Origin of the sequence: Pseudomonas sp. USHLN015 (assembly GCF_037153275.1) — a bacterium.
Classification (GTDB): Bacteria; Pseudomonadota; Gammaproteobacteria; order Pseudomonadales; family Pseudomonadaceae; genus Metapseudomonas; species Metapseudomonas tohonis.
Genome location: NZ_JBBCKP010000016.1, coordinates 1 through 55,484 on the forward strand (window position 1 = coordinate 1; position 55,484 = coordinate 55,484).

Below are 55,484 nucleotides of genomic sequence, written 5' to 3' on the forward strand. Positions count from 1 at the left end.
CGCGGTGCAGCAGGTGCTGAGCGGGGCCCTGGACCAACAGGACCTGCAGGCGGCCGGCGACTGGACGCTGCAGGCCGGCGCGGCGCGGGTCGGCACGGCCAGCGTGGCGGGACAGGTCAGGCAGACCCTGGCCGGCACCCTGAACCTGGGACGCCTGGACGCCACCGGCGGCTGGACCCTGGATGCGGGCCGCAGCGAGATCGGTGCGGCCAAGGTCGGTGGTGCGGCGGACATGACGCTGCGCGACGGCCTGCGACTCGGAAGCCTGGAGGCAGGCCAGGGCTGGACCCTGCGCGGCACCGATGCCCAGGTGACCCGTGCGGCCGTACAGGGCGCGGTGCAGCAGGTGCTGAGCGGGGCCCTGGACCAACAGGACCTGCAGGCGGCCGGCGACTGGACGCTGCAGGCCGGCGCGGCGCGGGTCGGCACGGCCAGCGTGGCGGGGCAGGTCAGGCAGACCCTGGCCGGCACCCTGAACCTGGGACGCCTGGACGCCACCGGCGGCTGGACACTGGATGCGGGCCGCAGCGAGATCGGCGCGGCCAAGGTCGGCGGTGCGGCGGACATGTCGCTGCGCGACGTACTGCTGCTCGGTGACCTCGATGCAGGTGGCCGTCTGCACCTGCGAGGTACCTCGGCACGGATCGACAATGTCCGCACGGGCGAGGACACCGCCATCGAGCTGACTGGTGACCTGGCTCTGCAGCGTTTGCAGGCCAAGGGGGCGCGAGTGCAGGCCGGCAATGCGTCGCGGCTTGGGGAGATGGATATCGATGGCGACCTTCAGGTGCGCGTCGACCACGACCTGCTGTTGGAGCATGCCCGCGTCGCTGGCAATGCCGGACTGCTGCATGCGGGGGGCGCGGGCAGCCTGCGCTTCGGTTCGCTGGTCGTGGCGCGCGCGCTGCAGCTCGAGGGCCTGGGCGACTGGCAGGGCGCTGACGCCCAGGTGCAGGGCGACCTGACGGCCGACATTGGCAGTGGCGATTTCGGTCGGCTGGAAAGCGCCACCGGCGCGGTCCGCGTCGAGGCAGCGCGCCACTTCGCCGCGGATGAACTGCACAGCCGCCTGCAGAACCTGGAGCTGAGCGCTGCCAGCGCTGAACTCGGGCGCGCTAGCGCAGCCGGCCTGTTCAAGGTCTCCACCCGTGGTGACCTTGCGCTGCAACAGGGGCGCAGCGGCGGCGACATGAGCCTGGTGACCGCGGCCGGCGGCCTGGGCAACGTGCGGTTCGGCCAGGGCGTGGACCCGAGTGACCCGCAAAGCCTGGTCGCGACCCATCTCGCGAGCGGCGGGAACCTGCTGGTGCAGGCGGACGGCGATGTACTCGGCGGCAACGCCGAGGCGCAACTGGAGCTGCGGATGCTGGGCCGGAACCTGCGCTTCGGCCGGGTCGCGAGCCTCGGGGAGGATGTCTTCCTGCAGGCCAGCGGCGATGCCAGCCGGGGCCACGGCGATGTGTTCGCCCAGGTGGTGGAGGCCAAGCGTGACATCGGCGTGATCGCCAGCGGTGACCTGAGCCTGCCCAAGGTGCTGTTTGGCGGCACTTATTCGCTGAAGGCCGGGCGTGACCTCGTGGTCGGCGTGGGCGGTGACCTGGACATCACCGGGGTCGCCGAAGCCGGTCGCGACCTGCGCTTCGACATTGCCGGCAAGGTCGCGCTGCAGGGCGTCCGGGCGGGGCGCGACGTCAGCATCAATTCGGGCGGCTCGATCAATATCGAGCGGTTCGTCGAGGCCGGTGGCAACGTCCTGCTCAAGGCGGAAAAGGGGGACGTGCGCGTGAGTCGCATCACCTCCACCGGCCTGCACGATGGCCGTTCGATCGCAGGTGACATCATCCTGGCGGCGGCTGGCGACGTCGAGGTGGCCGAGGTGGAGAGCCGCAACGGGCGCATCCAGGCAGAAGGTGCGAGCCTGCTGCTGGGCGACCTGGCGGCCGCTCGTTCCGTGGACCTGCTGTCCCGCGGCCTGATTCGCGTGGCCACCAGCCGCAGTGGGGGCGCCCAGCGCTGGTCGGCCGAGGAGGGCATCTTCTTCGAGCGCCTGCTGGCGAAGGGGCAGGCCCTGCTGGACGGCATGCTGGACATCCGCGGAACCCAGCTGGTCGCCGAACAGGGGGCCGTGCTTCGCGCCGGCGTGAGAGAGGGCTCGGTGGTCGCCTCCAGCATCCGCCTGGAGCGGGCCGAGGCACCGACACTGAGCCTGTGGGCCGGCGATCTCGTCCGCGTGGCGGATGCCGGGATCGGCCAGCGACTGGATCTGCATGCACGGGACAGCCAGCTCTATGGACGGCATACCGGCAGCGGCCAACTCGACCTCTGGGCCGAAGGCAGCCGCGATGGGCGGGTGGCGGACAGGTTGGCATTGCGCCTGGAGGCTGCCGATATCGTGGCGCCGCGACTGCAGGTGGCCGACGCGCGGATCGACACCACGGCGGCCCGGGTCGATTTGCGCGACGCGCGTGGCGTCGAGCGCCTGGAGCTGCTCACGCCCCTGGCCCGGGTGCGCATGGACAACGCCAGCCCGAGCTACATGGCGGACGCCGATATCCAGCTGTACGAACTGGACAAGGCGTTCAGCCTGAAGCAGGACAGCCTGTTGTCGAGCACCAACGCCTATGTGCTGCACCGCAAGCTGACCCATCAGGTGGTCGTACCCAACTTCAGCGCGAGCCATGAGGGCGAAGGGGTGCCGTACGAGGGCATCACGGCGGCCCGCTATGCCGAGCAGCACCTGTCGTCCGGGCTCACCCTGGCACGCCTCGCGTCCCTGCTGGAAGCCGCCCGCCTGCGGGGCGCGGTGGTCACCGCCTGGGCGCCGAGCTGGAGTCAGGTCCCCCTGGATACCCGTATCAACATCGATGTAGCCGATGAACGGCTGGAAGGAAACGAGGTGGCACATTGGGCGTTGTAAGCATGACCCGTCGCTGTTCCTGGCTGTTGCTGACGGGCCTGGCCGCCGGGCCGTTGCCGGCCCTGGCCGAAACGATCGCGCCCCAGGTGCCGGGGTTGGTGAACCCCAACCTGCAGCGCGAGCAGATCGAGCAGATCCAGCAGCAACGGCGTATCGAGGAACGCGCGCGGCGTACCCAGGTGCCGGCGCTGCGGGGCGACGAACCGGAGGTCCAGCGGCTGCCGGAGGGTGGGGAACGCTTTGTCCTCTCCGGCATCGGCTTCAACGCCTCCGAGTACCTGCCGCGCGAGCAACTGGAGGCCATGGCGCGGCACTATGTTGGGCGCGAGATCGGCTTCGAGGACCTGAACCGCCTGCTGAGGGAGATCAACGAGCTGTACGAGGCGCGCGGGCAACTGACGGCCCGCGCCCTGATCCCTGCGCAGAGCCTGGAGGGCGGCCAGCTTCGCATCGTGCTGGTGGAGGCCAAGGTCGACCAGGTTTCCTGGAAGGGCGGCCCGCGCCGGGTGGACGATGCATTCTATGATCGGCGCCTGCATGTCGAACCGGGCACGACCCTGGACAGCCCGGCCCTGATGAATGCCATCCAGCGCTTCAACGCGACCACGCCCGGCCCCCAGGTGACGGCCAGCCTGGCGCCGGGCGCACGGTTCGGCACCACATCGGTCGAGCTGGAGGCCTTCGAGCCCGACAGCCTGCAATGGAGCCTGTTCGCCAACAACTACGGGAACGAGGGCACCGGCCGCGAGCAGTACGGCGGCAGCCTGACCTGGTTCTCGCCGACCGGTGCCGCCGACGCCCTCAACCTGTTGCTGGTGGCGACCTCCGGGTCGCAGTACGGCAGCCTGCGCTACAGCCGCCCGGTCAATCGCTGGAATGGCATCGCCTACGGTGAGGTGGGTGGCAACAGCATGACCGTCGAGGAGGGGCCGCTGGCCGCACTGAACATCGAGGGCGAGTCCAGGACCTGGACGCTGGGCTTCGACCAACCCTGGTGGCTGGACGAGCACTGGGTACTGCAGGGGGGCGTCGGCTACAACCAGCAGCGCTCGGAGAACACCATAGAAGGATTCACCCTGAGCGAGGTGGATACCCGGGAGGGCTTCCTGCGCGGCCAGGTGGAATACCGTTCCGCGCCCTGGTACCTGCGCTACGAACAGCGCGTCCGCCAGGCAAAGGTGGACAACGCCGTGAGCGGGGACGGGGGTAGCTACGGCCTGCTCAACGGCCAGGGCTACCTGTCCCGCGCTTTGGGCGAGCGGTATGAGCTGGTCGGGCGGTTCGGCTGGCAGTTCGCCAGCGATACCCAGGCTCTGCCGGCGTCGCTGTTCTACCAGTTCGGCGGCTTCAGCAGTGTCCGCGGCTACGACCCAGGGGTGATCTCCTCGCCCCAGGGGGCGACGCTGAACCTGGAGGCCTGGTGGCGACCGAGCGAGCGCTGGCAGCCCTTCGTCTTCTTCGACTACGGCCGGGCCATGGAGCTCGGCATCGCCGACATCGACCTGCAAAGCGTGGGTGTGGGCCTGAATTTCAACTGGGGCCGGCACCTGAGCCTGAGCCTGGTCGCGGCCAACACACTCAAGGATGTGGTGCCCGACCAGGACAGCGGACAGGTGCTGGCCCAGATTGTCCTGCGTTGACCCCTCAATCGATAGAACGGAGAACCAAGATGACCACGCTGTTGCTTTACAAGGATATCCAGGCCCTCAACCGCGAGCAGCACCAGGCGCTCAAGCTGCAGCAGTCGGAGAACTGCGACTTCGCCGCGTCCACCCACCTGGTGCCGGTCGCCGGCCTGGAGTTCTTCCAGGCGGCGCGCCACTACCCGCTGGTGTTCATCGGCGAGGGCAGCCAGGCCACGCCGATCGCGCTGCTGGGGCTGAAGGAGGGGCACAACGGCTACCTCGACGCCGAGCAGCGCTGGCAGGCCAACACCTACATCCCGGCGTTCATCCGCCGCTACCCCTTCGTCCTGGCGCAGGACGAAGCCAGCAACTTCACCGTGTGCTTCGACGCGGCCTTCACCGGCTGGAGCGAAGAGCAGGGCAAGGACCTGTTCGACGAGCAAGGGCGCAACAGCGACTACCTGGATGAAATGATCCAGTTCCTGCAGAACTTCACGGCAGAGATGGAGCGGACCCGTGCGTTCGTCGAGAAGCTGCACGCCCTCGAACTGCTCAGCCCGCGTGCCATCAAACTGTCCCATTCCAGTGGCGAGAGCTTCGTGCTCAGCGATTTCCTCGCCGTCGACGAAGAGAAGTTCCTGGCGCTGGCGGATGAGCAGGTCCTGGACCTGCACCGCAGTGGCTTCCTGGGCTGGATCTACGCGCACCTGATGTCGCTGGGCAACGCCAACCAGCTCTTCGACAGCTACCTGAAGCGCCGCGAGCCCGCCGAGGTCGTGACCCACTGATGGTGTTGGCCGGCCGTCCCGCCAGGCCGGAGCGGCCGTTGCACCTGCGTGGAGCAACGCCGCGCTACTCCCCATGGCCAGGCCCATGCCACGCCTTTCGCCATGTCGTACTAAGACTAAATGGCTAGGCGGCCAGGCTGTGCAGCCCGGCGGTGGAGGGATTTAATGCGGGCACCAATCAAAAGACACTGCCGGCCTCCATCCCTGCCGGGGAGGCGTCATCGGCCGGTGCTGCACGAGGTGCTCCGATGTCGTCGTCCCGCCTGCCAGTAGCGCTCGCCTGCGCTCAATCCCTGCTTGCCGCCATCCTGCTGCTCGCCATCCACCTAGCCTGGCTGCCCTGGGCCGTCGCGCTCGCCGGCCTGGTCGTCGTGCCCTGGTTGCCGCGGCTGGCCAGCCGCCGGGCGGCTGCCGAGGCACCGGCGCAGGCGGGCACGGACATCGCCCGCCTGACCCGCGAGTTGTCCTTCACCACCAGCCACAATGCGCTGTCCGCCGCAGGCGTGGCCTATTCGGTGAAGCAGTTGGGCGAGCGCCTGGAGTCGCAGCTGGACGCCGCCGCGCGCATCGTCGCCAGCGCCGAGGTGATGATCGATACCGAGGAGGCCACCACGCGACTCAGCCTGGAGGCCCAGGCCTCCGCCCGCGAGGCGCGGCAGAGCAGCGAGGCCGGGCGAGAGGTGCTGCGCAGTGCCATCGAACGCATGCACGCCCTCAATGCCCGCGCTCGCGACAGCCGTGAGCTGATCGCCACCCTCAGCCAGCGCAGCGAGGAGATCCAGCGGGTGACATCGGTGATCCAGTCGGTCGCCAGCCAGACCAACCTCCTGGCGCTCAACGCCGCCATCGAGGCGGCGCGGGCCGGGGAACACGGGCGCGGTTTCGCCGTGGTCGCCGACGAGGTGCGCGGCCTGGCCGGGCGCACGGCCAGCGCCACGGAGGAGGTGGGGCAGATGGTCGCCGACATCCAGCGGCAGACCGCCGAGGTGGTGGCGCAGATCGAGCGCCTGTCCTCCGAGCTGGACGAGGGTGTCGCCCAGGTCGAGCTCACCGGCCATCACCTGGAAAGCATCGCCGGCCTGGCGGTGGGCGTGGAGGAGCAGATCGGCGCCATCGCCAGCGGTGCCGAGACCAACCGCGAGCAGCTCACCAGCCTGTTCGCCGCCGTCGACCAGGTGCGCAGCGACCTGGGCATCAGCGACCAGCAGACCCAGCGCCTGGCCGAGGCGGCGGTGCAACTGGAGGGCCAGGCGGAGACCATCAGCGAGCGCCTCGCCGAAGTCGGCCTGGATGACTACCACCAGCGCGTCTACGACCTGGCGCGCGAAGGCGCCGAGCAGATCGCCCGGCGCTTCGAGGCGGACATCGAGCAGGGCAGGGTGGGGCTGGAGGATCTCTTCGACCGCCACTACCAGGCGGTGCCCAACACGGCGCCGCCCAAGTTCCGCACCCGCTTCGACGGTTACGCCGACCAGGTGCTGCCGGCGATCCAGGAGCCGTTGCTCAAGCGCCACGAGGGCCTGGTCTTCGCCATCGCCTGCACCCCCGAAGGCTACGTGCCCACCCACAACCAGGCCTTCGCCCACCCGCCCGTCGGCGATCCGCAGGTGGACATGCTGCGCAGCCGCAGCAAGCGCAAGTTCAGCGACCGCACCGGCATCCGCTGCGGCAGCCACCAGAAGCCGCTGCTGCTGCAGACCTACACCCGCGACACCGGCGAGCTGATGCACGACCTCTCGGTGCCGATCTACATCCGTGGCCGCCACTGGGGCGGCCTGCGCCTGGGCTACCGCCCCGAGCAGGGCTGAGCCCGCACGGTCCGTAGGTTGGCGCCGAGCGTAGCGAGGCCCAACGATGCAATGCCTGGGCCGCGTCATGTCGGGCTTCGTGCCTCAGCCCAACCCACGGGGCGATGTGATCAGGCCGTAACGCCGATGGCAGAGGCCTCGAACCGTCCGCTGCATCTACTACCAAATGAGTAAGGCATCGCTTCCATGGGGGCATTCCGGGGGCTCCGGGGCGCTGACTAAGATCGGCCCATCACCCGGCCACGTCTCGGCCGGGCACCGACAAGAGAGGCCATCGTCATGATCTATGCGCAACCGGGTACCCCTGGCGCCGTCGTCACCTTCAAGCCGCGCTACGGCAACTTCATCAACGGCGAGTTCGTCGCGCCGCTGGCCGGGCAGTACTTCACCAATACCTCGCCGGTCAATGGCGAGGTGATCGCCGAATTCCCCCGCTCCGACGCCGCCGACATCGACCGCGCGCTGGACGCCGCCCACGCCGCTGCCGATGCCTGGGGCAAGACCTCCGTGCAGGACCGCGCGCTGATCCTGCTGAAGATCGCCGACCGCATCGAAGCGAACCTGGAAGTGCTCGCCGTCACCGAGACCTGGGACAACGGCAAGGCCGTGCGCGAGACGCTGAACGCCGACGTGCCGCTGGCCGCCGACCATTTCCGCTACTTCGCCGGCTGCATCCGCGCCCAGGAAGGTTCCGCCGCCGAGATCAACGAACACACCGCCGCCTACCACTTCCACGAGCCGCTGGGCGTGGTCGGGCAGATCATCCCGTGGAACTTCCCGCTGCTGATGGCCGCCTGGAAGCTGGCCCCGGCCCTGGCCGCCGGCAACTGCGTGGTGCTGAAACCCGCCGAGCAGACCCCGCTGTCGATCATGGTGCTGGCCGAGATCATCGGCGACCTGCTGCCCCCGGGCGTGCTCAACATCGTTCAGGGCTTCGGCAAGGAAGCGGGCCAGGCCCTGGCCACCAGCAAGCGCATCGCCAAGATCGCCTTCACCGGCTCCACCCCGGTGGGCGCTCACATCATGCATTGCGCGGCGGAGAACATCATTCCGTCCACCGTCGAGCTGGGCGGCAAGAGCCCGAACATCTTCTTCGAAGACATCATGCAGGCAGAGCCTGCCTTCATCGAGAAGGCCGCCGAGGGCCTGGTGCTGGCCTTCTTCAACCAGGGCGAAGTGTGCACCTGCCCGTCGCGGGCGCTGGTGCAGGAGTCGATCTTCGAGCCGTTCATGGTCGAGGTGATGAAGAAGATCAAGGCGATCAAGCGCGGCAACCCGCTGGACACCGACACCATGGTCGGCGCCCAGGCCTCCGAGCAGCAGTACGACAAGATCCTCAGCTACCTCGACATCGCCCAGCAGGAGGGTGCCGAGCTGCTCGCCGGCGGTGCTTCCGAGCGCCTGGGTGGCGATCTCGCCAGCGGCTACTACATCCAGCCGACCCTGCTGAAGGGCCACAACAAGATGCGCGTGTTCCAGGAAGAGATCTTCGGCCCGGTGGTCGGCGTCACCACCTTCAAGGACGAGGCGGAAGCCCTGGCGATCGCCAACGACACCGAGTTCGGCCTGGGCGCCGGCCTGTGGACCCGCGACATCAACCGCGCCTACCGCATGGGCCGTGGCATCAAGGCCGGCCGCGTGTGGACCAACTGCTACCACCTGTACCCGGCCCACGCCGCCTTCGGTGGCTACAAGAAATCCGGCGTCGGCCGCGAGACCCACAAGATGATGCTCGACCACTACCAGCAGACCAAGAACCTGCTGGTGAGCTACGACATCAACCCCCTGGGCTTCTTCTGATCCCCGAGCCTGGAACGGCCCGCCGCCTGCGGGCCGAATCCCCTTGTCGACCACCAACCCCCGCGCAAGCTGCACACTCCGGCGGGCGGATGAGTGTCGAGCCACGGCCCTTCGGGGCCGTTTTTTTTGCTCATCGGTTATCCACTTTGTGGGAATTCATTCGCGATGGCGCATCCGGCCACTCGAAGCCAGGTGCTGGCGGCGGGTCTTTCGCGGCTGAAGCCGCTCCCACAGGCCACCTTTCGGGGCTTGAGGGGTGGCAGCCAATGCGTGGGCCCGGGCTCCGCAATGGTGGACCGATGAAGCGCGGTCCACCCTACATCCCGATCACCGCCGAGGTCGGTTCGGGCGCGGTGATTCGTAGGGTGGATGACGCTCTTTTCATCCACCAAGCGAGCTCGCCGGAGATCCATGGCGATCCCGTTTCGCGATGACCCCGCTGTGTCATCCGGACCCTGACACAGCTGTTCCACCTCCCGTTGCGCCTGTCCCGCACCTGCGACATCTGCCCGCCCAGGGAGATTGAGGGCGCCTCTCCGATCAAGCCGCCAAACCCCTCTGCCACGGGCCCTGCAGCCATCCAGCGCAACGCTGGCACAGCCATTGCGATAGGGCTGGGACCGTGGCGCGAGGCCGCGGCCCTAATAAGAATCGGAGACCCACTGATGAAGCACATCGGCCTGCAACGCAGCGGAGGCTGGGAGCCGCCGCCCGCCGCCTCGACCCTCAAGCACCTGATCGCCGCCATCGCCCTGGGCGTGGCCTGTTCCTCGGCCGCGTGGGCGGCGGACGTGGACGGCAAGCGCATCATCGCCGCCGACCAGGAGCCCGGTAACTGGATGAGCCACGGGCGCACCTACGACGAGCAGCGCTACAGCCCGTTGAAGGCCATCAACGACGGCAACGTCGGCAAGCTCGGCCTGGCCTGGAGCTACAAGCTGGACCTGGATCGCGGCGTCGAAGCCACGCCCATCGTGGTCGACGGGGTGATGTACACCACCGGGCCGTTCTCGGTGGTCTACGCCCTGGATGCGCGCAACGGCAAGTTGCTGTGGAAGTACGACCCGCAATCGGACCGCAATCGCGCCGGCGAGGCCTGCTGCGACGCGGTGAACCGGGGTGTGGCGGTGTGGAAGGACAAGGTCTACGTCGGCGTGCTCGACGGCCGCCTGGAGGCCATCGACGCCAAGACCGGCACGCGCGTGTGGTCGGTGGACACGCGCAACGACAAGACGCGCAGCTACACCATCACCGGCGCGCCACGCGTGGTGAACGGCAAGGTGATCATCGGCAACGGCGGCGCCGAGTTCGGCGTGCGCGGCTACGTCACCGCCTACGACGCCGAGACCGGCAAGCAGGCCTGGCGCTTCTTCACCGTGCCGGGCGACCCCAAGCTGCCGCCGGAAGACAAGGCCATGGAGATCGCCCGCAAGACCTGGCACGGCGACGCCTTCGTCGAGCAGGGTGGCGGCGGCACCGCCTGGGACTCGTTCGCCTTCGACCCGGAGCTCAACCTGCTCTACATCGGCGTCGGCAACGGCTCGCTGTGGGACCCGAAGTGGCGCAGCCAGGCCAAGGGCGACAACCTGTTCCTGTCCTCCATAGTCGCGGTCAACGCCGACACCGGCGAATACGCCTGGCACTACCAGACCACCCCCGGCGATGCCTGGGACTTCACCGCCACCCAGCACATGATCCTCGCCGAGCTGCCCATCGAGGGGAAGCCGCGCAAGGTGCTGATGCAGGCGCCGAAGAACGGCTTCTTCTACGTCATCGACCGCGCCACCGGCGAGTTGCTCTCGGCCAAGGGCATCGTGCCGCAGAACTGGACCAAGGGCATGGACATGAAGACCGGCCGGCCCATCGTCGACGAGGAGAACGCCGCCTACTGGAAGAACGGCAAGCGCAACCTGGTGACGCCGGCCTTCTGGGGCGCCCATGACTGGCACCCGATGTCCTACAACCCCGACACCGGGCTGGTGTACATCCCGGCGCACATCATGTCGGCCTACTACGAGCACATCCCGGACGCGCCCAGGCGCAACCCGTTCAAGAGCATGTACCAGCTTGGCCTGAAGACCGGGATGATGCCCGAGGGCCCGGACGGCCTGCTGGAGATGGCCAAGACCTGGTCCGGCAAGCTGATCGCCTGGGACCCGGTGAAGCAGGAACCGGCCTGGGAAGTGCCCTACGTCACCATCTTCAACGGCGGCACCCTGAGCACGGCGGGCAACCTGGTGTTCGAGGGCAGCGCCGATGGCCGGGTGATCGCCTACGCCGCCGACAGCGGCAAGAAGCTCTGGGAGCAACCCGCCGCCAGCGGCGTGATGGCCGCACCTGTGACCTACAGCGTCGACGGCGAGCAGTACGTGACCTTCATGGCCGGCTGGGGCGGCGCCTTCTCCACCTTCGCCGGGGCCCTGTCCCTGCGCGCTGGCGTGCAGCCCTTCTCCCAGGTGCTGACCTACAAGCTCGGCGGCACCGCCAAGCTGCAGGAACCGGCACCGCCGGCCGACGCCCCGGAGCCGCCGCCGCTGACCGCCAGCGCTGCTGATGTGGAGGCCGGCGCCAAGCTCTACGACGGCCATTGCTCGCAGTGCCACGGCATCCATGCGGTGAGCGGCGGCGTGCTGCCTGACCTGCGCAAGCTGACGACCGAGAAGCACCAGATGTTCCTCGGCATCCTCTACGGCGGTCGCGTGCCCGACGGCATGCCGTCCTTCGCCGAGGCCTTCAACGCCGCCGAGGTCGAGCAGATCCACCAGTACCTGATCAAGCGCGCCCATGACCTGAAGCAGGAAGGCGACGCCTGGACGCGCTTCAGCGCCAAGTGATCCGCCGGGCGGGCCGGATGCCCGCCCGTTCCCCTCCCTGAAAGCAAGCGAGAGCGACCATGACCGAGACCCCCCTCTACCAGAACTACATCGCCAACGCCTTCGTCGGCAGCGACCAGCACATCGAGGTGCACAACCCGGCCAACGCCGAGCTGCTGGCACGGGTGCCGGAATCCCCCGTCGAGCAGGTGGAGCGCGCCATCGCCGCCGCCCGTGGCGCGCAGAAGGCCTGGGCCGCGAAGCCCGCCATCGAACGCGCCGGCTACCTGCGCCAGATCGCCACCAAGGTGCGCGCCAACGCCGAGCGCCTGGCGCGGATCATCACCCGCGAGCAGGGCAAGGTCCCGGCGCTGGCGCGGGTGGAAGTCGACTTCACCGCCGACTACCTGGACTACATGGCCGAGTGGGCACGGCGCCTGGAAGGCGAGGTGCTGACCAGCGACCGGGTCAACGAGCACGTGTTCCTGCTGCGCAAGCCGCTGGGCGTGGTGGCCGGCATCCTGCCGTGGAACTTCCCGTTCTTCCTCATCGCGAGGAAGATGGCGCCGGCCCTGCTGACCGGCAACACCATCGTCATCAAGCCCAGCGAAGAGACGCCGATCAACTGCTACGAATTCGCCCGCCTGGTGGCCGAGACCGACCTGCCCAGCGGCGTGTTCAACGTCGTCGGCGGGCGCGGTGCCAGCGTCGGCCACAGCCTCACCAGCCATGCCGGGGTGGACCTGATCAGCTTCACCGGCAGCGTCGGCACCGGCGCGCGGATCATGGCCGCCGCCGCGCCGAACATCACCAAGCTCAACCTGGAGCTGGGCGGCAAGGCCCCGGCCATCGTCCTCGCCGATGCCGACCTGGACCTGGCGGTGACCGCCATCACCGCCTCGCGGGTGATCAACACCGGGCAGGTGTGCAACTGCGCCGAGCGCGTCTACGTGGAGCGCAAGGTGGCCGATGCCTTCATCGACAGGATCGCCTCGGCCATGGCCGCCACCCGCTATGGCGACCCCTCGGAAGACGCCGAGCTGGACATGGGCCCGCTGATCAACCAGGCCGGCCTGGACAAGGTTGCGCAGATGGTGCGCACCGCCCAGGGCCAGGGCGCCCAGGTGGTGACCGGCGGCGCCGTGGCCGACAAGGGCAAGGGCTTCCACTACCAGCCCACGGTGCTCGCTGGCTGCAAGGCGGACATGGAGATCATGCGCAAGGAGATCTTCGGCCCGGTGCTGCCGATCCAGATCGTCGACGACCTCGACGAAGCCATCGCCCTGGCCAACGACAGCGAGTACGGCCTGACCTCATCGATCTACACCCGCAGCCTCGGTGCGGCGCTCAAGGCCAGCCGCGAGATCGATTTCGGCGAAACCTACGTCAACCGCGAGAACTTCGAGGCCATGCAGGGCTACCACGCCGGCACGCGCAAATCCGGCATCGGCGGCGCGGACGGCAAGCATGGGCTGTACGAGTTCACCCACACCCATGTGGTGTACATCCAGGAGTGAGAGGCAGGCGTGGCGGCGGTGTTCGCCGTCACGCCCGATCGCGAATGAATTCGCCCCTACGGGTCAGAACATTTCATTGGGCTGGACGATGCCGTGCTTCTTCATCTTGCGGTACAGCGTGGATCGGGAGATGCCGCTGGCTTCGGCCGCGGCGCTGATGTTCCAGCGGTGCTGGCGCAGGGTGGCCAGCAGGTGGCGGGCTTCATCGTCGCCCAGCTGGTCGGCGAGGCTGGCGGGTTCGGCGCGGCTGACCGGCGGCACGGGGAGGGCGGCCTGATGCAGCTCGGCGGGCAGGCAATCGCAGTCGATCACGCCATCCTCGGCCAGGGCCACGGCGTAGCGCAGGGCGTTGAGCAACTGGCGGATATTGCCCGGCCAGGGATGGGCGAGCAGGCGCTGGCGGGCCGCGTCATCCAGGCGCAGCCCTTCGGCGCCGGGCTGGGTGGCGAGCAGGGCGTCGATCAGCTCGGCGCGGTCGCTGCGCTCGCGCAGGGCCGGCAGGGAAAGGGTCATGCCGCTGAGGCGGTAGAACAGGTCTTCGCGGAACGCCTTGGCCTGGATCATCCCGGCCAGGTCCTGGTGGGTGGCGGAGACCACCTGCACATCCAGCGGCACCGGCGTCTCGGCGCCCAGGGGGAAGATCTCGCGCTCGGCCAGCACGCGCAGCAGGCGCGTCTGCAGGTGGGCGGGCATGTCGCCGATCTCGTCGAGGAACAGGGTGCCGCCGTTGGCCAGTTCCAGCTTGCCCTTCATGCCCTTCTTGCTGGCGCCGGTGAAGCTGCCGCCGCGGTAGCCGAACAGCTCGCTCTCGATCAGCGTCTCGGGGATGGCCGCGCAATTGAGCGCCACGAAGGGCCCCGCGCGACGGGCGCTGGCCTGGTGTATGGCGCGGGCGAAGGCCTCCTTGCCGGTGCCGGTCTCGCCGGTGACGAGGATGGGGATGCCCTTGTCGATCACCTTGCGGATGCGCCGCACGCCTTGCTGCAACTGCGCGTCGCTGCCGCCGAGGCGTTCCAGGCCGGGGTGCTCGCTGGCCGGCGTGCGCACCTGTGGCGCGGGCGTGGCCGGGCGCAGGTGCCCGGCGGGGATGCGCAGGCCGACGTCCACCAGGGCCTCGCCCTGCAGGGCGCGCAGGCGCACGCCACGGGCGCCGCCGCTGGTGAGGCTGAGCAACTCGTCGACATTGGCTGGCAGCAGGCTGTCGATGCGCCGGCCGAGCAGGGGGCTGCCCGGGTCTTCCTCGTAGGCGACGAAGGCCGCGCGGTTGGCGCCGATCACCCGGCCCTGCTCGTCGAGGGCCAGCAGCTGTTCGTTGGCCAGGTCGGTGATGTCGTCGCGGGGCTTGATGGCCAGGGTCAGGCGGTCGCGGTAGCTCTGGCAGAAGTGGGCGTTCTCGATCAGCCGGGCATACATGATCACCAGTTGCAGGGTCAGGTACTGCGCCTCCTTGGGCCCGTCGCTGTTCAGGCAGGTGGCGTTGAGGCAGCCGCGCAAATGGCCCTGGGCGTCGAAGATCGGCGAGACCGAGCAGCTCAGCCGCGCGTTGGCCGCGAGGAAGTGTTCCTGGCGGTGGATGGTCAGTGCCTGGCCGGCCGCCAGGGCGGTGCCGATGCCGTTGGTGCCGACCACGGACTCGTCCCAGCGCGCGCCGACGATCAGGCCGGACTGGGTGTAGCGGTCGCGCTCGGCGGGCAGGCGGGCATCGAGGGTGATGCCGTCCTCGTCGCTGAGCAGCACCGCGAAGCCGGCCTGCACCACGCGGCGGGCGAGGCCGGTGACGCCCTGGCTGGCGATGGCCAGGTATTCCTGGTGCTGGGCCTGGTGCTGGCGGATCTCGGCGGCGGTGAGGATGTTCTTCTCGCCGCGCCCGCTCGGGTTGAGGCGGTGCTGGGTGACGCTGCGGTACCAGGACTGGGCGATCAGCCCGTCGGGGCGGATGCCGCGCCCGGAAAAATGATGGTCGACGAAGGCCGCGAGTTCGCTGGCGCTGGTCTCCGAGGCATGCAAGGTCATAGGCACTCCCGTTGGCCGCTGGCGGCCCCTGGGGGCGCGCCTCGGCGTCTTGTTGTTTTTGTCGAACCGGCGGCCCGGCCGGACGCTCCAACCATAGACCGCAGGGCAGCCGCCCGCCGTTATCCATCCGTCGGAGGTGGCATGGAGACAGCAAGGCACATGCCCGAAGCATTCGACGCCGCCGCAAGGCCCGGCCCAGGGCGCCTCGTCGCCGGGCCGCACCATGCGCGGCGCATGGGCAGCCGTCGCAGGAATGCGACAGCTGTAGCGGGCGGGCGCACAGCTGTCGCACGCACGCTACCAAATCAGGACCGGAACTCGTTCGAAAGTAGCATTCGGGGGTACCGGGCCTGGTGGTTAACTCAAACCTGCCGGAATTCTCCGGCGCAATAAGAAGAGGATCGACCCATGTGGACTAAACCCGCCTATACCGACCTGCGCATTGGCTTCGAAGTGACCATGTACTTCGCCAACCGCTGATCGTCCTTGCCCCGGTTCGCCGGGGCTTCCCGCCAGGGGTTCCCATGCATATCCAGATTCTCGGCTCCGCCGCCGGCGGGGGCTTTCCGCAGTGGAACTGCAACTGCCGCAATTGCGCCGGCCTGCGTGCCGGCACCCTGAACGCCGAAGCGCGTACCCAGTCCTCCATCGCCCTGAGCGATGATGGGGTGAACTGGGTGCTGTGCAATGCCTCCCCCGACATCCGCGCGCAGATCGAGGCCTTCCCGGCGTTGCAGCCGGCCCGGCGCCTGCGCGACACGGCCATCGCCGCCGTGCTGCTGATGGACAGCCAGATCGACCATGTCACCGGCCTCCTGACCCTGCGCGAGGGCTGCCCGCATTCGGTGTGGTGCACGGAGATGGTCCACCAGGACCTGACCAGCGGCTTCCCGCTGTTCACCATGCTGCAGCACTGGAACGGCGGCCTGGCCTGGAACCCCATCGCCCTGGACGGCGAGCCCTTCACCATTCCCGCCTGCCCGGGGCTGCGCTTCACCGCCATCGCCCTGCGCAGCAGCGCGCCGCCTTACTCGCCGCACCGGGGCAACCCGCACCCGGGCGACAACATCGGCCTGTTCGTCGAGGACCTGCGCACCGGCGGCTCGCTGTTCTACGCGCCGGGCCTGGGGCAGGTGGACGAGGCGCTGCTGGGCTGGATGCGCCGCGCCGATTGCCTGCTGGTGGACGGCACCCTGTGGCGCGACGACGAGATGCGCGTGTGCGAGGTGGGCGACAAGCTCGGCAGCGAGATGGGCCACCTGCCGCAGAGCGGCCCCGGCGGCATGCTGGAGGTGCTCGACGGCCTGCAGGACAAGCGCCGGGTGCTCATTCACATCAACAACACCAACCCCATCCTCGATGCCGATTCCGCCGAGCGCGCCGAACTGGACGCGCGCGGCATCGAAGTGGCCTGCGATGGCATGGCCATCCGCCTCTGAGCGCCGGCCCGAACAACGAGGAGCTGTCCATGCAACAGACCGCCATGAGTCCCGAGCAATTCGAACAGGCGCTGCGCGCCAAGGGCGCCTATTACCACATCCACCATCCCTTCCATGTGGCGATGTACCAGGGCCGCGCCAGCCGCGAGCAGATCCAGGGCTGGGTGGCCAACCGCTTCTACTACCAGGTGTGCATCCCGCTGAAGGATGCGGCGATCCTCGCCAACTGCCCGGACCGCGATACCCGCCGCGAGTGGATCCAGCGCATCCAGGACCACGACGGCGCGCCGGGCGAGGCGGGCGGTATCGAGGCCTGGCTGCGACTCGCCGAGGCGGTGGGGCTGGACCGTGAGCAGGTGCTGTCCCAGGAACTGGTGCTGCCGGGCGTGCGCTTCGCCGTGGACGCCTACGTCAACTTCGCCCGCCGCGCCAGCTGGCAGGAGGCGGCGAGCAGCTCGCTGACCGAGCTCTTCGCGCCGCAGATCCACCAGTCGCGCCTCGACGCCTGGCCCACCCACTACCCCTGGATCGACCCGGCCGGCTACGACTACTTCCGCTCGCGCCTGTCCCAGGCTCGGCGCGACGTGGAGCATGGCCTGCGCATCACCCTCGCGCACTACCGCACGGTCGAGGCCCAACAGCGCATGCTGGAGATCCTGCAGTTCAAGCTCGACGTGCTGTGGAGCATGCTCGATGCCATGAGCATGGCCTACGAGCTGGAGCGCCCGCCGTACCACACGGTGACCCGCGAGCGGGTCTGGCACAGGGGGCTGGGGCAATGAGCGAGGTGCTGCAATCGAAGACCCCGCAACTGCGCCGGGGCTTCCGTTTCCAGTTCGAGCCGGCCCAGGGCTGCCACGTGCTGCTCTACCCGGAAGGCATGATCAAGCTCAACGAGAGCGCCAGCGAAATCCTCAAGCTGATCGACGGCCAGCGCAGCGTCGCGGCCATCATCGACGACCTCACCGGGCGCTTCCCCGATGTGCCGGGGGTGGACGAGGACATCCTCGCGTTCATGGAGGTGGCCAGTGCACAGTTCTGGATCGAGCTGCGTTGAACCGCTCCGCACGGCCAGCCAGCCCGGCCCGCCGCTTTGGCTGCTGGCAGAGCTGACCTACCGCTGCCCGTTGCAGTGCCCGTACTGCTCCAACCCCCTGGACTTCGACCGCCAGGGCGCGGAGCTGTCCACCGCCGAGTGGATCGAGGTGTTCCGCCAGGCCCGTGAGCTGGGGGCGGCGCAGCTGGGCTTCTCCGGTGGCGAGCCGCTGGTGCGCCAGGACCTGGCCGAGCTGATCCGCGCGGCGCGCGGCATGGGCTACTACACCAACCTGATCACCTCCGGCATCGGCCTCACCGAGGCGCGCATCGCCGAGTTCGCCGAGGCGGGGCTGGACCATATCCAGATCAGCTTCCAGGCCGCCGACGAGGCGGTGAACAACCTGCTGGCCGGCTCGCGCAAGGCCTTCGCCCAGAAGCTGGCCATGGCCCGGGCGGTGAAGGCGGCGGGCTACCCGATGGTGCTCAACTTCGTCACCCACCGGCACAACATCGACAACATCGAACGCATCATCGAGCTGTGCCTGGAGCTGGAGGCGGACTTCGTCGAGCTCGCCACCTGCCAGTTCTACGGCTGGGCCGAGCTCAACCGTGCCGGCCTGCTGCCGACCCGCGAGCAACTGGAGCGCGCCGAGGCCATCACCAATGCCTACCGCGACAAGCTGGCGGCCGAGAACCACCCCTGCAAGCTGATCTTCGTCACCCCCGACTATTACGAGGAGCGACCCAAGGCCTGCATGAACGGCTGGGGCAACCTGTTCCTCGACATCACCCCCGACGGCACCGCGCTGCCCTGCCACAGCGCGCGGCAGCTGCCGGTGCAGTTCCCCAACGTGCGCGAGCACAGCATCCGCCACATCTGGCAGGACTCCTTCGGCTTCAACCGCTTCCGAGGCGATGCCTGGATGCCCGAGCCGTGCCGCTCCTGCGACGAGAAGGATCGCGACTTCGGCGGCTGCCGCTGCCAGGCCTTCATGCTCACCGGGGACGCCGCCAACGCCGACCCGGTGTGCAGCAAGTCGGCGCACCACGGCATCATCCTCGACGCCCGCCGCCAGGCCGAGGAGGCGCCACGGGGCGTGAATGAGCTGGTATTCCGCAACCCGGGCAATGCGCAGCTGATCGCCAAGGCGTGAGGGCTGTTCGGTGGGGCCCCGGGTTCGCGGGGGCTGGCCGGAGCCCTGCGGGGTTGCGCCTTGCACCGTCACCCTCGCGAACGCGGGGGCCCACCCAAGAGGACCTGTCCGGAAATCGCCATGCCCCACGCCACCGTCCCCTACGGCACCTGGCCCAGCACCTTCAGCGCGCTCGACGCGGCAGGCGCCAGCCGTGACTTCGCCGAGCTGAAGCGCTGCGCGCACGGCCTGTTATGGACCCTTTTCGACCCGCGGGACGCACGCACCACGCTCTGGCTGTGGCGCGAAGGCCAGGCGCGCTGCCTGACGCCGGCAGGCATTTCCCTGCGCAGCCGGGTGCACGAGTACGGTGGCGGTGCCTTCTGTGCGACCCCCGAGGGCGTGGCCTTCGTCAACGAGGTGGACCAGCAGCTCTATCTGCAGAGCGTGGACGGCGAACCCCGACCCCTGACCCGACGCCTTGGCAGCCGCTACGGCGACCTGCAGTTCGATGCGCGTGGCCAGGCGCTGCTGGCGGTGGAGGAGTGCCATGGCGGTGATGCCGTGCGCAATCGCCTGGTGAGCATCGCCCTGGGCGACGGCACGCGCAGGGTGGTGGCCGAGGGCGCTGACTTCTATGCCGCGCCGACCCTGGACGCTTCCGGTCGCCGCCTGGCCTGGATCGAATGGAACCGCCCCGAGCAGCCCTGGACCGCGACCCGCCTGTGCGTGGCCCGGCGTGACGACGACGGCGCCTGGCAGGACCCGCGGCAGGTGGCGGGCCACGAGGGCGAGGAGTCCCTGCAACAGCCACGCTTCAGCGCCGATGGCCGTCTGCTGTGCCTGAGCGACCGCCACGGTTGGTGGCAGCCCTGGGAGGAATCCGCTGCTGGCTGGCGCCCGGTATCGGGCAGTGTGGAGGCCGATCACGCCGCCGCGCCCTGGCAACTGGGTGCCTGCACCTGGCTGCCGCTGGAGGCGGATGGGCTGCTGGCGAGCCGTTTCGAGCAGGGCTTCGGCGTGCTGGTGGAGCAGGGCGGGGCGGGTGAGCGACGCCTGGCGCAGGCCTTCAGCCGCTTCCGTGCCCTGGCATTCGATGCGTTGTACTTCTATGCCATCGCCTCGGCACCGGACCGGCTGCCGGCGGTGATCGCCATCGACCGCAGCGAGGGGCGCGTCGTGGTACTGGCCGGTGGCGAGCAACCGCTGCCCGACGCCCAGCTGTCACGCCCGGAGCCCGTGGATTTCGATACCGGCCAGGGCGAGCGCGCTCACGGCTTCTTCTACCCGCCGCGCAATGCCGAGGTGCAGGGGCCGGTGGATGAGCGCCCACCGTTGCTGGTGTTCATGCATGGCGGGCCGACCTCGGCCTGCTACCCGCACTTCGACCCGCGCATCCCGTTCTGGACCCAGCGCGGTTTCGCCGTGCTCGACCTCAATTACCGGGGCAGCAGCGGCTATGGCCGGGCCTACCGCCAGCGCCTGCGCGGGGAGTGGGGGCGCATCGAGGTGGAGGACGCCTGCGCGGCGGTCGCCCACCTGGCCGCCGCCGGGCGCATCGACGGCGCGCGGGCCTTCATCCGTGGCGGCAGTGCCGGCGGCTACAGCGCCTTGCTGGCCCTGGCCGAGGGCCGCACCTTCCGTGGCGGTGCCAGCCTCTACGGGGTCAGCGACCCGCTGGCGCTGCGCCGGGTCACCCACAAGTTCGAGGCCGACTACCTCGACTGGCTGATCGGCGACCCCGACCTCGACGCCGACCGCTATCGCCAGCGCACCCCGTTGCAGCGCCTGGCGGACATCGAGGCGCCGCTGATCTTCTTCCAGGGTGGCCGCGACGCCGTGGTCGTCCCCGCGCAGACCCACGCCATGGTCGACGCCCTGCGCCAGTTGGGCCGCGAGGTGGAGGTGCACCTCTATCCCGACGAAGGCCACGGCTTCCGCCAGGCCGCCAACCTCGCCCATGCGCTGGAGGCGGAATACGGGTTCTACCGGCGGTTGCTCTGATCGCATGGCGATCGGGTGGGATGCTCTCAAGCACTGAAGCTTGGGACTAGCAATCGGCTGGCACCCATTGGTCGGATTGAAAACGTCCCTGATTCCAGTAGTCTGCTTCCCATCCCATAACAAGAACGATCAGGCGGATCATGCGCCACGACATCAGCCAACTGCGTAAATTCGTGTCCCCCGAAATCATCTTCGGCGCCGGCTGCCGGCATAACGTCGGCAACTACGCGAGCACCTTCGGTGCGCGCAAGGTGCTGGTGGTGTCCGACCCCGGTGTGCTCGCCGCCGGCTGGGTCGCCGATGTGGAGGCCAGCCTGCAGGCCCAGGGCATCGACTACTGCCTGTTCACCCAGGTCTCGCCCAACCCGCGCGTGGAGGAGGTGCGGCTGGGGGCGGACTTCTACCGCAGCGAGGGCTGCAACGTGATAGTCGCCGTGGGTGGCGGCAGCCCGATGGATTGCGCCAAGGGCATCGGCATCATGGTCGCCCACAACCGCTGCATCCTCGAATTCGAGGGCGTGGACACCATCCGCGTGCCGAGCCCGCCGCTGATCCTCATCCCCACCACCGCCGGCACTTCGGCGGACGTGTCGCAGTTCGTGATCATCTCCAACCAGGCCGAGCGGATGAAGTTCTCCATCGTCAGCAAGGCGGTGGTGCCGGACGTGTCGCTGATCGACCCGGAAACCACGCTGAGCATGGACCCCTTCCTCTCCGCCTGTACCGGCATCGATGCGCTGGTGCACGCCATCGAGGCGTTCGTGTCCACCGGCAGCGGGCCGCTCACCGATACCCACGCGCTGGAGGCCATGCGCCTGATCAACGGCAACCTGGTGCAGATGATCGCAACGCCCGACGACATCGCCCTGCGCGAGAAGATCATGCTCGGCAGCATGCAGGCGGGGCTGGCCTTCTCCAACGCCATCCTCGGCGCGGTGCACGCCATGTCCCACAGCCTCGGCGGCTTCCTCGACCTGCCCCACGGCATGTGCAACGCGGCGCTGGTGGAGCATGTGGTGGCCTTCAACTACAGCGCCGCGCCGGAGCGTTTCCGCGTGGTGGCCGAGACCCTGGGCATCGACGGGCGCGGGCTCAACCACAACCAGATCCGCCAGCGCCTGGTGGAGCACCTGATCGCCTTCAAGCAGTCGGTGGGCTTCCACGAGACGCTGAAGCTGCACGGCGTTTCCACCTCCGACATCCCCTTCCTGTCGCGCCATGCGATGGAGGACCCCTGCATCCTCACCAACCCGCGCGAGTCGAGCCAGCGGGATGTCGAGGTGGTGTATGCCGAGGCCCTCTGAGGAGCAGCGCCAGGCGCTGCTCGGGCTGGGCAGCCATTCGGCGCGCAAGAGCCACTATCCCGAGCTGCTGAGCCGGCTGGAGGAGCTGGAGACCGAGCGCAATCGCTACAAGTGGCTGTTCGAGCACGCCGTGCACGGCATCTTCCAGGCCAGCCTGCAGGAGGGCCTGCGTGCGGCCAACCCGGCCCTGGCGCGGATGCTCGGCTACGACTCGCCGGAGCAGTTGTTGTGGGCGCTGACCGATCTCGCCAGCCACCTGTTCGTCGGTGGCGAGGCGGAGCTGGTGCACATCCGCGCCGAGCTGCAGCGCCAGCAGGGGCTGTTCGGCTACGAGACGCGCCTGCGTCGCCAGGACGGCAGCCATGTCGACGTGCTGATGAACCTGCTGCTGAAGCCGGACGAGGAGGGGCTGTTCGAAGGCTTCGTCGCCGACATCACCGAACGCATCCTCGCCCAGCAGCGGCTGCAGACCTTGAACGACGAACTGGAGCAGCGGGTGGCGGCGCGCACCCTGGAGCTGCAGACCCTCAATGGCCAGCTGCGCGAGGCGCGCGACGCCGCCGAGGCCGCCAACCAGAGCAAGGACAAGTACCTGGCCGCCGCCAGCCACGACCTGCTGCAACCGCTGAACGCGGCGCGGCTGCTGGTCTCGACCCTGCGCGAGCGCCATCTGCCGGGTGCCGAGCAACTGCTGGTGGAGCGCACCCACCTGGCCCTGGAAGGCGCCGAGGACCTGCTCACCGACCTGCTGGAAATCTCCAAGCTGGACCAGAGCGCGATCCGTCCGGACATCGACGCCTATCGCCTGGACGAGCTGCTGGCGCCGCTGGCCTCGGAGTTCCAGAGCGTCGCCCAGTCCGCCGGGCTGCAACTGCGCGCGCGCATTCCCGGGGGGCTCGCGGTGAGCACCGATATCCGCCTGCTGACGCGCATCCTGCGCAACTTCCTCAGCAACGCCTGCCGCTACACCGAGCGTGGCCGCGTGCTGCTCGGCTGCCGGCGCCAGGGCAACAAGGTGCGGCTTGAGGTGTGGGACAGCGGGCGGGGCATTCCGGCGGACCAGTTGCAGGCGATCTTCCTCGAATTCAACCAGCTGGACCGGGGCCGTGCAGCCGAGCGCAAGGGCGTGGGCCTGGGGCTGGCCATCGTCGACCGCATCGCCGGCATCCTCGGCTGCCCCATCGGCGTACGCTCGCAACCGGGGCGCGGTTCGGTGTTTTCCATCGAGGTGCCGCTGGCGGAGGTGCTGCCCGCACGCCGCGAGGAGCGGCCGCCGCGCCCGGTCACCGGCGACCCGCTGCCGGGTCGGCGCCTGCTGGTGCTGGACAACGAGGCGAGCATCCTCCACAGCATGGCCGCGCTGCTGGGGCAGTGGGGCTGCGAGGTGGTGACCGCGCCCGACCTGGAGAGCGCCCTGGGCAACCTGGGCGGCGTCGCGCCGGAGGCGATCCTGGCGGACTACCACCTCGATCACGGCGTGACCGGTTGCGAGGTGGTGCAGGCGCTGCGCGGGCAGTTCGGCCGGGCGATCCCGGCGGTGATGATCACCGCCGACCGCAGCGACGAGTGCCGGCGCAACCTCCAGGCCCTCGGCGCGCCGTTGCTGAACAAGCCGGTCAAGCCCGGCAAGCTGCGCGCGGTGCTGAGCCAGTTGCTGCTCTGATCCCGAACGGACCCCGGCCGGTCAGTTGCCGTGCGGGGTGTCGGCCAGCACCTGCCTGAGCCGGGCCTGGTAGTCGGCGGATTCGCGCTGGCGGGCGATCTCGTCCCAGATGGCCTGGGCGAGGGCGGGCCGCTCGTCCACCAGGCGGTTCGACAGCATGAGGTAATAGTCCTTCTGCTCCAGTGGCACCGGGCGCTTCTCGATGTCCTGGCCGATGTCCGGGTGGCTGGCCAGGAGCTGGTCGGCGCGCAGGGTCTGCATGGCGGCGGCCTCGAAGCGGCGGCCGTGGAGCATGCGCAGCAGTGCCAGCGGGTCGCGGCTGGTTTCCTCGACTTCCAGGGCGTGGGCCTTGAGGAAATCGATGATGGAAAACCCGCTGAGCGAGGCGACGCGGCCACGGATGCCGCTGAAGGCCTTGCCGTCCCAGTCGGCCTGGCTGCCTCGCAGGCGGTAGAGGGAGTAGGAGGCGCTGTGCAGGCGCTTGCCGGTGTCCAGCGAGCCATCGGCGCGGTACGGGTAGTGGCCCATGACCTGGCGCTCGGTCTTGAAGGCGGCGGCGAAGGCGCCATCGTACTGGCCCCGGGCGAGGCCATCGAGGCAGCGCTTCCAGGGCATCGGCTGGCGTTGGATCTTCAGCTTCAGCGCCTGTTGCACACGATCGAACAGCACTTGGTTGAGGCCCTTGTCGTCGAGCATCACCCAGGGCCAGGAGTCCTGGTCCTCGTAGCAGAACACCAGCTTTCCGGGCTCGGCCGCCTGGACCTGGAAGGTGAGGAGGCAGGTGAGGGCACAGGCGATGAACGGGGTCGGCGACATGGTGGCTCGGTTTCAGGCAGGCGCCCGGGAAGTGTAGTCAGGCCTGGGGCCCTGGGTTGGCGGGCGCCTTTTAGCATGATGGCAAAGCGCCGTCTGCGGTCCCTGGGCGAACTTGAGAACCCGGTCAGGAATGGGGCGTGCCGCCGGATGAACGGGGGCGGGAGGTGGGAACGAAAATGGCCGCAGGAGGCGGCCATGAGGTTTCCGCAGCGGGGGAGGCGGAGGCGATATCGGCGCGGCGGGAGCGCCGGACTTTTCCGTCGTGGCCAAGTGAGCCGCCAGCGGCATCAGATGGGGGCTGGTCCCTCAGCCGCCGTCAGTTTCACCGGTCTGTATTGCACGCCTGTGACGATCGCCGAAGAAAATTTTCATCGCTATATAGTTTTATACATAGCGAGGCGCTAGAGTCGGCTTCCGTTCCACATCCTCCGACCTCGCACAACAACCAAGGAGTGTTCCCATGGGCCATCTGTCTCGCCTGCTCGTCACGCTTGCCGCCTGCTCAACCGCCAGCCTGGCCCTGGCCCAGGATGTCCAGGTCGCGGTCGCCGCCAACTTCAGCGCACCGATCCAGGCCATCGCCAAGGACTTCGAGAAGGACACCGGCCACAGGCTGGTGATCGCCACCGGTGCCACCGGCCAGTTCTACGCCCAGATCAAGAACGGCGCACCGTTCGAGGTCTTCCTCGCCGCCGACGACACCACCCCGGCCAAGCTGGAGAAGGAAGGCGACACCGTTGCCGGCACCCGCTTCACCTACGCCGTCGGCACCCTGGCCCTGTGGTCGGCCAAGGACGGCTACGTCGACGCCGAGGGCGAGGTGCTGAAGAACAATGGGTACAAGCACCTGTCCATCGCCAACCCGAAAGCCGCGCCCTATGGCCTGGCCGCCACCCAGGTGCTGGAGAAGCTGGGCCTGACCGCCCAGGTCAAGGGCAAGCTGGTGGAGGGCCAGAACATCACCCAGGCGCAGCAGTTCGTTTCCAGTGGCAATGCCGAGCTGGGCTTCGTCGCGTTGTCGCAGGTCTACAAGGATGGCAAGGTGACCGGCGGCTCCGCCTGGATCGTGCCGGCCGAGCTGCACGACCCGATCAGGCAGGACGCGGTGATCCTCGCCAAGGGCAAGGACAACGCCGCCGCCAGGGCGCTGGTCAACTACCTGAAGGGCGACAAGGCCGCGGCGGTGATCAAGTCCTACGGCTACGAGCTTTGACTGACTGAGGAAACGGTGCGATGCCACTGAGCGGTGACGACTGGGCGGCGATCCGGCTGACCCTGGAACTGGCGAGCCTGACCACGGCCCTGTTGCTGCTGGTGGGAACGCCCATCGCCTGGTGGCTGGCCCGCACCGGGTCCTGGCTGAAGGGGCCCGTGGGGGCGGTGGTGGCGCTGCCGCTGGTGCTGCCGCCCACGGTGATCGGCTTCTACCTGCTGGTGAGCATGGGGCCCAATGGTTTCATCGGCCAGTTCACCCAGTCCATCGGCCTGGGCACCTTGCCCTTCACCTTCGCCGGGCTGGTGGTGGGTTCGGTCCTCTATTCGCTGCCCTTCGTGGTGCAGCCCCTGCAGAACGCCTTCGAGGCCATGGGGTCGCGTCCGCTGGAGGTCGCGGCCACCTTGCGCGCCAGCCCCTGGGACAGCTTCGTCACCGTGGTGCTGCCGCTGGCCCGGCCGGGCTTCGTCACCGCTTCCATCCTCGGTTTCGCCCACACGGTGGGGGAGTTCGGCGTGGTGCTGATGATCGGTGGCAACATCCCGGAGAAGACCCGGGTGGTCTCGGTGCAGATCTTCGATCACGTCGAGGCCATGGAGTACGCCCAGGCCCACTGGCTGGCCGGTGGCATGGTGGTGTTCTCCTTCCTCATACTGCTGGCCCTGTATTCCAGCCGGCGCATGAAGCCGGGCTGGACCTGACCCCGAGGACCCCCGCGGCATGAGTGACGACATACGTGCGCGCCTGTACCTGGCCTGGCCCGGCTTCGAGCTGGACGTCGACCTCGCCCTGCCCGGGCGCGGGGTGACGGCGCTGTTCGGCCATTCCGGCTCGGGCAAGACCAGCCTGCTGCGCTGCATCGCCGGCCTCGAGCGCAGCGCCCGTGGCCGCCTGGAGATCAATGGCCAGACCTGGCAGGACAGCGAGCGCGGCCTCTTCGTGCCTACCCACAAGCGCGCCCTGGGCTATGTGTTCCAGGAGGCGAGCTTGTTCGAGCACCTGTCGGTGCGGCGCAACCTGGAGTACGGCGAGAAGCGCATCCCGCCCGCCGAGCGCCGCGTGAAGTTCGCGCAGGCGGTGGAGCTGCTGGGCATCGAGCACCTGCTGGAGCGCATGCCGGCGCGCCTGTCCGGTGGCGAGCGGCAGCGCGTGGGCATGGCCCGGGCGCTGCTGACCAGCCCGCGCCTGCTGTTGATGGACGAGCCGCTGGCGGCCCTGGACGGCAAGCGCAAGGCGGAGATCCTGCCCTACCTGGAACGCCTGCACGACGAGCTGGATATCCCGGTGCTCTACGTCAGCCATTCCCCGGAGGAGGTGGCGCGGCTGGCCGATCACCTGGTGCTGATGGACGAGGGCCGCGTGCTTGGCAGCGGGCCGCTGGGCGAGACCCTGGCGCGGCTGGACCTGCCCACGGCGCTGGGCGATGACGCGGGGGTGGTGATCGAGGGGCGGGTGATCGGGCATGACGCCGAGTACCAGTTGCTCACCCTCGGGCTGCCGGGCAGCGGGCTGAGCATGCGCGTGGCCCACGCCCCGGCGGAGGCCGGGCGGCGGGTGCGCTTCAAGGTGCAGGCCCGCGACGTCAGCCTGGGCCTGCAACGCCAGGCGGACAGCAGCATCCTCAACCTGTTGCCGGCGACGGTGTGCGCCGAGATCCCGGCGGACAACGCCGCCCACGTGCTGGTGCGCCTGGAGGTGGACGGCAACCCGCTGCTGGCGCGCATCACCCGTTATTCGCGAGACCAGCTCGGGCTGCACCCGGGGCAGCAGCTGTGGGCGCAGATCAAGTCGGTGGCGTTGCTGGCCTGACGCTTCGTCGCCTCGGGCGTCATTCGCGAGCTCCCGCCTCTTCCATGGCGTTGCAGCCCCGTGAGCAGGAACCTGTGCGGATGCCTTGATGGCAGGGTGGGGGCCCACTTAACGGCATCAGGCGCTAGCGCCAAACACCTTGGCCAGGTGCGCTTCGTAGCGGGCGATGTCGCCTTCGATATCGGGGCGCTTCATCACGTCGACGGCGAGGAAGGTGGGCAGGGCGGTCATGCCGAGGAACTGGTTGGCCTTGTGGAAGGGGAAGTAGACGGCGTCCACGCCCTTGGCCTCGAAGAAGTCGGTGGGGTCGTCGAAGGCCTGCTGCGGGGCGTTCCAGGTGGCGGAGATCATGTACTGCTTGCCGTGCAGCAGGCCGCCGCTGCCGTATTTCTGCGAGGCGTCGGAACGGGTGCGGCCGTCGTTGGCGTAGAGGCTGCCGTGGCCGGCGGTGAAGACTTCGTCGATGTACTGCTTCACGGTCCAGGGCGCGCCCATCCACCAGCCGGGCATCTGCCAGACGATGACGTCGGCCCAGAGGAATTTCTGCACTTCTTCGGCGGTGTCGTAGCCGCCATCGATGAAGGTTTCCTTCACGTCGAAGCCCGAGCGGTCGAGGTGGGCCAGGGCGGCTTCGTGCAGGGTGCGGTTGTAGCGGCCGTCGGAATGGGCGAACTGCTTGCCGCCGTTGAGCAGGAGGATCTTTTTCATGGCTGGGTGGCCTCGTGAGGTTCTCGATGACCGGCAGGTTACCCAGGGCCGTGCGCGGGAAAAACCGCTTCCGGGGCAAATCGCCTTTGCGTGAAATGCACGAATCGCCAATCGACTCTTGCGATAGGCTGCGCCGCATTCCAGCAACCGGAGCGTCAGCCCATGAGCGATACCTGCGCCTTCATCCTCCATGCCCACCTGCGCCCGGAGAAAGCCGACGAGTTCGAGGCGCTGTTCCGCGCCTACGTCGAGCCCAGCCGCGCGGAGGCGGGTTGCATCGAGTACCACATGCTGCGCGATGCCCGCGACCCGACGCTGTTCATCTTCTTCGAGGTGTGGCGCTCGCGGGCGGACCTGGAAGCCCATTCCGCCCTGCCGCACATGCAGGCCTTCCACGAGCGGCGCATGGAGTTCCTGGTGCGGGATTTCGAGATCCGCGAGATCGAGATGCTCAGCGCGGCGGCGATGGTGAAGGGTTGAGGCTGGCGCGAAAAGCCCCCGGGCTACGTCCTGGCTACGCGAGTAGGGTTTGGGCGGTCAGGCTTCCTGGGCGCGGTAGGCGCCGGGGGTGAGGCCTGTCCATTTCTTGAAGGCGCGGTGGAAGGCCGAGGGTTCGGAGAAGCCGAGCTGCTCGGCGATGTCCTGGATGGACAGCTCGTCGCGGCCCAGGTGGTAGATCGCCAGGTCGCGGCGCAGGTGATCCTTGAGTTCCTGGAAGCTGGAGCCTTCCTCGCGCAGGTGGCGACGCAGGGTCTGCGGGCTGATGTGCAGCTGCTGGGCCACTGCTTCCAGGTCCGGCCAGGTGCGGCAGTCGCGGCCCAGCAGGCGGCGGATCTGGCTGGTGAGGCTGTCGCCGCCATCGGGGCGGGCCAGCAGGTCGGCGGGGGAGTGCTCGAGGAAGTGCTTGAGGGTGCGTTCGTCCTGCAGCAGCGGCATGGCCAGGTAGCGGGCGTTGAACAGCAGGCTGGTGCTGGGCGCATCGAAGCGGCGCTGGGTGGGGAACAGCAGTTCGTATTCGCCGACGTGCTCGGGCTCGGCATAGGCGAAGGTGGCTTCCTCCAGACGGATGCGCTGGCCGATCAGCCAGCTGCCGAGGCGGTGCCAGATCACCAGCAGGCTTTCCACGAGGAAGTGGTCCGGGTCCCAGAGGGTGGCGTCGTCCACCGTCAGGCGCACCGACTCGCCCTCGCGCTCCAGGAGGATGCGCGGCGCCTCGGGGAACAGGCCGTAGAACATCGCCCCTCGCCCCAGGGCCTTCTCCAGGCTGCGGCAGTGGATGATCGCGTGGCACATCATGGCGAAGGTGCCGCGCTTGCTGCGCTGGCGGCCGAAGCCCATGTACTCGTCGTCCAGCGCCTCCCACAGCAACTGCATCAACCGGCTGAACTGCTCCGGGGCGACCCGGGCACGGGGCTCTTCCAGCAATGCCGCCTGGATGCCCGCGTGGCGCAGGATGGCGGCGCAATCCAGGCCATGGCGCTCGGGACCGCGCAGGGCGGCACGGACGAAATGACTGGCGATGGTGCGCTCGCGCATGGGGCGGCTTCCTGGTTCGGGGTGGCCGATGGTAGGGCGGGGCGCGAGGGGGCGACAAGGGGTGGCCGTGGCGGGAATCCCCCGGGCGCCTTGGCGGGAATCCGCCTGAAGAATTGTCCTACAGCCCCCTGTTGTTTTCTGTGGGCCACGGCGCACTAGGTGTTGAGCGATCCGTTCGGGTTGGCACAGCCCTTGCGATAGGAGTCTCGCCATCCATTGGTTTGGATCGCAGAACAACAAAGTCTCCCAGCAAGGGAGGTGATAGAGACCGGTGGTGCGCCCCTGTACGGAATCAGGCCCCGCACCACCCGAGAGGACCTGCCATGACCCGTCAACCCCTCTACAAAAGCCTTTATTTCCAGGTTCTGGTGGCCATCGCCATCGGCATCCTGGTCGGCCACTTCTACCCGCAGACCGGCGTCGCCCTGAAGCCGCTGGGTGACAGCTTCGTCAAGCTGATCAAGATGGCCATCGCGCCGATCATCTTCTGCACCGTGGTCACCGGCATCGCCGGCATGCAGAGCATGAAGGCCGTCGGCAAGACCGGTGGCTACGCGCTGCTGTATTTCGAGATCGTCTCTACCCTCGCGCTGCTGATCGGCCTGGTCGTGGTCAACGTGGTGCAGCCCGGCGTCGGCATGCACGTCGACCCCACCACCCTGGACACCAAGGGCATCGCGGCCTACGCGGCGGCTGGCGAGAAGCAGTCCACCATCGACTTCCTGATGAACGTCATCCCGGGGACCGTGGTCGGCGCCTTCGCCAACGGCGACATCCTCCAGGTGCTGTTCTTCTCCGTGCTGTTCGGCTACGCGCTGCACCGCATGGGTGACTACGGCCGCCCGGTGTTCGAGTTCATCGAGCGTATCTCCCAGGTGATGTTCAACATCATCAACGTGATCATGAAGGTCGCGCCCATCGGTGCCTTCGGTGCCATGGCCTTCACCATCGGCGCCTACGGCGTGGGCTCGCTGGTGCAGCTCGGCCAGCTGATGCTGTGCTTCTACATCACCTGCCTGCTGTTCGTGCTGATCGTGCTGGGTGGCATCGCCCGCGCCCATGGCTTCAGCATCCTCAAGTTCATCAAGTACATCCGCGAGGAACTGCTGATCGTGCTGGGCACCTCGTCCTCCGAGTCCGCCCTGCCGCGCATGATCGCCAAGATGGAAAAACTCGGTGCCAACAAGTCGGTCGTCGGCCTGGTGATCCCCACCGGTTATTCCTTCAACCTCGACGGCACCTCCATCTACCTGACCATGGCCGCGGTGTTCATCGCCCAGGCCACCGACACGCCGATGGACATCACCCACCAGATCACCCTGCTGCTGGTGCTGCTGATCGCCTCCAAGGGTGCCGCCGGCGTCACCGGCAGCGGCTTCATCGTCCTGGCCGCCACCCTCTCCGCCGTCGGCCACCTGCCGGTCGCGGGCCTGGCGCTGATCCTCGGCATCGACCGCTTCATGTCCGAAGCCCGCGCCCTGACCAACCTGGTCGGCAACGGCGTGGCGACCCTGGTCGTCGCCAAGTGGTGCAAGCAGCTGGACACCGACACCCTGGACCGCGAACTGGCCGGCAATGCCGCGCCGCAGGTAGAAGCCCAGCGCGTCTGAACCCTGTAATTCTCTCCTCCCTCCCCACGGGGAGGAGATTTTCCAGGCCCGTCTCGTGACGGGCTTTTTTATGGGCGCGGGAAACCCGCGTCAGTGGCGGGCGGGGCTGGCGTGCAGTTGCAGGCCGAGTGCCCTGAGGACCTTGAGGATGGTGCCGAACTCGGGATTGCCCTCGCCGGACAGCGCGCGGTACAGGCTTTCGCGCGAGAGGCCGGTGTCGCGGGCGACCTGGGTCATGCCCTTGGCGCGGGCGAGGGTGCCGAGGGCCTTGGCGATGAAGGCGGGATCGTCGCCGGCTTCCTCGATGCAGGCATCCAGGTAGTTGGCCATGTCTTCCTCGCTACGCAGGTAGTCGGCGGAGTCCCAGCGGGAAAAGTCTTCAGTCATGGTGTTGCTCCTTCCACGCTGTGGCGATGCGCCTGGCGTGTCTGATGTCTCGCCCCTGGCTGCCCTTGTCGCCACCGCAGAGGAGGACGATCAGGAACCGGCCGCGCTGGAGAAAGTAGAGCCGGTAGCCGGGGCCGAAGTGGAGCCGGGCTTCGCTGAGGCCTTCGCCTATCGGTGCGACGTCCCCCAGGTGGCCGTCGGCCATGCGGTCGATGCGAGCCAGTATCCGTGCCCTGGCCTTGCCGTCGCTCAGGTGGTTCAGCCAGGTGGCGAACGCCCTGCTCTGGAGGACCTCGATCATGCCGGCGATTGTAGCTCTTGGGCTACGGTCGTCAACGCCGCTCACTGGCCGCCCGCGTTCGCGGGAGTGACGAGGCGGCGAGGGTGGTCCCGCTTCATGCTGAGCGCATGGGTCAATCGAGCCTGAGCGCTTGCGTCATTGAGCGTGCGGGCGGGCGCCGCCTACCCTGCGGAACGTTTTTTTCCAGGGAGACCCTTCGCATGCAGCGCATCCATTTCGAAACCGAACACAACATGTTCCGCGACGCGTTCCGCGCCTTCCTGCAGAAGGAAGTGGTGCCGCACCAGGAGGCCTGGGAGGAGGCGGGTGTGGTGGATCGCGCCGTGTGGCGCAAGGCTGGCGAGATGGGCTTCCTGTTGCCCTGGGCGGATGAGGAGTACGGCGGCGCCGGGCTCAAGGACTTCCGCTACGAGCAGATCATGTGCGAGGAGCTGGCCCACATCAACGAGCCGGGTTTCATGATCCCGCTGCACTCGGCGCTGTGCGGCCCCTACATCGCCGAGTACGGCAACGCCGAGCAGAAGGCGCGCTTCCTGCCGGGGATCATCAGTGGCGAAATCATCCTCGCGGTGGCCATGACCGAGCCTTCCGCCGGCTCCGACCTCGCCGGCATGCGCACCACCGCCGTGGACAAGGGTGACCACTACGAGCTGAACGGCTCCAAGGTGTTCATCTCCAACGGCCTGCTGGCTGACCTGGTAATCGTCGCGGCCAAGACCGACCCGGCCAACAAGCACGCCATGGGCCTGTTCCTGGTGGAGCGCGACATGATCGGCTTCGAGCGCGGGCGCAACCTGAAGAAGCTGGGCATGAAGAGCCAGGACACCGCCGAGCTGTTCTTCAACAACGTCAAGGTGCCCAAGGAGAACCTGCTGGGCGATGCCAAGGGCGGCTTCTTCTACCTGATGAACATGCTCGCCCAGGAACGCCTGACCAACGCCTGTGGCGCGGTGGCCGGTGCCGAGGCGGCGTTGCAGACCACCATCGACTACGTGAAGGAGCGCAAGGCCTTCGACCGGCCCGTCTCGCACTTCCAGAACACCCGCTTCAAGCTGGCCGAGATGCGCACCCAGATCGACGTCGCCCAGGTCTTCACCGACCGCTGCGTGATGGATCACAACCAGAAGAAACTCACCCCCGAAGTGGCCGCCGAGGCCAAGCTGTTCACCACCGAGCTGCTGTGCAAGGTGGTGGACGAGGGCGTGCAGCTGCACGGCGGCTGGGGCTACATGTGGGAGTACCCGATCTGCAAGATGTACGCGAACGCACGCATCCAGCGCATCTTCGCCGGCACCTCGGAGATCATGAAGGAGATCATCAGCCGCGGCATGAAGCTCTGAACCCCGGCCCGGCGCCCCGGGCCGGGCTAGAGTTCAGCCACTGTATGGACACCAGGAGGTCACTGCCATGAATGCACCGCTGGGCGCCATCGACGCCTGGGCCCAACCTGCCAACGGCCGCGCCCGCGAGCTGTTGCCGGAGGTGGTCCGGCTGTTCGAGAAATCCGGTTCCGCACACTTGCTCGACCAACCGCTGACGCCACAGCAGACGGTGGCGGAGATGGACCGCGCGGGCGTGGACAAGCTCATGCTCGCCGCCTGGTGCCGGCCGGAGCGCTGGGTGTTCGACAACGACCTGGTGGCCGAGTACACCCGCGCCTTTCCCGAGCGTTTCGTCGGGGTCGCCACGGTGGATCTCGGCAAACCCCTGGCGGCGGTGCGCGAGCTGGAGCGGGCGGTGCTGGAGCTGGGCTGCAAGGCGCTGCGCGTGGTGCCCTGGCTGTGGAAGCTGCCGCCCAACCACCGGCTCTACTACCCGCTCTACGTGAAGTGCATCGAGCTGGACATTCCCTTCTGCACCCAGGTGGGCCACACCGGCCCGCTGATGCCCTCGGAGACCGGCCGCCCGGTGCCTTACCTGGACGAGGTGGCGCTGGATTTCCCCGAGCTGCGCATCGTCGCCGGGCACATCGGCCATCCCTGGACCGAGGAGATGATCGGCCTGGCCTGGAAGCACGACAATATCTACATCGACACCTCCGCCTACCTGCCACGCTACTACCCCCAGGCGCTGCTGCAGTTCATGCGCAGCTACGGCCAGGACAAGGTGCTGTTCGGCAGCAACTTCCCGCAGTTGTCGCTGGAGCGCTGCATGACCCAGGTGAGGGAGCTGGGGTTGCCCGAGGCGATCGAGGCGAAGTTCCTCCATGGCAATGCGCGCCAGGTGTTCCGGCTGTGAGGCTATCCGGCGAGCCGCCGTGCCCTGGAGGAGGGCAGATAGGCGGCGAATAACGTGACAAGCTCCGACCATTACAAGAACAACAAGGAGGGTTGAAAGATGACCGACCAACTGCCGTTGCAGCGGCTCGCCCATTGGGTGGCCACCGCGCCGGACCGCGTCTGGCTCAGCCAGCCGGTGGAGCGCCAGTGGCATGACCTGACCTGGCGCCAGGCCGACGACCAGGCCCGGCGCCTGGCCAGCGCCCTGCGGGCGTTGGGCTGCGAACCCGGCGACCGGGTGGCGATCCTGGCGAAGAACTGCGCCGAGTGGATCATCAGCGACCTGGCGATCATGCTCGCGGGCCTGGTCAGCGTGCCGCTGTACCCGCTGCAATCGGTGGAGAGCATCGACTACGTGCTGCGCCACTCGGCGTGCAAGGCGATCATCCTCGGCAAGCTCGACGAGGCCGGGAAGATCGAGGCCGGCATTCCCGCCGAGGTCGTCCGCATCGCCATGCCGTACCCGACCCTGGGCGCGCAGCACCAATGGCACGAACTGCTGGCCGCCCACGAGCCGTTGCGCGACGGGCATGTGCAGCGCCCGGACGATTTGCTCAGCATCCTCTATACCTCCGGCACCACGGGCCAGCCCAAGGGCGTGATGCAGCGCGCCGGGGCCTTCGCCTTCGCCTCCAGCCGCTCGGTGGCGGAGATGGGCCTGGACGAGCACGAGCAGTTCTTCTCCTACCTGCCGCTGTCCCATGCCGCCGAGCGCTTCCTGGTGGAAACCAACAGCCTGTATTGCGGCGGCGCCATCGCCTTCGTCGAATCCCTGGACACCTTTGCCGCCGACCTCAAGCGGGTGCGGCCGACGGTGTTCTTCTCCGTGCCGCGCCTGTGGACGCGCTTCCAGCAGGGGGTGCTGGAGAAGCTGCCCCAGGCAAGGCTCGAACGCCTGCTGCGCATCCCGCTGCTCGGCACGTTGGTGGCGCGCAAGGTGCGCCAGGGGCTGGGGCTGGACCGCGCGCGGGTGCTGGTCAGCGGCGCGGCGCCGATCCCGGTGGCGCTGCTGGAGTGGTACCGGCGCATCGGCCTGACCATCTGCGAGGGCTACGGCATGACCGAGAACTTCGCCTACGGCAACTTCAACCGGCCCGGCCAGGTGCGCTTCGGCAGCGTCGGCCGGGCGATGCCGGACAACGAGGTGCGCATCGCCGAGAACGGCGAGATCCTCTACCGCAGCCGGGCGCTGATGGCCGGCTATTACCTGGAGCCGGAGAAGACCGCCGACACGCTGCAGGCCGGCTGGCTGCACACCGGCGACAAGGGCGAGATCGATGCCGATGGCTACCTGCGCATCACCGGGCGGGTGAAGGACATCTTCAAGACCAGCAAGGGCAAGTACGTGGCGCCGGCACCCATCGAGGGCGAGATCGCCAAGAACCTCTGGGTCGAGCAGGTGTGCCTGATGGGCAACGGCCTGGACCAGCCTCTGGCGTTGATCGAGCTCAGCCCGGCCGCCCGCGCCGAGCCGCGCAGCAAGGTGGAGGCCGAGCTGGCGGCGAGCCTGCAGGTGCTCAATGCCCAGCTGCTGCCCCATGAGCGCATCAGCCATTTCGTGCTGGTGCGCGAGAGCTGGACGGTGGATAACGGTTGCATGACGCCGACCATGAAGATCCGCCGCAACGTGCTTGAACAACGTTTCGCCGCAGTCGCCGCGTGCCTGGACGCACGCCAGCCGCTGCATTGGGAATGACCCGAACCGCTATGGAGTTGCCATGAAAGGCCCGCTCGCTTCGCTGAAGATCCTCGATTTCTCCACCCTGCTGCCGGGGCCCTTCGCCTCGTTGCTGCTGGCCGACATGGGCGCCGAGGTGCTGCGTGTCGAGTCCCCCGGCCGCATGGACCTGGTGCGCGTGCTGCCGCCCCATGACGGCGGCACCTCCACCAGCCACGCCTACCTCAATCGCAACAAGCGCAGCATCGCCCTCGACCTCAAGCGCCCCGAGGCGGTGGAGGTGGTGCGCCAGCTGGTGGCCGAGTACGACATCGTGCTGGAGCAGTTCCGCCCCGGGGTGATGGACAAGCTGGGGGTGGGCTACGAGGCGCTGAAGGCGATCAACCCCAGGCTGATCTACGTCTCCATCACCGGCTACGGCCAGACCGGGCCCTATCGCGACCGGGCCGGTCACGACATCAATTACCTGGCCCTGGCAGGCGTCGCCAGCTACACCGGGCGCCAGGAGAGCGGCCCGCTGCCCCTGGGTGTGCAGCTGGCGGATATCGCCGGCGGCTCGCTGCACGGGGTGATGGGCCTGCTGGCGGCGGTGATCCAGCGCCAGGCGACGGGGGAGGGGCAGCACGTGGACGTGAGCATGACCGACTGCGCCTTCAGCCTGCACGGCATGGCCGGCGCCGGTTACCTCGGTGCGGGCGTGGAGCCGGACATGGAGAACCAGGCGCTCAACGGCGGCAGCTTCTATGACTACTACCGCACGCGCGATGGCCGCTGGTTCTCGGTGGGCAGCCTGGAGCCGCAGTTCATGCAACAGTTCTGCGCCGCCATCGGCCGGCCGGAGCTGGCTGCCCGCGGGCTGTCGCCCAAGCCGGAGGACCAGCGCGAGCTCAAGCGCGCCATCGAGATCGAGTTCGAGAAACGCGACTTCGCCCAATGGAGCGAGCTGTTCGCCGCGCTGGATGCCTGCGTCGAGCCGATGCTGCCGCTCTCCGAAGCGGTGCGGCACCCGCAGATCGAGGCGCGTGGCCTGGTCACCGAGGTGCCGCGCGAGGGGTTGCCGGCGCAACGGCAGATCGCCTGCCCGATCAAGTTCTCCACCGGCCTGCCGGCGCCGCGCCATGTGGGCGTCGCCGTGGGCGCCCACACCGCCGAGGTGCTGGCCGAGCTGGGCTACACCCCTGAGCAGATCGCCTCGCTGAAAGCGGGGAAGGTGACCGGGTAGGCGCGCGTTCGGCGGATGTGGATAGAGACAGGGGGGGCGTAGGGTGGGCTTCAGCCCACCAATCGGGCCCCAGCTTCGCGAATGAATTCGCTCCCACACTCGTTGCTTCAAGCTTCAAGCTTCAAGCTTCAAGCTTCAAGCTTCAAGCTTCAAGCTTCAAGCTTCAAGCTTCGGGCCGACCTGCACATCCGCTGATTGCACCCGCCCTGCGGGCTTTGGTTTATTCCTGCCGCTGTTCCCCGCTGAACACCAGGGTCACCTTGCAGCGCCGGCAGTAGTAGCGGCGCCCGCGTGCCACCAGGGCGTGGCGCTGGGAGGAGAAGGGGTAGTCGCCGTCCGGGCAGGCGCAGCGGTAGAGGTAGCGGGTGACCTTGCGCCGCTTCACGTCATAGCTGTGGCAGCGGTTGGGCGGCAGCTCGTAGACGCCGCGCATGATCAGCTGCCACTCCTCGCCGTGGGGCTGGATACGGTGGCCGAACAACTGGTGGGCGACCAGGTGCGCCACTTCGTGGGCAACGGTCTGCTTGAGGAAATCTTCCTGGTTCTCGCGATACAGCTGCGGGTTGAAACGCAGCTTGTTCTCATCCAGGTGGGCGACGCCGGCCTTCTGGCCACGCAGCTTGAAACTGACTTCTGGGCGGGGGAACCGGCGTTGGAAAAAAGCTTCCGCCTGCTGGTAGCAGGCTTCGACGCGCGCGTGTAGCAGCTCGGGCATAGAGGGCACTCCAGGGCCCGCGATTATGCCGCAAAGCCGCTACCGGCCGAATCGTTCTCCTGCCGAGCGGTCGTGACTCGCCGCCCTAGACGTATTCCGGCGTCAGGTACAGGTGCCAGTGCAGGATCACGGATACCAGCACATTGACCATCACCAGCAGCCCCACGGCCCAGATGGACGAGGCGTAGAGGAAGCTCTGTTCCTGTTTCAGGCGCATGAACACGGGGACTCCGACGAACAGCAGGAAGGTCGAGTAGGCACCGGCGAGCAGCAGCACGGCCACCGCCAGCCAGCGGCTGGGGTAGAGGCCGGCGATCCCGGCGATGAACAGCGGGGTGGCGGTATAGGCGATGAAGCCCACACATTCGTTGAAGCCGGGGCGGGTGTCGAAGACGCGCGCCATCCAGCGCACGAAGCCGCCCATCAGCAGCACGCCGAGCACGGTGGCGACGTACAGGGCGAGGCTCAGTTGCAGGGCGCTGCCCGAGGCGAGCCGCACCACCTCGTCCTCGGCCAGGCTCCAGCCGACCACGGTGGTGCCCATGTAGAGACTGAGCGCCGGGATGATCGATAGCAGCAGGAGGTGCACCAGGTAATGCAGGCTGTTGCGCGTCTCGTCCTGGCGGATCTCCTGCCAGGCGCGTTCCGGCTGGGTGAAGAGGGTCAATAGATGCGGGGCCATGGCTGTTCTCCTTGGGGCGCACGGGCGCTGTCGCAGGGGGCTCAAGGAGTTAGAGGGCCGGGGAGGGGAGGGTTTCAACTTTTTGGCCGGCCGGCAAACGAAGAGGCCGCCCCTGGGGCGGCCTCCGTCCTGCGGTTGAAAGGATCAGCGGATGTACACCGGCCCCACGCCCATGCCCCAGAGGATGACCGAGGCGGCGATCATCGCCACCAGCACCACCAGGCCCACTGCCAGCACCGAGCTGGAGAACAGGAAGCCTTCGTCCGTGGGGATGTTCATGAAGGTCGGTATGCCCACGTAGAGCAGGTAGACCGTGTAGCAGATGGCCGCCGTGCCGATGATCATGCCGAGCCAGAGGTGCGGGTAGAGCGCCGCGAGGCCGCCGATGAACAGCGGGGTGGCGCAGTACGCGGCGAACACGACGCATTCGGTGAAGCTCGGCGAGGCGTCGTAGGTGCGCGCCATCCAGTGGATGAAAGCGCCCATCACGGCGACACCGGCGAGCATGGCGAGGTAGGAGAGGATGGTCATCTGCATCGCGCTGGACTGCGTGAGCATGACCGGGTCGCCCTTGCCGATGGCCCAGCCGACCTGGGTGGTTCCTATATAGGCGGAGACAACGGGAATGGCAGCGAGTACCAGGATATGGGTCAGGTACATGTGGCTGATGCTTTCTTCCTCGCCACGGATTTCCTGCCATTCCTGATCGGGATGGGTGAAGAGCCCCCAAACGTGGTGGATCATTCTGAACACCTCCTCATTATTATGAGGTCGCCCCCCAGCGAAGCGCCGGGTACGCGTAGCCAGCGTCATCCGGTGCTCGGCCGACACATGCGACCTTGTGTCGCAGTATAGGTCCAGGCTGGAGCCTGCGCCTGCCGTGGCTTTAGAGCAAATCAGACTTAAGCCTCAGCGGTAATAGCGCTGAAGTATTTCCATCGCCATGTTGATCGACTGGATGCGCTCGGTGCTGCCGCCGCGATCGGGGTGATGCTGGCCCACCAGTTGGCGGTAGCGGTGCTTGATCACCCCGAGGTTGAGCGCTTCGTCGCCCTCCACCAGCTCGAACAGCTCCAGGGCGGCGAGCTTTTCGTCCCCGCCCTGCATGCGCGTCCAGAAGCTGGCGAGCAGTTTCTCGACATCCCGCTCGGTGGTATCGCGCAGGTGACGCAGGTCCAGGTAGTAGGTGCGCAGCGGGTCGTGCTCGGTGAGGGCGTCGCTGCCCGCTGTGTAGGGCAGCAGGCGGATGCTCAGCGGGCTGATGGCGAGGAAGGCGCTGCCTTCGGCCCAGAGGCGGTCGCGTAATAGATAGAGGGCGTTGAACAGCAGGAAGTGGGTGCGGAACAGCACCAGGCGGTCGGCCAGGCCCAGGTTGGGGATGTGGGTGGAGTGGCCGGCCTTGAGGCGCTGGATCAGCTCGAATTCGCCGATGCCGTCCGGCGCCTGGCGCAGGAGCACCAGCAGTTGGTCGACGAGGTCGAGGGAGGGGTCTAGTTCGTTGTTCATCGGGCGCAGGCTAGCACAGCGAAACTGAGGGCTGGGGTGGCGCGCGCTTTGTGCGTAAAATAGCCAGCTTTTCGCACCCCTCCCCGGATTCCAGAGCACCATGGGCACCCTTTCGGTCAACCAGAACAAACTGCAGAAACGCATCCGTCGCCTCGCCGGCGAAGCCATCGCCGACTTCAACATGATCGAGGACGGCGACAAGGTCATGGTCTGCCTGTCCGGCGGCAAGGACAGCTACACCATGCTCGACGTCCTGCTGTACCTGCAGAAGGTCGCGCCGATCAAGTTCGAGATCGTCGCCGTGAACATGGACCAGAAGCAGCCGGGCTTCCCCGAGCACGTGCTGCCGGCCTACCTGGAGTCCATCGGCGTCGAGTACCACATCGTCGAGAAGGACACCTATTCGGTGGTCAAGGAGAAGATCCCGGAAGGCAAGACTACCTGCTCGCTGTGCTCGCGCCTGCGCCGGGGCACGCTCTACACCTTCGCCGACGAGATCGGCGCGACCAAGATGGCACTCGGTCACCACCGCGACGACATCCTGGAAACCTTCTTCCTCAACATGTTCTATGGCGGCACCCTCAAGGCCATGCCGCCGAAGCTGCGTGCCGACGACGGCCGCAACGTGGTGATCCGCCCGCTGGCGTACTGCAACGAGGCCGATATCGAGGCCTACTCGCAGCTCAAGGAGTTCCCGATCATCCCGTGCAACCTCTGCGGCTCGCAGGAGAACCTGCAGCGCCAGGTGGTCAAGGAGATGCTCCAGGAATGGGAGCGCAAGTCGCCGGGCCGTACCGAGATCATGTTCCGCGCCCTGCAGAACGTGGTGCCCTCGCAGTTGGCCGACCGCAACCTGTTCGACTTCACCAACCTGCGCATCGACGAAAGCGCCGCGCCGCGCACCCTGGACGTCGTCAATATCTGAATGTGAGCTTCAAGCTTCAAGCTTCAAGCTTCGAGCTACAGCCAAGGCTCTTATCTATGCGTGATTACCGCTGGCTCCACGAGTATTGCCTCAACCGCTTCGGCTCGGCCGAGGCCCTGGAAGCGCGTCTGCCGCAGCCGCGCAGCGATGCCGAGCTGCGCGGGCTGGCCGATGATCGCTACCTGTCGCTGCTGGCCTTGCGGGTGTTCCGCGCCGGGCTCAAGCACAGCCTGGTGGACGCCAAGTGGCCGGCCTTCGAGGAGGTGTTCTTCGGCTTCGACCCGGAGAAGGTGGTGCTGATGGGCGCCGAGCACCTGGAGCGGCTGATGCAGGATGCGCGGTTGATCCGCCACCTGGGCAAGCTCAAGAGCGTGCCGCGCAACGCCCAGTTCATCCTCGACGTGCGCCGCGAGAAGGGCAGCTTCGGTGCGCTGATCGCCGATTGGCCGGTGACCGACATCGTCGGCCTGTGGAAGTACCTGGCCAAGCACGGCAACCAGCTGGGCGGGCTGTCGGCGCCGCGCTTTTTGCGCATGGTCGGCAAGGACACCTTCATCCCCACCGACGACATGGTCGCCGCGCTCACGGCCCATGAGATCATCGACAAGGCGCCCACCAGCCTGCGCGATCTCGCCCTGGTGCAGGCCGCGTTCAACCGGTGGCATGAGGAAAGCGGCAGGCCGCTGTGCCAGCTCTCGGTGATGCTGGCCCATACCGTCAACCACTGATCCCGTTTCGCGAGGCAGGAGGCTTCCATGGACCATTCGTCGGATATCGCCCGGGTCGCCGCTGAGCTGAAGCGGGCCGAACGCATCCTCATCATCACGGGGGCAGGCCTTTCCGCGGATTCCGGCCTGCCCACCTACCGCGGGCTCGGTGGCCTCTACAACGGCATGACGGAGGAGGGCATCCCGATCGAGGAGGCCATCTCCGGCCCCATGCTGCGGCGGGACCCCGCCCTGTGCTGGAAGTACCTCGCCCAACTCGGGCGCGCCTGCCTCGGCGCACGCCCCAATGCCGGGCATGCAGCCATCGCCGAGCTGCAGCGGCTCAAGCCGGAATGCTGGGTGCTGACGCAGAACATCGACGGCTATCACCGCCAGGCGGGGTCGCCCGTGGAGCGGCTGATCGAGATCCATGGCGAACTGGCGCCCCTGTTCTGCCAGTCGTGCGGCGCCGAGAGCGACCAACTGTCGCAGCACCTGGAACGGCCTTTGCCTCCCAAATGCACGGTTTGCGGTGGTATTCTCCGGCCTCCCGTCGTCCTGTTCGAGGAAATGCTCCCCGAAAAGGCCATCGACACCCTCTATGCGCAACTGCGCAAGGGCTTCGATGCGGTGCTTGCGGTCGGCACCACGGCGAGCTTCCCCTACATCATCGAACCGGTGATGCGCACCCGCCAGCAAGGCGGCTTCACGGCGGAAATCAACCCCGCCAGCACTGATCTCGCCCGCTCGGTCGACGTACATCTGAAGGGAAAGGCCTTAGATGTTTTGCAGGAACTACTGAGTCACATTTCGATCGATTAAATTTGCAAATTAGATCGATAGAGGGCATATTCGCGCCTTCTTATAATTTTCGACACGGTCGTGCCCATGCTCAGTCGCTTCGCACCCCTCGTGCCTATCACGTTTGCACTGTTTCTCACCGCTTGCGCCGGCGTCTCGCCGAAGCCGCAAGTAGCCGCCACTCCGGAGCCCCAGGCCGCCATCGAAGAGCCGAGCGTCCAGGACATGGCGGACATGATGGACGACGAGCCCTACCAGCTGCCGTCCCTCGCCGACAACGTTCTCGAGCGTGGCTTCGAACTGGTGGGCACCCCCTACCGCTTCGGTGGCCGTTCCCTGAAGACCGGCTTCGATTGCAGCGGCTTCGTCGGCTACCTGTTCAAGGAAGAGGCGGGCATCCAGCTGCCGCGCTCCACCCGCGAGATGATCAATCTCGATGCGCCGGTCATCGCGCGCAGCGAGCTGAAGCCGGGCGATATCGTCTTCTTCAACAACCGTGGCCGTGGCCGCGTCAGCCACGCCGGCATCTACATCGGCGACGACCAGTTCATCCACTCCTCCAGCCATCGCAGCGGCGGTGTGCGGGTCGACAGCCTGGATGACCGCTACTGGAGCGCCAGCTACATGGAAGCCAAGCGCGTCCTGGCGCAGGTTTCCCCGTCGATGAACGCCTCGGCGCAAGGCTCGATGCACCGCTGATAGCGATCCTGATCCACCCATCGGCCCGGACCCTGTTCCGGGCCGATTCGTTTCCGCCTTCTTCTATATAGGTCCGGGTTGCCGCCCAAGCGCAGCGGCGATGGCTTTTTGCTTGCATTATTCGAGCGGTATCAGCAAATTAGCGAGCAAACCTCAAGTCAGGACTGACTTGCCATGCCCGCATTGCACCGTCTCGCCCTCATCGCGCTGCTCGCCCTCCTCGGTGCCTGCTCCAGCCATGCGCCGGCTCCCGCTCCCGTCTACACCCCGCCCGTGGTCCAGGCGCCGTCCTCGCCAGCGGCCGATGACGTGCTGTTCCGTGCACTCGGCCTGGTGGGCACCCCCTATCGCTACGGTGGCAACACCCCGGACAGCGGCTTCGACTGCAGCGGCCTGATCGGCTACGTCTACCGCGACGCCGCCGGCATCAGCCTGCCGCGTTCCACCCGCGAGCTCATCGCCATGCGCGTGCCGACCATCGGCATGAACGCCCTGCAGAGCGGCGACCTGGTGTTCTTCGCCACCAACGGCGGCGGCCAGGTCAGCCACGCCGGCATCTACGTGGGCGAGGGGCGCTTCGTCCACGCGCCCTCCAGCGGCGGAACGGTGCGCCTCGACAGCCTGTCCAATAGCTACTGGCAGAAAAGCTACCTGAACGCCAAGCGCGTGCTGCTCGATTCGCACCTGGCGAGCACGCCCTGAGAGGCTGCATGACCACCCGGACGCTCAACCTCGACGACGACCTCTACCGCTACCTGATCGACGTTTCCCTGCGCGAGACGCCATTGCTCGCGCGCCTGCGCGAGGAAACAGCGCTGCTGCCCACCGCGCGCTGGCAGATCGCCCCCGAGCAGGGCCAGTTCATGGCCATGCTGGTGCGGCTCACCGGAGCGCGACGCATCCTGGAAGTCGGCACCTTCACCGGCTACAGCGCCCTGGTGATGGCCGAAGCGATGCCGGCGGACGGCCGCATCCTCTGCTGCGACCTGCCCGGCGACTACAACGCCGTCGCCCGGCGCTACTGGCAGGAGGCGGGCGTCGAGGACTGCATCGACCTGCACCTGGCCCCGGCCCTGGAAACCCTCGGCCGCCTGGAGCGGGACGGGCAGGCCGGCAGCTTCGACCTGATCTTCATCGACGCCGACAAGGCCAACTACCCCGCCTACCTGGAACACGCCCTGGCCCTGGTGCGCAGCGGCGGCCTGGTGCTGTTCGACAACGTGCTGTGGAGCGGCCGCGTGCTGGAGGCCAACCCCGACAGCGCCGACACCCGCGCTATCAAGGCCCTGAACCGCGCGCTCAAGACCGATGCCCGCATCGACCTCTCGCTGCTCCCCATCGGCGACGGGCTGACCCTCTGCCGCAAGCGCTGAGCCCATGGCCGAGCCCATCCGCCTGCCGCCCCAGCCGGACGCCTGCGAGCTCTGCCGGCGCGCCGCGCCCCTGACCCGCCACCACCTGATCCCAAAGGCGCTGCACAGCAAGACCTACGTGCAGAAACGCTTCGCCCGCAGCGAGCGCATCACCGCCACCCTCTGGGTCTGCCGTCCCTGCCACAACCAGATCCACCGCCTGTTCAGCGAAAAGGAACTGGCGCTGACCTACAACACCCGCGAGGCGCTGATGGCCGACGAGCGCCTGCGCACCTTCGTCGACTGGCTGGCGGGCAAGCCGACGGGGTTCGAGCCGAGGCATTGAGCGCGCGCGGTAGCCCCGGCAGGGCATAGGTATTACCGTCACTCCTCCGGTAATACTGAGGGCTCCGCTATGCCGACCACACTCACCCGCAAGGGCCAGGTCACCATTCCCAAGCCGATCCGCGACGCACTGGGCCTGCACCCGGGCATGTCCGTGGAATTCAGCGTCAATCAGCAGGGCGAGGTGGTACTCAACCGCGTCGACCCCGAGCCCCAGGCGGCAGACCGTTTCGAGGCCGCTCGCGGCAAGGCCGGGCGCCGGTGGCGCACCGACGAGCTGATGACCTTGCTGCGCGGCGAAGACTGATGGTCTTGGTCCATACCCATGTGCTGATCGGCGTCCTGGCGGATGACCCGCAGTGGGCCGACTGGTCGATCCGCCAATTGCGTGCTCAGTCCCGGGTGCATGCGCTGGCGATCAACGCGGTGGTCTACGCCGAGCTGGCGCTGACCTTCGATCGCTTTGAGGCGCTCGACGAGACGGTCGAAGACCTGCAGCTGCAACTGCGCCACAGCTGCGCCAGCCACGACGCCCTGCACACCCTGCTGCGGGACTTCGACGAAGCCTTCTGCGACCTCCACGACCGCCCCAGCCAGGGCCGCATCAAAACCTGCCTGCAGAAGCAGATGATCCTGCTGGAAGCCCTCGGCCGCGACATGCCCTACGTAAAGGAATACGCCCTGTCGAGCATCTGCGACGAGGTGGCCCACTGACCCCACCGCAAGGTGCGCTGCGCGCTGAAGCTGCTCTACGGCTTCACCTGCGACCACCCCGGCGTCCGCCACGGCGGCAAACCCGGCAGCATGCTGGGCGAACTGGGCATGCGCGACCTGCTGGCGCTGTGCATCCTCTTCATCGGCTTCACCCCCTACCTCAGCGGCCGCATCGATGCCGACGCCATCTTCCCCGGCCTCTGACCGCCCACCCCACCGCGCGGCCCTACCCCGTAGCCCGGGCTTCAGCCCGGGAGCTGTTCGGGTCCCCGGACTGAAGTCCGGGCTACGGTGCCCCGCTGCAGCCGTGCCGAACGCCATTGGTGGATGGATAGAGCGCCAGTTGGCTCGGCGCGTACCCCCAGGCGGGGCCATCTCCCTTTTCATCCCGGGCCACGGCCCGTTCGACGACGCTGCCTCGGCAGCTACAAGGAGTAGGCAATGAACGAGAAGGCGTTTTTCTGGCAGGTGCAGAACGGCCAGCTACCGGCCCCCAAGGCCGCTGCGACCCTGGGCATCCGGATTCTCGCGGTGGATGGCGAGGCCGGCACCATCGAGGTGTCGTTCGAGGCCGTGGAGGCCTTCACCAACCCGGTGGGCAACGTACAGGGCGGGTTTCTCGCCGCCATGCTGGACGACACCATGGGCCCGGCCCTGGCCTCGACCCTGGGGGAGGGGGAGTTCGCCCCCACGCTGAACCTCAACGTCAGCTTCCACCGGCCCGCCCGGGTCGGCACGCTGCTCGGCCGGGGGCGTGTGGAGCGGCGCGGCGGCCAGGTGTGCTTCCTCTCCGCCGAGCTGGAGCAGGCCGGCAAGGTGGTGGCCACGGCAACCGCCACGGCGTTGGTGAGCCGGGCATGACGCCGCGTAGCCCGGGCTTCAGCCCGGGAGCTGTTCGTGGCCCCGGACTGAAGTCCGGGCTACCAGTGCCCCGGCGTTGCACCCGCGCAGCCGTGCCGAACGCCGTTGGTGGATGGAAAGAGCGCCATCCACCCTACAACCGGGCTACTAGAGCTGGCATGCCGCATGTTGCGGGTATCTGACCGCTGTAACCGTCGTCTTGTTGAACGGCTCGCTGGTGTTTAATGTAGCCAAATCGGCTACGAATGAAGCTAAAAAGGCTACAACATGAACCTTCTGGATACGCTTTTCGGCCTGCAACGCCAGCGCGTGCTGAGCTGGCTGCTGCTGCACCCCGAGCAGGCCCTGCATGTGCGCGAGCTGGCGCGCATCACCGATACCCACCCCGGCTCCCTGCACCGGGAGCTGGCACGTTTGGCTGAGGCAGGCCTTCTGCTGCGTTCACAGCAAGGCAACCAGGTGCTTTACCAGGCCAATCGGCAGTGCCCGGTGTTCGAGGAGTTGGCCGGGCTGTTCCGCAAGACGTCGGGTGTTGTCGATGTACTGCGGGCAGCCTTGGCGCCTCTGTCTGCCTCCATTGAGTACGCCTTCGTGTTCGGCTCCGTGGCCCGAGGCGAGGAGCAGGCCCACAGTGATGTGGATGTGATGGTGATAGGCTCGGCGGGCTTCGTCGACCTGGTGCGGGCGTTGAACCCTTGCCAGGAGCAGCTGGGGCGTGAGGTGAACCCGGTGCTGTACGGGGTGCAGGAGTTCCAGCGCAAGCTGGCCGAAGGTGAGCCCTTCATCCGCGAGCTGGTGAGTCGGCCGCGGCTTTTCATACAGGGAGTAGAAGATGACTTTGGAGAATTTGCTGGCCTTGCAGCGTCTGCAGCAAGTAACCCCTGACAAGGCTGCCATTGCTCGGCTGGTCGCCGCCGCCAGCCGCAATCTGGCCGATGCCCAGTTGCAGGCCCTGAGTGCCGACAACCGTTTCGATGCCGCCTACAAGTGCCTGCTGCAATGCGCCATGGTGGGGTTGCAGGCCAACGGTTACCGCACTTCCACCAGCCAGCCGGGCCATCACCAGACCGCTCTGCAGGCGCTGCCCAAGAGCATGGGCATCGAGCCCGAGCGCTTGGTGGTGCTCGATACCTTGCGGCGCAAACGCAATCTCAGTGACTACGACGGTGAGCCGGTCTCCGAGGCGATGCTGGCCACATGCCTGGAAGAGGCCCACAGCTTGCTAGAGCACACCCTGGGCTGGCTACACGAACACCATCCCGAGCTGGTCGATTGAGGTCGCGTGGTGTTCTCGCATCAGGCTTTGACTCGTTGGTGATGCGAGCCGTGCTGGCACTTTGTATGCTTGCGCGGTTCGTTCCCTCTCTCCCTCGGCCACCCCGTTGAACGGGTTGGCGAGTCATCAAGGACGTTGAAATGAAGGCATCGGAAGCGCGTTTTCTCGATCTCCTCAAGCAAGCCCCGCAGTTCGTCATCCCCATCTACCAGCGCACCTACTCCTGGACGGAGAAGGAATGCGAGCAACTGTGGAATGACATCCTGCGGGCCGGGCGTGACGAGGAGGTGAGTGCGCATTTCGTGGGCTCGGTGGTGTACGTGGAGAAGGGCCTGTCGAGCCTGACCAGCGTGGAGCCCTACCTGGTGATCGACGGCCAGCAGCGCCTGACCACGGTGACCCTGCTGCTCACGGCCCTGGCCCACCACCTGGCGGGCCTGGACGAGGCGGAGCAGGAGCCGCTGGACGGCTTCTCCCCCGAAAAGCTGCGGGCCTATTACCTGGAGAACCCGCTGGAGCGCGGCGAGCGGCGCTACAAGCTGGTGCTGTCGCAAACCGACAAGGCCTCGCTGATCGCCCTGGTGGCCGGCAAGGAACAGCCTGCGGAGCACTCCCTGCGGGTGTACGAGAACTACCGCTTCTTCGAGCGCTGCATCGCCGAGCAGCATGAGGACCTGGCCGCCCTGTGCCGGGGGCTGGCCAAGCTGGTGCTGGTGGACATCGCGCTGAATCGCTCGCAGGACAACCCGCAGCTGATCTTCGAAAGCATGAACTCCACCGGCCGCAAGCTGAGCCAGGCCGACCTGATCCGCAACTTCATCCTCATGGGGCTGGAAACCGAGCTGCAAAGCCGCCTGTACGAGGATTACTGGCGGCCGATGGAGGTGGCCTTCGGGCAGGAGGCCTACGGGCTCTATTTCGATGCCTTCATGCGCCACTACCTGACACTCAAGACCGGCGAGATTCCGCGCCAGGACGAGGTCTACGAGGCCTTCCGCAGCCACAGCCGCAAGCCGAAGGTCGCCCAGCTCGGGGTGGAAGCGCAGGTGCGCGAGGTGCGTGACTACGCGCGCTACTTCTGCGCCATGGCGCTGAATGCCGAGCCCGACCCTGAGCTGGCCCAGGCCTTCCATGACCTGCGCGAGCTGAAGGTGGAGGTGGCCTATCCCTTCCTGCTGGAGCTGTACCACGACTACGCCACGGGCCAACTGAGCCATGCCGACCTGCTGGCGGCGGTGCGCCTGGTGGAGTCCTACGTGTTCCGTCGCACGGTCTGCGCCATCCCCACCAACTCGATGAACAAGACCTTCGCCACCTTTGGCCGGGCGCTGAAGAAGGACCGCTACCTGGAGAGCATCCAGGCGCACTTCCTGGGCTTGCCGTCGTACCGCCGCTTTCCCTCGGACGAGGAGTTCCGCCGGGCGCTGCCCGAGCGCGACCTGTACAACATCCGGGTGCGCAGCTACTGGTTGCGGCGCTTCGAGAACTTCCAGCGCAAGGAGCGGGTGGTGGTGGACGAGTACACCATCGAGCACATCATGCCGCAGAACCCGGCGCTCTCCGCCGAGTGGCGCGAGGCCCTGGGGGCCAACTGGGAGGAGGTGCACGGCTACTGGCTGCACACCCTCGGCAACCTGACCCTGACCGGCTACAACGCCGAGTACAGCGACCACCCGTTCCAGGCCAAGCGCGACATGCCGGGCGGCTTCCGCGAGAGCCCGCTGCGCCTGAACGCCGGCCTGGGCAGCGTGGAGCAGTGGAACGAGGCGGCCATCCAGGCACGCGCGGCGCAACTGGCCGAGCGGGCCTTGCAGGTGTGGACGGCGCCGCATCTGGAGGTGCAGGTGCTGGCGGCCTACCAGGAGCCGTCGGAGGAGACGGGCTACGGGCTCAAGGACCATCCCTACCTTCAGGTGGAGCCGGGCGCGTCGCTGTTCGAGGCCTTCCGCAAGGCGGTCAAGGCGCTCGATCCCTGTGTCAGCGAGCAATTTCTGAAGCTGTACGTAGCCTTCAAGGCCGAGACCAATTTCGTCGACGTGGTGCCCCAGTCGTCGCGCCTGCGCCTGTCGCTGAACATGCCCTTCGCCGAGATCAACGACCCGCGCGGGCTCTGCCAGGATGTGACCGGGCTGGGGCGCTGGGGCAATGGCGATGTGTCCGTGGTGTTGGATTCATTGAATGACCTGCCGTACATCCTCGGGCTGGTGCGCCAGTCCCTGGAGCGGCAGCTGGGCAGTGGGACAGACGCATGAGCAACTTTGATTTCCTCAAGGCCGAATGGCCCGCGCTGCGCGCCTAGGCGCTGTCGGCCTACCTCGTCGGCAAGACGCTGAGCGCAACCAGATCGAATCCGGTTTCATGAATGCAGGCAGGCGTTACGACTTTCACCGACCTGGCTCCGGCGGGGCCGGATGGGCTGTTCAACCGAGCAGATCGATGAGCTGGTAGCGGTGTCGGAGCGGGTGAGGTCTGGCGCGCTGGTGGCTTGACTCAAGCCGCCTTAGCCATCGCCTCGCACTCCTCCACGCAGCGCTGGCAGGCCTGCGCGCATTCCTGGCAGTGGTCGTGGTCGTGCTTGGCGCATTCCTCGGCGCAGGCCTGGCAGGCGATGGCGCAGAGGCGGCAGATCTCGTCGGCCAGCGGGCTGTCGCGGGCCATCAGCAGGGCGGCGAGGCGGCACAGGTCGGCGCAGTCGCGGTCGGTGCGGATGCACAGCGCCATGTGCGCGGCGTCTTCCTCGCGCAGGCAGGAGGCGGCGCAGTGTTCGCAGGCGATGGCGCAGGCGTTGCAGGCCTGGATGCAGGAGGCATAGCGTTCGCGGATCATCGGAAGTCTCCTCATGGAGTGGGTCCTGTTGAGTGGACGCAGGCCCGCGGCCATCGGTTCGACCCCTTTTTCCGCCTGCCGCCCGTCGATTGACCCTGACCACAGCGGCCACTAAGCTGCGCGCCGTGCACCAGGTGCCCCGCGGCTATGCCGCCGGGGTGAAACAGGGAAGCCGGTCCATTCTCCCGAAGAATCCGGCGCTGCCCCCGCAACGGTAGGCGAGTCATCCACCGCATCCAGCCACTGTGCCCCGGCATGGGAAGGCGCGGTCGGGGAACCGACGGTTCCACTCGCAAGCCCGGAGACCGGCCTGGTGTGACCGCGCATGGGACCGCCCCATGCATCACCCCAGGAGGTCGCGCGGGTGGCGCGACGGAGACCGAATCTTGAACCGAAACGCTTCCCCGAGGCCGGCGCTGCTGGCTGTTCTCGGCATCTCGTGCATTGCCCCGCTGGCCGCAGCCCCCCTCGAGCTCGACGAGCAGGTGGTCACGGCCACCCGCAGCGAGCAGCCCGTGCGCGCCAGCCTGGCCGCCACCACCGTGATCGACCGCGAGGCCATCGAGCGCAGCCAGGCCAGCTCGTTGCAGGAACTGCTGCGCAAGGTGCCGGGCGTCACCCTCGGCAACAACGGCGGCCCGGGCAAGAACACCACGCTGTTCATGCGCGGCAGCGAATCCGACCACGTGCTGGTGCTGGTCGATGGCGTCAAGGTCGGCTCCGTCAGCGCCGGTCTGGCGGCCTTCCAGGACCTGCCGGTGGAGCTGATCGAGCGCATCGAAGTGGTCCGTGGCCCGCGCTCCAGCCTCTACGGCTCCGAAGCCATCGGCGGGGTGATCCAGATCTTCACCCGCAAGGGGCATGGCGAGGGCGCGGCCAAGCCCTGGTTCTCCGCCGGCTACGGCACCCATGACAGCTATCAGGGCAGCGCCGGGGTGGCCGGTGGCGACGAGCAGGCCTGGTACAACCTCGGCGTCAGCAGCCAGGACACCGACGGCATCAACTCCCGCCGCCAGGGCAGCAACTACTACGAGCCCGACGCCGACGGCTACCGCAACCTGTCCGGCACCCTCAACGCCGGCGTGCAACTCGGTGGGCTGGCGCTGGACGGCACGCTGATGCGCGCCAAGGCCCATAACGACTACGACGACATCGACAACGGTGGTTACCTGCATCCCCTCGGCGGCCATGGCGCCAACGCCGACAACCGCCAGGAGGTGATCGGCGGCCGCGCCCGCTTCAGCCCCCAGGACATCTGGAACATCACCCTCCGGGCCGGTCGCAGCGAGGACAAGTCCACCAGCCACACCGATGGCCTGTTCGACGCCCGCTTCGACTCCAAGCGCGACAGCGCTTCCTGGCTCAACGACCTGACCCTCGCCGAAGGCCATGTGCTGACCCTGGGCTACGACTGGCAGCGCGACCAGGTCAGCAGCTCCACCGCCTTCGAGCAGGACTCGCGCCGCAACCAGGGCTGGTTCGCCCAGTACCTGGGGCAGGCTGGCCAGCAGGACTGGCAGCTGTCGCTGCGCCGTGACGACAACGAACAGTTCGGCACCCACGACACCGGCAGCGCCGCCTGGGGCTATGCGCTCAGCGACGCGTTGCGCTTCAGCCTCGGCTACGGCACCGCCTTCAAGGCGCCCAGCTTCAACGAGCTGTACTACCCCGGCTACGGCAACCCGGGCCTGGATGCGGAAACCTCCGAGAGCTTCGAGGCCGCGCTCACCGGGCAGCACGACTGGGGCAACTGGTCGATCAACGCCTACCGCACCCATGTCGACGACCTGATCGCCTACGACTCCACCCTCGGCCCGTACGGCGGCCCCAACAACATCGGCAAGGCCCGCATCGACGGCCTCGAACTGGTGCTCGGCAGCCAATTGCTGGGCTGGGACTGGAACGCCAACGCCACCTTCATCGACGCCGAGAACCGCGACCACGGCAGCAACGCCGGCAACGAGCTGCCGCGTCGCCCGCAGCAGAGCTTCAACCTCGACCTCGACCGGCGCATCGGCCGCTTCGGCCTGGGCGCCACGCTGCACGCCGAAGGCCGCAGCTACGACGATTTGGCCAACCGCAACCAGGTGGCCGGCTACGCCTCCCTCGACCTGCGCGGCGAGTACTGGCTGACCGAGGAATGGCGCCTGCAGGCCAAGGTCACCAACCTGCTGGATGCCGACTACGAAACCGCGCTGGACTACAACCAGCCCGGGCAGGCAGTGTTCTTCAGCGTCCGCTACCAAGCCCTCTGACAGGAGCCCCCATGACCGAATCCATCGAACGCGATGCCCGCCACAAGGCGCGCATGCAGCGCAAGAAAGCCCTGATCGACGAGAAGATCGCCCAGGCCCAGGACGAGTACGGCCTGTTGCTGGTGCACACCGGCAACGGCAAGGGCAAGAGCAGCTCGGCCTTCGGCATGGTCGCCCGCGCCCTTGGGCACGGGGTGAAGGTGGGGGTGGTGCAGTTCATCAAGGGCGGCATGTCCACCGGCGAGGAAGCCTTCTTCCGCCGCTTCCCGGACGAGGTCGCCTACCACGTGATGGGCGAGGGCTACACCTGGGACACCCAGGACCGCCAGCGCGACATCGAGAAGGCGCAGCAGGCCTGGGCCGTCGCGGCGCAGCTGCTCAACGACCCGCAGGTCGGCCTGGTGGTGCTGGACGAGCTGAACATCGCCCTCAAGCACGGCTACCTGGACCTGGAGACCGTGCTCCGCGACATCGAATCGCGCCCCGAGCTGCAGCACGTGGTCGCCACCGGTCGTGGTGCGCCCCAGGGCCTGATCGACGCCGCCGACACCGTCACCGAGATGAGCCTGGTCAAGCACGCGTTCAAATCCGGGGTGAAGGCGCAGAAAGGGGTGGAATTCTGAGCACCTCCACGCGCCATTGCCCGGCCCTGCTGATCGCCGCGCCGGCGTCCGGCCAGGGCAAGACCACCGTCACCGCCGCCCTGGCGCGCCTGCATGCCCGCCAGGGCAAGCGCGTGCGGGTGTTCAAGTGCGGGCCGGATTTCCTCGACCCGATGATCCTCGCCCGCGCCTCCGGCGCGCCGGTGTACCAGTTGGACCTGTGGATGATCGGCGAGGCAGAGAGCCGCCGCCTGCTCTGGGAAGCCGCCGCCGAGGCCGACCTGATCCTCATCGAGGGCGTGATGGGCCTGTTCGACGGCTCGCCTTCGGCCGCCGACCTGGCGCGCTGCTTCGGCGTGCCGGTGATGGCGGTGATCAACGGCGCCGCCATGGCCCAGACCTTCGGTGCCCTGGCCGTGGGCCTCGCCACCTACCAGCCGGGCCTGCCGTTCTCCGGCGTGCTCGGCAACCGGGTCGGCAGCCAGCGTCACAGCGACCTCATCCGCGACAGCCTGCCGGGCTGGATCCGCTGGTACGGCTCCCTGCCGCGCAGCGCCGAGGTCGAGCTGCCCAGCCGCCACCTGGGGCTGGTGCAGGCCGAGGAGCTGGCCGACCTGGACGCACGCCTGGACGCCGCCGCCGATGCCCTGGCCGCCAGCGCCTCGGTGGAGCTGCCGCCGGCCGTGGCCTTCGAGGCGCCGCCCGCCCAGGCGCTGCGACCGACCCTGGAAGGCGTGCGCATCGGCGTCGCCCGCGACACCTCCTTCGCCTTCACCTACCAGGCCAACCTCGACCTGCTGCGCGCCCTCGGTGCGGAGCTGCGGTTCTTCTCGCCACTGACCGACACCGCCCTGCCCGAGGTGGACAGCCTCTACCTGCCCGGCGGCTACCCCGAGCTGCACCTGGCGCCGCTGGCGGAAAACCGCGCCATGGCCGAGGCGGTCCGTGCCCACCATGAGGCCGGCAAGCCGATCCTCGCCGAGTGCGGCGGCATGCTCTACCTGCTCGATGCACTCACCGACGCCGAGGGCGCGCGCGCCGAACTGGTCGGCCTGCTGCCCGGCAGCGCGGTGATGCAGAAGCGCCTGGTGGCCCTGGCCCTGCAGGAGGTCGAGCTGCCCGGCGGTGCGTTGCGCGGCCACACCTACCACCATTCGCGCCTCGACTCGCCGCTGCAGCCCCTGGCGCGCGGCACCTGCCCGAACGACAAGCCGGTGGCCGAGGCGGTGTTCCGCACCGGCCGCCTCACCGCGTCGTACATCCACTTCTACCTGCCGTCCAATCCCGCTGCGGCGGCGGAGCTCCTGCGCCCATGACCGACAACGCCTTCAGCCCCGAGGAGCGCGCCGCCGTCTACCGCGCCATCGCCGAGCGCCGCGACATGCGCCACTTCAGCGGCGGCGAGGTGGCCCCCGAGCTGCTCGCGCGCCTGCTGGAGGCGGCGCACCAGGCGCCCAGCGTCGGCCTGATGCAGCCCTGGCGCTTCATCCGCGTCACCGAGCCGGCGCTGCGCGAAGACATCCACGGCCTGGTGGAAGCGGAGCGGGTGCGCACCGCCGAGGCCCTGGGCGAGCGCTCCGACGAATTCATGCGGCTGAAGGTCGAAGGCATCCGCGACTGCACCGAGCTGCTGGTCGCCGCGCTGATGGATGGGCGCGAGGCGCATGTCTTCGGGCGACGCACGCTGCCGGAAATGGATATGGCGTCGCTGGCCTGCGCGATTCAGAATCTCTGGCTCGCCGCCCGTGCCGAAGGCCTGGGCCTGGGCTGGGTCTCGCTGTTCGACCCGCAAGCCCT

53 protein-coding genes and 1 riboswitch (1 of these 54 running past the window's edge) are annotated in these 55,484 nt (G+C 67.8%); of the genes, 42 read left to right on the plus strand and 11 right to left on the minus strand.

The genetic code is table 11. The features are described from left to right. From WFQ67_RS27080 to aldA, 7 genes are all read left to right on the plus strand, one after another. The coding region (locus tag WFQ67_RS27080; protein WP_337058700.1) for a hypothetical protein at positions 1-2,917 on the plus strand (2,917 nt) is incomplete at its 5' end. A 2-nt stretch (positions 2,918-2,919) separates the two neighbouring features. Further along, positions 2,920-4,557 (plus strand): ShlB/FhaC/HecB family hemolysin secretion/activation protein, encoded by a 1,638-nt coding sequence (locus WFQ67_RS27085; RefSeq protein ID WP_337058701.1) that lies wholly within the window; start codon positions 2,920-2,922, stop codon positions 4,555-4,557. Positions 4,558-4,586: 29 nt separating this feature from the next. Continuing rightward, entirely contained in the window at positions 4,587-5,330 is a 744-nt protein-coding gene (locus WFQ67_RS27090; protein WP_337058702.1) for a SapC family protein, read from the plus strand. A 587-nt stretch (positions 5,331-5,917) separates the two neighbouring features. Then, entirely contained in the window at positions 5,918-7,138 is a 1,221-nt protein-coding gene (locus WFQ67_RS27095; RefSeq protein ID WP_442969634.1) for a methyl-accepting chemotaxis protein, read from the plus strand. Between the two features lie 279 nt (positions 7,139-7,417). Further along, positions 7,418-8,938 carry an acetaldehyde dehydrogenase ExaC gene (gene exaC, locus WFQ67_RS27100; RefSeq protein ID WP_236234057.1) on the plus strand — a complete coding sequence of 507 codons (1,521 nt, stop codon included), beginning with the start codon at positions 7,418-7,420 and terminating at the stop codon, positions 8,936-8,938. Positions 8,939-9,603: 665 nt separating this feature from the next. Next, entirely contained in the window at positions 9,604-11,772 is a 2,169-nt protein-coding gene (locus WFQ67_RS27105; RefSeq protein ID WP_337058704.1) for a PQQ-dependent dehydrogenase, methanol/ethanol family, read from the plus strand. 59 nt (positions 11,773-11,831) lie between these two features. Beyond that, positions 11,832-13,268: an aldehyde dehydrogenase gene (aldA, locus tag WFQ67_RS27110; RefSeq protein WP_337058705.1), complete on the plus strand. Its 1,437-nt coding sequence runs from the start codon at positions 11,832-11,834 to the stop codon at positions 13,266-13,268. Between the two features lie 63 nt (positions 13,269-13,331). Here the strand turns inward: aldA and WFQ67_RS27115 are convergent, their stop codons facing one another. Then, positions 13,332-15,281, minus strand: a complete 1,950-nt coding sequence (locus tag WFQ67_RS27115; protein ID WP_337058706.1) for a sigma-54-dependent Fis family transcriptional regulator — start codon at positions 15,279-15,281, stop codon at positions 13,332-13,334. Between the two features lie 408 nt (positions 15,282-15,689). Between WFQ67_RS27115 and pqqA the strand changes: the two genes are divergently transcribed. The 8 genes from pqqA (at position 15,690) to WFQ67_RS27155 (ending at position 23,862) form a co-directional block, all read left to right on the plus strand. Next, positions 15,690-15,761 carry a pyrroloquinoline quinone precursor peptide PqqA gene (gene pqqA, locus WFQ67_RS27120; protein WP_003243383.1) on the plus strand — a complete coding sequence of 24 codons (72 nt, stop codon included), beginning with the start codon at positions 15,690-15,692 and terminating at the stop codon, positions 15,759-15,761. A 44-nt stretch (positions 15,762-15,805) separates the two neighbouring features. Further along, on the plus strand, positions 15,806-16,720 hold the full coding sequence (gene pqqB, locus WFQ67_RS27125) for a pyrroloquinoline quinone biosynthesis protein PqqB (RefSeq protein WP_337058707.1): 915 nt from the start codon (positions 15,806-15,808) through the stop codon (positions 16,718-16,720). A 29-nt stretch (positions 16,721-16,749) separates the two neighbouring features. After that, positions 16,750-17,502 (plus strand): pyrroloquinoline-quinone synthase PqqC, encoded by a 753-nt coding sequence (gene pqqC / locus WFQ67_RS27130; protein ID WP_021222616.1) that lies wholly within the window; start codon positions 16,750-16,752, stop codon positions 17,500-17,502. Next, a complete protein-coding gene (pqqD, locus tag WFQ67_RS27135; RefSeq protein WP_043241947.1) occupies positions 17,499-17,777 on the plus strand; it encodes a pyrroloquinoline quinone biosynthesis peptide chaperone PqqD in 279 nt (92 codons plus the stop codon). Before pqqC ends, pqqD begins: the two co-directional genes overlap by 4 nt. Next, a complete protein-coding gene (pqqE, locus tag WFQ67_RS27140) occupies positions 17,749-18,912 on the plus strand; it encodes a pyrroloquinoline quinone biosynthesis protein PqqE (protein ID WP_337058708.1) in 1,164 nt (387 codons plus the stop codon). Before pqqD ends, pqqE begins: the two co-directional genes overlap by 29 nt. A gap of 120 nt (positions 18,913-19,032) precedes the next feature. Beyond that, positions 19,033-20,895 (plus strand): S9 family peptidase, encoded by a 1,863-nt coding sequence (locus tag WFQ67_RS27145; protein ID WP_337058709.1) that lies wholly within the window; start codon positions 19,033-19,035, stop codon positions 20,893-20,895. A gap of 140 nt (positions 20,896-21,035) precedes the next feature. Further along, positions 21,036-22,199 carry an alcohol dehydrogenase-like regulatory protein ErcA gene (gene ercA / locus WFQ67_RS27150; protein WP_173177920.1) on the plus strand — a complete coding sequence of 388 codons (1,164 nt, stop codon included), beginning with the start codon at positions 21,036-21,038 and terminating at the stop codon, positions 22,197-22,199. Then, positions 22,183-23,862 (plus strand): PAS domain-containing hybrid sensor histidine kinase/response regulator, encoded by a 1,680-nt coding sequence (locus WFQ67_RS27155; RefSeq protein WP_337058710.1) that lies wholly within the window; start codon positions 22,183-22,185, stop codon positions 23,860-23,862. Before ercA ends, WFQ67_RS27155 begins: the two co-directional genes overlap by 17 nt. Positions 23,863-23,883: 21 nt before the next feature. On the opposite strand, the gene WFQ67_RS27160 is transcribed toward WFQ67_RS27155, so the two are convergent. Continuing rightward, positions 23,884-24,678 (minus strand): substrate-binding periplasmic protein, encoded by a 795-nt coding sequence (locus tag WFQ67_RS27160; RefSeq protein ID WP_337058711.1) that lies wholly within the window; start codon positions 24,676-24,678, stop codon positions 23,884-23,886. A 460-nt stretch (positions 24,679-25,138) separates the two neighbouring features. Between WFQ67_RS27160 and modA the strand changes: the two genes are divergently transcribed. From modA to modC, 3 genes are read left to right on the plus strand one after another with little or no spacing between them, the layout of a single operon-like run. Then, positions 25,139-25,891, plus strand: coding sequence for a molybdate ABC transporter substrate-binding protein (gene modA / locus WFQ67_RS27165; protein WP_337058712.1), 753 nt, complete (start codon positions 25,139-25,141; stop codon positions 25,889-25,891). A 20-nt stretch (positions 25,892-25,911) separates the two neighbouring features. Beyond that, a complete protein-coding gene (gene modB / locus WFQ67_RS27170; protein ID WP_337058713.1) occupies positions 25,912-26,592 on the plus strand; it encodes a molybdate ABC transporter permease subunit in 681 nt (226 codons plus the stop codon). Positions 26,593-26,611: 19 nt separating this feature from the next. Beyond that, positions 26,612-27,700, plus strand: a complete 1,089-nt coding sequence (gene modC / locus WFQ67_RS27175; RefSeq protein ID WP_337058714.1) for a molybdenum ABC transporter ATP-binding protein — start codon at positions 26,612-26,614, stop codon at positions 27,698-27,700. 117 nt (positions 27,701-27,817) lie between these two features. Here the strand turns inward: modC and WFQ67_RS27180 are convergent, their stop codons facing one another. Continuing rightward, positions 27,818-28,408: an NAD(P)H-dependent oxidoreductase gene (locus WFQ67_RS27180; RefSeq protein WP_337058715.1), complete on the minus strand. Its 591-nt coding sequence runs from the start codon at positions 28,406-28,408 to the stop codon at positions 27,818-27,820. Between the two features lie 162 nt (positions 28,409-28,570). Here WFQ67_RS27180 and WFQ67_RS27185 point away from each other — a divergent pair, with 162 nt between their 5' ends. Beyond that, complete coding sequence (locus tag WFQ67_RS27185) at positions 28,571-28,888, plus strand: putative quinol monooxygenase (RefSeq protein ID WP_337058716.1); 318 nt, start codon at positions 28,571-28,573, stop codon at positions 28,886-28,888. Between the two features lie 57 nt (positions 28,889-28,945). On the opposite strand, the gene WFQ67_RS27190 is transcribed toward WFQ67_RS27185, so the two are convergent. Beyond that, positions 28,946-29,944, minus strand: coding sequence for an AraC family transcriptional regulator (locus WFQ67_RS27190; protein ID WP_173177960.1), 999 nt, complete (start codon positions 29,942-29,944; stop codon positions 28,946-28,948). Positions 29,945-30,267: 323 nt separating this feature from the next. Between WFQ67_RS27190 and WFQ67_RS27195 the strand changes: the two genes are divergently transcribed. Further along, positions 30,268-31,554, plus strand: coding sequence for a dicarboxylate/amino acid:cation symporter (locus tag WFQ67_RS27195; RefSeq protein WP_111262038.1), 1,287 nt, complete (start codon positions 30,268-30,270; stop codon positions 31,552-31,554). A 90-nt stretch (positions 31,555-31,644) separates the two neighbouring features. Here the strand turns inward: WFQ67_RS27195 and WFQ67_RS27200 are convergent, their stop codons facing one another. Continuing rightward, positions 31,645-31,941 (minus strand): addiction module antidote protein, encoded by a 297-nt coding sequence (locus WFQ67_RS27200; RefSeq protein ID WP_173177962.1) that lies wholly within the window; start codon positions 31,939-31,941, stop codon positions 31,645-31,647. Then, positions 31,934-32,242 (minus strand): type II toxin-antitoxin system RelE/ParE family toxin, encoded by a 309-nt coding sequence (locus WFQ67_RS27205; protein WP_337058717.1) that lies wholly within the window; start codon positions 32,240-32,242, stop codon positions 31,934-31,936. Before WFQ67_RS27205 ends, WFQ67_RS27200 begins: the two co-directional genes overlap by 8 nt. Positions 32,243-32,442: 200 nt before the next feature. Here WFQ67_RS27205 and WFQ67_RS27210 point away from each other — a divergent pair, with 200 nt between their 5' ends. From WFQ67_RS27210 to WFQ67_RS27225, 4 genes are all read left to right on the plus strand, one after another. Next, positions 32,443-33,582, plus strand: a complete 1,140-nt coding sequence (locus tag WFQ67_RS27210) for an acyl-CoA dehydrogenase family protein (RefSeq protein ID WP_337058718.1) — start codon at positions 32,443-32,445, stop codon at positions 33,580-33,582. Between the two features lie 67 nt (positions 33,583-33,649). After that, positions 33,650-34,480 (plus strand): amidohydrolase family protein, encoded by an 831-nt coding sequence (locus WFQ67_RS27215; protein ID WP_337058720.1) that lies wholly within the window; start codon positions 33,650-33,652, stop codon positions 34,478-34,480. A 99-nt stretch (positions 34,481-34,579) separates the two neighbouring features. Then, positions 34,580-36,217 (plus strand): AMP-binding protein, encoded by a 1,638-nt coding sequence (locus WFQ67_RS27220; protein WP_337058721.1) that lies wholly within the window; start codon positions 34,580-34,582, stop codon positions 36,215-36,217. 22 nt (positions 36,218-36,239) lie between these two features. Continuing rightward, complete coding sequence (locus WFQ67_RS27225) at positions 36,240-37,421, plus strand: CaiB/BaiF CoA transferase family protein (RefSeq protein WP_337058722.1); 1,182 nt, start codon at positions 36,240-36,242, stop codon at positions 37,419-37,421. Between the two features lie 220 nt (positions 37,422-37,641). Here the strand turns inward: WFQ67_RS27225 and WFQ67_RS27230 are convergent, their stop codons facing one another. From WFQ67_RS27230 to WFQ67_RS27245, 4 genes are all read right to left on the minus strand, one after another. After that, positions 37,642-38,136, minus strand: coding sequence for a SprT family zinc-dependent metalloprotease (locus WFQ67_RS27230; protein WP_111262043.1), 495 nt, complete (start codon positions 38,134-38,136; stop codon positions 37,642-37,644). A gap of 85 nt (positions 38,137-38,221) precedes the next feature. Next, positions 38,222-38,818, minus strand: coding sequence for a Yip1 family protein (locus tag WFQ67_RS27235; protein WP_337058723.1), 597 nt, complete (start codon positions 38,816-38,818; stop codon positions 38,222-38,224). Positions 38,819-38,962: 144 nt separating this feature from the next. Continuing rightward, positions 38,963-39,562: a Yip1 family protein gene (locus WFQ67_RS27240; RefSeq protein ID WP_111262045.1), complete on the minus strand. Its 600-nt coding sequence runs from the start codon at positions 39,560-39,562 to the stop codon at positions 38,963-38,965. Positions 39,563-39,727: 165 nt separating this feature from the next. Beyond that, complete coding sequence (locus WFQ67_RS27245; protein ID WP_337058724.1) at positions 39,728-40,324, minus strand: DNA-J related domain-containing protein; 597 nt, start codon at positions 40,322-40,324, stop codon at positions 39,728-39,730. A 100-nt stretch (positions 40,325-40,424) separates the two neighbouring features. Here WFQ67_RS27245 and ttcA point away from each other — a divergent pair, with 100 nt between their 5' ends. The 14 genes from ttcA (at position 40,425) to WFQ67_RS27315 (ending at position 50,256) form a co-directional block, all read left to right on the plus strand. After that, positions 40,425-41,249: a tRNA 2-thiocytidine(32) synthetase TtcA gene (gene ttcA, locus WFQ67_RS27250; protein WP_213625605.1), complete on the plus strand. Its 825-nt coding sequence runs from the start codon at positions 40,425-40,427 to the stop codon at positions 41,247-41,249. 56 nt (positions 41,250-41,305) lie between these two features. Continuing rightward, positions 41,306-41,977 (plus strand): DNA-3-methyladenine glycosylase I, encoded by a 672-nt coding sequence (locus WFQ67_RS27255; protein WP_337058725.1) that lies wholly within the window; start codon positions 41,306-41,308, stop codon positions 41,975-41,977. A 27-nt stretch (positions 41,978-42,004) separates the two neighbouring features. Beyond that, complete coding sequence (locus tag WFQ67_RS27260; RefSeq protein ID WP_263150450.1) at positions 42,005-42,778, plus strand: NAD-dependent deacylase; 774 nt, start codon at positions 42,005-42,007, stop codon at positions 42,776-42,778. Positions 42,779-42,844: 66 nt separating this feature from the next. Further along, on the plus strand, positions 42,845-43,456 hold the full coding sequence (locus WFQ67_RS27265) for a C40 family peptidase (RefSeq protein ID WP_111262050.1): 612 nt from the start codon (positions 42,845-42,847) through the stop codon (positions 43,454-43,456). Between the two features lie 174 nt (positions 43,457-43,630). Then, positions 43,631-44,158 carry a C40 family peptidase gene (locus WFQ67_RS27270; protein ID WP_111262051.1) on the plus strand — a complete coding sequence of 176 codons (528 nt, stop codon included), beginning with the start codon at positions 43,631-43,633 and terminating at the stop codon, positions 44,156-44,158. Between the two features lie 8 nt (positions 44,159-44,166). Continuing rightward, complete coding sequence (locus WFQ67_RS27275; protein WP_337058726.1) at positions 44,167-44,829, plus strand: O-methyltransferase; 663 nt, start codon at positions 44,167-44,169, stop codon at positions 44,827-44,829. A gap of 4 nt (positions 44,830-44,833) precedes the next feature. Beyond that, a complete protein-coding gene (locus WFQ67_RS27280) occupies positions 44,834-45,154 on the plus strand; it encodes a hypothetical protein (RefSeq protein WP_337058727.1) in 321 nt (106 codons plus the stop codon). Between the two features lie 69 nt (positions 45,155-45,223). Beyond that, positions 45,224-45,460 carry an AbrB/MazE/SpoVT family DNA-binding domain-containing protein gene (locus tag WFQ67_RS27285; RefSeq protein ID WP_337058728.1) on the plus strand — a complete coding sequence of 79 codons (237 nt, stop codon included), beginning with the start codon at positions 45,224-45,226 and terminating at the stop codon, positions 45,458-45,460. Beyond that, positions 45,460-45,867, plus strand: coding sequence for a hypothetical protein (locus tag WFQ67_RS27290; RefSeq protein WP_337058729.1), 408 nt, complete (start codon positions 45,460-45,462; stop codon positions 45,865-45,867). The genes WFQ67_RS27285 and WFQ67_RS27290 overlap by 1 nt, the downstream gene beginning before the upstream one ends. Before the next feature lie 12 nt (positions 45,868-45,879). Continuing rightward, on the plus strand, positions 45,880-46,071 hold the full coding sequence (locus tag WFQ67_RS27295; protein WP_337058730.1) for a hypothetical protein: 192 nt from the start codon (positions 45,880-45,882) through the stop codon (positions 46,069-46,071). A gap of 237 nt (positions 46,072-46,308) precedes the next feature. Next, complete coding sequence (locus tag WFQ67_RS27300; RefSeq protein ID WP_165667642.1) at positions 46,309-46,728, plus strand: PaaI family thioesterase; 420 nt, start codon at positions 46,309-46,311, stop codon at positions 46,726-46,728. 267 nt (positions 46,729-46,995) lie between these two features. After that, on the plus strand, positions 46,996-47,613 hold the full coding sequence (locus WFQ67_RS27305) for a MarR family transcriptional regulator (protein WP_044412606.1): 618 nt from the start codon (positions 46,996-46,998) through the stop codon (positions 47,611-47,613). Continuing rightward, positions 47,561-48,004: a DNA-binding protein gene (locus tag WFQ67_RS27310; protein WP_279802430.1), complete on the plus strand. Its 444-nt coding sequence runs from the start codon at positions 47,561-47,563 to the stop codon at positions 48,002-48,004. Before WFQ67_RS27305 ends, WFQ67_RS27310 begins: the two co-directional genes overlap by 53 nt. A gap of 140 nt (positions 48,005-48,144) precedes the next feature. Then, positions 48,145-50,256 carry a GmrSD restriction endonuclease domain-containing protein gene (locus WFQ67_RS27315; protein ID WP_337058732.1) on the plus strand — a complete coding sequence of 704 codons (2,112 nt, stop codon included), beginning with the start codon at positions 48,145-48,147 and terminating at the stop codon, positions 50,254-50,256. A 238-nt stretch (positions 50,257-50,494) separates the two neighbouring features. Here the strand turns inward: WFQ67_RS27315 and WFQ67_RS27320 are convergent, their stop codons facing one another. Beyond that, positions 50,495-50,830: a four-helix bundle copper-binding protein gene (locus WFQ67_RS27320; protein ID WP_213625600.1), complete on the minus strand. Its 336-nt coding sequence runs from the start codon at positions 50,828-50,830 to the stop codon at positions 50,495-50,497. Between the two features lie 126 nt (positions 50,831-50,956). Continuing rightward, a riboswitch (cobalamin riboswitch) is annotated at positions 50,957-51,148 on the plus strand. A 68-nt stretch (positions 51,149-51,216) separates the two neighbouring features. Between WFQ67_RS27320 and btuB the strand changes: the two genes are divergently transcribed. The 4 genes in view from btuB to bluB are tightly spaced (at most 11 nt apart) and all read left to right on the plus strand, a layout consistent with a single transcriptional unit that may run on beyond the window. Beyond that, positions 51,217-53,085 carry a TonB-dependent vitamin B12 receptor gene (gene btuB / locus WFQ67_RS27325; RefSeq protein WP_442969633.1) on the plus strand — a complete coding sequence of 623 codons (1,869 nt, stop codon included), beginning with the start codon at positions 51,217-51,219 and terminating at the stop codon, positions 53,083-53,085. An 11-nt stretch (positions 53,086-53,096) separates the two neighbouring features. Further along, entirely contained in the window at positions 53,097-53,708 is a 612-nt protein-coding gene (cobO, locus tag WFQ67_RS27330) for a cob(I)yrinic acid a,c-diamide adenosyltransferase (RefSeq protein WP_173177993.1), read from the plus strand. Continuing rightward, a complete protein-coding gene (locus tag WFQ67_RS27335) occupies positions 53,705-55,003 on the plus strand; it encodes a cobyrinate a,c-diamide synthase (RefSeq protein WP_337058790.1) in 1,299 nt (432 codons plus the stop codon). The genes cobO and WFQ67_RS27335 overlap by 4 nt, the downstream gene beginning before the upstream one ends. Continuing rightward, on the plus strand, positions 55,000-55,484 hold the 5' portion of the coding sequence (gene bluB / locus WFQ67_RS27340; RefSeq protein WP_213625598.1) for a 5,6-dimethylbenzimidazole synthase. The gene runs 166 nt beyond the window's last position; the window shows 485 of its 651 coding nt (coding positions 1-485); it begins with the start codon at positions 55,000-55,002; the stop codon falls past the right edge of the window. Before WFQ67_RS27335 ends, bluB begins: the two co-directional genes overlap by 4 nt.

Bases quoted from the DNA above. Each gene is read 5' to 3' on its own strand.
- modB (WP_337058713.1), top strand. From the start codon at position 25,912: ATGCCACTGAGCGGTGACGACTGGGCGGCGATCCGGCTGACCCTGGAA.
- pqqC (WP_021222616.1), top strand. From the start codon at position 16,750: ATGCAACAGACCGCCATGAGTCCCGAGCAATTCGAACAGGCGCTGCGC.
- WFQ67_RS27255 (WP_337058725.1), top strand. From the start codon at position 41,306: ATGCGTGATTACCGCTGGCTCCACGAGTATTGCCTCAACCGCTTCGGC.
- WFQ67_RS27220 (WP_337058721.1), top strand. From the start codon at position 34,580: ATGACCGACCAACTGCCGTTGCAGCGGCTCGCCCATTGGGTGGCCACC.
- WFQ67_RS27085 (WP_337058701.1), top strand. From the start codon at position 2,920: ATGACCCGTCGCTGTTCCTGGCTGTTGCTGACGGGCCTGGCCGCCGGG.
- WFQ67_RS27105 (WP_337058704.1), top strand. From the start codon at position 9,604: ATGAAGCACATCGGCCTGCAACGCAGCGGAGGCTGGGAGCCGCCGCCC.
- WFQ67_RS27090 (WP_337058702.1), top strand. From the start codon at position 4,587: ATGACCACGCTGTTGCTTTACAAGGATATCCAGGCCCTCAACCGCGAG.
- WFQ67_RS27270 (WP_111262051.1), top strand. From the start codon at position 43,631: ATGCCCGCATTGCACCGTCTCGCCCTCATCGCGCTGCTCGCCCTCCTC.
- aldA (WP_337058705.1), top strand. From the start codon at position 11,832: ATGACCGAGACCCCCCTCTACCAGAACTACATCGCCAACGCCTTCGTC.
- WFQ67_RS27320 (WP_213625600.1), bottom strand. From the start codon at position 50,830: ATGATCCGCGAACGCTATGCCTCCTGCATCCAGGCCTGCAACGCCTGC.
- modC (WP_337058714.1), top strand. From the start codon at position 26,612: ATGAGTGACGACATACGTGCGCGCCTGTACCTGGCCTGGCCCGGCTTC.
- WFQ67_RS27190 (WP_173177960.1), bottom strand. From the start codon at position 29,944: ATGCGCGAGCGCACCATCGCCAGTCATTTCGTCCGTGCCGCCCTGCGC.
- WFQ67_RS27215 (WP_337058720.1), top strand. From the start codon at position 33,650: ATGAATGCACCGCTGGGCGCCATCGACGCCTGGGCCCAACCTGCCAAC.
- WFQ67_RS27195 (WP_111262038.1), top strand. From the start codon at position 30,268: ATGACCCGTCAACCCCTCTACAAAAGCCTTTATTTCCAGGTTCTGGTG.
- WFQ67_RS27185 (WP_337058716.1), top strand. From the start codon at position 28,571: ATGAGCGATACCTGCGCCTTCATCCTCCATGCCCACCTGCGCCCGGAG.
- WFQ67_RS27285 (WP_337058728.1), top strand. From the start codon at position 45,224: ATGCCGACCACACTCACCCGCAAGGGCCAGGTCACCATTCCCAAGCCG.
- WFQ67_RS27145 (WP_337058709.1), top strand. From the start codon at position 19,033: ATGCCCCACGCCACCGTCCCCTACGGCACCTGGCCCAGCACCTTCAGC.
- modA (WP_337058712.1), top strand. From the start codon at position 25,139: ATGGGCCATCTGTCTCGCCTGCTCGTCACGCTTGCCGCCTGCTCAACC.
- WFQ67_RS27210 (WP_337058718.1), top strand. From the start codon at position 32,443: ATGCAGCGCATCCATTTCGAAACCGAACACAACATGTTCCGCGACGCG.
- WFQ67_RS27205 (WP_337058717.1), bottom strand. From the start codon at position 32,242: ATGATCGAGGTCCTCCAGAGCAGGGCGTTCGCCACCTGGCTGAACCAC.
- WFQ67_RS27260 (WP_263150450.1), top strand. From the start codon at position 42,005: ATGGACCATTCGTCGGATATCGCCCGGGTCGCCGCTGAGCTGAAGCGG.
- WFQ67_RS27235 (WP_337058723.1), bottom strand. From the start codon at position 38,818: ATGGCCCCGCATCTATTGACCCTCTTCACCCAGCCGGAACGCGCCTGG.
- WFQ67_RS27280 (WP_337058727.1), top strand. From the start codon at position 44,834: ATGGCCGAGCCCATCCGCCTGCCGCCCCAGCCGGACGCCTGCGAGCTC.
- WFQ67_RS27115 (WP_337058706.1), bottom strand. From the start codon at position 15,281: ATGACCTTGCATGCCTCGGAGACCAGCGCCAGCGAACTCGCGGCCTTC.
- WFQ67_RS27265 (WP_111262050.1), top strand. From the start codon at position 42,845: ATGCTCAGTCGCTTCGCACCCCTCGTGCCTATCACGTTTGCACTGTTT.
- WFQ67_RS27305 (WP_044412606.1), top strand. From the start codon at position 46,996: ATGAACCTTCTGGATACGCTTTTCGGCCTGCAACGCCAGCGCGTGCTG.
- WFQ67_RS27310 (WP_279802430.1), top strand. From the start codon at position 47,561: ATGACTTTGGAGAATTTGCTGGCCTTGCAGCGTCTGCAGCAAGTAACC.
- WFQ67_RS27180 (WP_337058715.1), bottom strand. From the start codon at position 28,408: ATGAAAAAGATCCTCCTGCTCAACGGCGGCAAGCAGTTCGCCCATTCC.
- WFQ67_RS27300 (WP_165667642.1), top strand. From the start codon at position 46,309: ATGAACGAGAAGGCGTTTTTCTGGCAGGTGCAGAACGGCCAGCTACCG.
- pqqB (WP_337058707.1), top strand. From the start codon at position 15,806: ATGCATATCCAGATTCTCGGCTCCGCCGCCGGCGGGGGCTTTCCGCAG.
- WFQ67_RS27225 (WP_337058722.1), top strand. From the start codon at position 36,240: ATGAAAGGCCCGCTCGCTTCGCTGAAGATCCTCGATTTCTCCACCCTG.
- ercA (WP_173177920.1), top strand. From the start codon at position 21,036: ATGCGCCACGACATCAGCCAACTGCGTAAATTCGTGTCCCCCGAAATC.
- WFQ67_RS27290 (WP_337058729.1), top strand. From the start codon at position 45,460: ATGGTCTTGGTCCATACCCATGTGCTGATCGGCGTCCTGGCGGATGAC.
- cobO (WP_173177993.1), top strand. From the start codon at position 53,097: ATGACCGAATCCATCGAACGCGATGCCCGCCACAAGGCGCGCATGCAG.
- WFQ67_RS27245 (WP_337058724.1), bottom strand. From the start codon at position 40,324: ATGAACAACGAACTAGACCCCTCCCTCGACCTCGTCGACCAACTGCTG.
- ttcA (WP_213625605.1), top strand. From the start codon at position 40,425: ATGGGCACCCTTTCGGTCAACCAGAACAAACTGCAGAAACGCATCCGT.
- WFQ67_RS27155 (WP_337058710.1), top strand. From the start codon at position 22,183: ATGCCGAGGCCCTCTGAGGAGCAGCGCCAGGCGCTGCTCGGGCTGGGC.
- WFQ67_RS27200 (WP_173177962.1), bottom strand. From the start codon at position 31,941: ATGACTGAAGACTTTTCCCGCTGGGACTCCGCCGACTACCTGCGTAGC.
- WFQ67_RS27230 (WP_111262043.1), bottom strand. From the start codon at position 38,136: ATGCCCGAGCTGCTACACGCGCGCGTCGAAGCCTGCTACCAGCAGGCG.
- WFQ67_RS27160 (WP_337058711.1), bottom strand. From the start codon at position 24,678: ATGTCGCCGACCCCGTTCATCGCCTGTGCCCTCACCTGCCTCCTCACC.
- WFQ67_RS27240 (WP_111262045.1), bottom strand. From the start codon at position 39,562: ATGATCCACCACGTTTGGGGGCTCTTCACCCATCCCGATCAGGAATGG.
- exaC (WP_236234057.1), top strand. From the start codon at position 7,418: ATGATCTATGCGCAACCGGGTACCCCTGGCGCCGTCGTCACCTTCAAG.
- WFQ67_RS27275 (WP_337058726.1), top strand. From the start codon at position 44,167: ATGACCACCCGGACGCTCAACCTCGACGACGACCTCTACCGCTACCTG.
- pqqD (WP_043241947.1), top strand. From the start codon at position 17,499: ATGAGCGAGGTGCTGCAATCGAAGACCCCGCAACTGCGCCGGGGCTTC.
- WFQ67_RS27315 (WP_337058732.1), top strand. From the start codon at position 48,145: ATGAAGGCATCGGAAGCGCGTTTTCTCGATCTCCTCAAGCAAGCCCCG.
- WFQ67_RS27095 (WP_442969634.1), top strand. From the start codon at position 5,918: ATGATCGATACCGAGGAGGCCACCACGCGACTCAGCCTGGAGGCCCAG.